51 protein-coding genes, 1 riboswitch and 1 other annotated feature (2 of these 53 cut by a window edge) are annotated in these 57,671 nt (G+C 43.5%); of the genes, 37 read left to right on the forward strand and 14 right to left on the reverse strand.

What is annotated here, in order from left to right:
• Positions 1-504: the 3' end of a methyltransferase gene (locus M4S28_RS06550; RefSeq protein ID WP_249632540.1), read on the forward strand. The gene continues 693 nt to the left of window position 1, outside the view; 504 of the gene's 1,197 nt are visible here — the last part of the coding sequence; the start codon falls outside the window, past its left edge; its stop codon occupies positions 502-504.
• A gap of 217 nt (positions 505-721) precedes the next feature.
• On the opposite strand, the gene ald is transcribed toward M4S28_RS06550, so the two are convergent.
• The gene (gene ald, locus M4S28_RS06555) at positions 722-1,846 is read right to left on the reverse strand and encodes an alanine dehydrogenase (RefSeq protein WP_004734559.1); all 1,125 of its coding nucleotides are present in this window, start codon (positions 1,844-1,846) and stop codon (positions 722-724) included.
• A 156-nt stretch (positions 1,847-2,002) separates the two neighbouring features.
• On the opposite strand from ald, the gene lrp reads away from it, so the two are divergent.
• From lrp to M4S28_RS06585, 6 genes are all read left to right on the forward strand, one after another.
• On the forward strand, positions 2,003-2,497 hold the full coding sequence (lrp, locus tag M4S28_RS06560; protein ID WP_004734558.1) for a leucine-responsive transcriptional regulator Lrp: 495 nt from the start codon (positions 2,003-2,005) through the stop codon (positions 2,495-2,497).
• Positions 2,498-2,660: 163 nt separating this feature from the next.
• Positions 2,661-5,825, forward strand: coding sequence for a DNA translocase FtsK 4TM domain-containing protein (locus M4S28_RS06565; protein ID WP_249632541.1), 3,165 nt, complete (start codon positions 2,661-2,663; stop codon positions 5,823-5,825).
• A gap of 341 nt (positions 5,826-6,166) precedes the next feature.
• A complete protein-coding gene (gene lolA / locus M4S28_RS06570) occupies positions 6,167-6,763 on the forward strand; it encodes an outer membrane lipoprotein periplasmic chaperone LolA (protein ID WP_004734556.1) in 597 nt (198 codons plus the stop codon).
• Positions 6,764-6,827: 64 nt separating this feature from the next.
• On the forward strand, positions 6,828-8,183 hold the full coding sequence (locus M4S28_RS06575; protein ID WP_241907509.1) for a replication-associated recombination protein A: 1,356 nt from the start codon (positions 6,828-6,830) through the stop codon (positions 8,181-8,183).
• A gap of 142 nt (positions 8,184-8,325) precedes the next feature.
• The gene (serS, locus tag M4S28_RS06580) at positions 8,326-9,633 is read left to right on the forward strand and encodes a serine--tRNA ligase (RefSeq protein ID WP_249632542.1); all 1,308 of its coding nucleotides are present in this window, start codon (positions 8,326-8,328) and stop codon (positions 9,631-9,633) included.
• A gap of 211 nt (positions 9,634-9,844) precedes the next feature.
• On the forward strand, positions 9,845-10,111 hold the full coding sequence (locus M4S28_RS06585; protein WP_004734553.1) for a DksA/TraR family C4-type zinc finger protein: 267 nt from the start codon (positions 9,845-9,847) through the stop codon (positions 10,109-10,111).
• A gap of 108 nt (positions 10,112-10,219) precedes the next feature.
• Here M4S28_RS06585 and bioA read toward each other — a convergent pair whose 3' ends face one another.
• The gene (bioA, locus tag M4S28_RS06590; protein ID WP_249632543.1) at positions 10,220-11,497 is read right to left on the reverse strand and encodes an adenosylmethionine--8-amino-7-oxononanoate transaminase; all 1,278 of its coding nucleotides are present in this window, start codon (positions 11,495-11,497) and stop codon (positions 10,220-10,222) included.
• A gap of 159 nt (positions 11,498-11,656) precedes the next feature.
• Between bioA and bioB the strand changes: the two genes are divergently transcribed.
• From bioB to bioD, 4 genes are read left to right on the forward strand one after another with little or no spacing between them, the layout of a single operon-like run.
• Positions 11,657-12,709, forward strand: a complete 1,053-nt coding sequence (bioB, locus tag M4S28_RS06595) for a biotin synthase BioB (RefSeq protein ID WP_102456034.1) — start codon at positions 11,657-11,659, stop codon at positions 12,707-12,709.
• Complete coding sequence (gene bioF, locus M4S28_RS06600; protein WP_249632544.1) at positions 12,696-13,907, forward strand: 8-amino-7-oxononanoate synthase; 1,212 nt, start codon at positions 12,696-12,698, stop codon at positions 13,905-13,907. Before bioB ends, bioF begins: the two co-directional genes overlap by 14 nt.
• Entirely contained in the window at positions 13,908-14,711 is an 804-nt protein-coding gene (bioC, locus tag M4S28_RS06605) for a malonyl-ACP O-methyltransferase BioC (RefSeq protein ID WP_249632545.1), read from the forward strand.
• Entirely contained in the window at positions 14,708-15,391 is a 684-nt protein-coding gene (gene bioD / locus M4S28_RS06610; protein WP_004734548.1) for a dethiobiotin synthase, read from the forward strand. The genes bioC and bioD overlap by 4 nt, the downstream gene beginning before the upstream one ends.
• 114 nt (positions 15,392-15,505) lie before the next feature.
• Here the strand turns inward: bioD and M4S28_RS06615 are convergent, their stop codons facing one another.
• A complete protein-coding gene (locus tag M4S28_RS06615; protein WP_017078977.1) occupies positions 15,506-15,673 on the reverse strand; it encodes a hypothetical protein in 168 nt (55 codons plus the stop codon).
• Positions 15,674-15,950: 277 nt separating this feature from the next.
• On the opposite strand from M4S28_RS06615, the gene htpX reads away from it, so the two are divergent.
• Positions 15,951-16,814: a protease HtpX gene (htpX, locus tag M4S28_RS06620; RefSeq protein WP_010439977.1), complete on the forward strand. Its 864-nt coding sequence runs from the start codon at positions 15,951-15,953 to the stop codon at positions 16,812-16,814.
• Positions 16,815-17,075: 261 nt separating this feature from the next.
• Here htpX and purB read toward each other — a convergent pair whose 3' ends face one another.
• The 3 genes from purB to mnmA form a co-directional block, all read right to left on the reverse strand.
• Positions 17,076-18,446, reverse strand: a complete 1,371-nt coding sequence (gene purB, locus M4S28_RS06625) for an adenylosuccinate lyase (protein ID WP_065103839.1) — start codon at positions 18,444-18,446, stop codon at positions 17,076-17,078.
• Positions 18,447-18,589: 143 nt separating this feature from the next.
• Positions 18,590-19,207 (reverse strand): high frequency lysogenization protein HflD, encoded by a 618-nt coding sequence (gene hflD / locus M4S28_RS06630; RefSeq protein WP_004734565.1) that lies wholly within the window; start codon positions 19,205-19,207, stop codon positions 18,590-18,592.
• Positions 19,208-19,248: 41 nt separating this feature from the next.
• Entirely contained in the window at positions 19,249-20,385 is a 1,137-nt protein-coding gene (mnmA, locus tag M4S28_RS06635; protein WP_004734566.1) for a tRNA 2-thiouridine(34) synthase MnmA, read from the reverse strand.
• Between the two features lie 203 nt (positions 20,386-20,588).
• Between mnmA and M4S28_RS06640 the strand changes: the two genes are divergently transcribed.
• Complete coding sequence (locus M4S28_RS06640; protein WP_004734567.1) at positions 20,589-20,858, forward strand: hypothetical protein; 270 nt, start codon at positions 20,589-20,591, stop codon at positions 20,856-20,858.
• Between the two features lie 102 nt (positions 20,859-20,960).
• A complete protein-coding gene (locus M4S28_RS06645; protein ID WP_004734568.1) occupies positions 20,961-22,265 on the forward strand; it encodes an inosine/guanosine kinase in 1,305 nt (434 codons plus the stop codon).
• 172 nt (positions 22,266-22,437) lie between these two features.
• Here the strand turns inward: M4S28_RS06645 and M4S28_RS06650 are convergent, their stop codons facing one another.
• Complete coding sequence (locus tag M4S28_RS06650) at positions 22,438-22,848, reverse strand: H-NS family histone-like protein (RefSeq protein ID WP_249632546.1); 411 nt, start codon at positions 22,846-22,848, stop codon at positions 22,438-22,440.
• Between the two features lie 364 nt (positions 22,849-23,212).
• Positions 23,213-23,390, forward strand: a riboswitch (Lysine riboswitch).
• Between the two features lie 112 nt (positions 23,391-23,502).
• On the opposite strand from M4S28_RS06650, the gene M4S28_RS06655 reads away from it, so the two are divergent.
• The 9 genes from M4S28_RS06655 (at position 23,503) to hisIE (ending at position 32,763) form a co-directional block, all read left to right on the forward strand.
• On the forward strand, positions 23,503-25,095 hold the full coding sequence (locus tag M4S28_RS06655) for a Na+/H+ antiporter NhaC family protein (protein WP_029405871.1): 1,593 nt from the start codon (positions 23,503-23,505) through the stop codon (positions 25,093-25,095).
• Between the two features lie 189 nt (positions 25,096-25,284).
• Positions 25,285-25,420: a sequence feature (His leader region), on the forward strand.
• A 53-nt stretch (positions 25,421-25,473) separates the two neighbouring features.
• Positions 25,474-26,370 carry an ATP phosphoribosyltransferase gene (gene hisG, locus M4S28_RS06660; protein ID WP_029222074.1) on the forward strand — a complete coding sequence of 299 codons (897 nt, stop codon included), beginning with the start codon at positions 25,474-25,476 and terminating at the stop codon, positions 26,368-26,370.
• Complete coding sequence (gene hisD, locus M4S28_RS06665; protein ID WP_249632547.1) at positions 26,370-27,671, forward strand: histidinol dehydrogenase; 1,302 nt, start codon at positions 26,370-26,372, stop codon at positions 27,669-27,671. The genes hisG and hisD overlap by 1 nt, the downstream gene beginning before the upstream one ends.
• Positions 27,672-27,680: 9 nt before the next feature.
• On the forward strand, positions 27,681-28,721 hold the full coding sequence (gene hisC, locus M4S28_RS06670) for a histidinol-phosphate transaminase (RefSeq protein ID WP_017090070.1): 1,041 nt from the start codon (positions 27,681-27,683) through the stop codon (positions 28,719-28,721).
• 131 nt (positions 28,722-28,852) lie between these two features.
• Positions 28,853-29,941 carry a bifunctional histidinol-phosphatase/imidazoleglycerol-phosphate dehydratase HisB gene (gene hisB, locus M4S28_RS06675; RefSeq protein WP_004734574.1) on the forward strand — a complete coding sequence of 363 codons (1,089 nt, stop codon included), beginning with the start codon at positions 28,853-28,855 and terminating at the stop codon, positions 29,939-29,941.
• 24 nt (positions 29,942-29,965) lie between these two features.
• On the forward strand, positions 29,966-30,580 hold the full coding sequence (gene hisH / locus M4S28_RS06680; protein WP_004734575.1) for an imidazole glycerol phosphate synthase subunit HisH: 615 nt from the start codon (positions 29,966-29,968) through the stop codon (positions 30,578-30,580).
• A gap of 43 nt (positions 30,581-30,623) precedes the next feature.
• The gene (hisA, locus tag M4S28_RS06685; protein WP_012604374.1) at positions 30,624-31,361 is read left to right on the forward strand and encodes a 1-(5-phosphoribosyl)-5-[(5-phosphoribosylamino)methylideneamino]imidazole-4-carboxamide isomerase; all 738 of its coding nucleotides are present in this window, start codon (positions 30,624-30,626) and stop codon (positions 31,359-31,361) included.
• Entirely contained in the window at positions 31,343-32,116 is a 774-nt protein-coding gene (gene hisF, locus M4S28_RS06690) for an imidazole glycerol phosphate synthase subunit HisF (RefSeq protein WP_004734577.1), read from the forward strand. The genes hisA and hisF overlap by 19 nt, the downstream gene beginning before the upstream one ends.
• Positions 32,113-32,763, forward strand: a complete 651-nt coding sequence (hisIE, locus tag M4S28_RS06695) for a bifunctional phosphoribosyl-AMP cyclohydrolase/phosphoribosyl-ATP diphosphatase HisIE (RefSeq protein WP_249632548.1) — start codon at positions 32,113-32,115, stop codon at positions 32,761-32,763. Before hisF ends, hisIE begins: the two co-directional genes overlap by 4 nt.
• A 225-nt stretch (positions 32,764-32,988) precedes the next feature.
• Here the strand turns inward: hisIE and M4S28_RS06700 are convergent, their stop codons facing one another.
• The 4 genes from M4S28_RS06700 to M4S28_RS06715 form a co-directional block, all read right to left on the reverse strand.
• Positions 32,989-33,501, reverse strand: coding sequence for a YchJ family protein (locus M4S28_RS06700; protein WP_249632549.1), 513 nt, complete (start codon positions 33,499-33,501; stop codon positions 32,989-32,991).
• A gap of 118 nt (positions 33,502-33,619) precedes the next feature.
• Positions 33,620-34,837 (reverse strand): EAL and HDOD domain-containing protein, encoded by a 1,218-nt coding sequence (locus tag M4S28_RS06705; RefSeq protein ID WP_017093549.1) that lies wholly within the window; start codon positions 34,835-34,837, stop codon positions 33,620-33,622.
• A 123-nt stretch (positions 34,838-34,960) separates the two neighbouring features.
• Complete coding sequence (lpxH, locus tag M4S28_RS06710; protein WP_249632550.1) at positions 34,961-35,695, reverse strand: UDP-2,3-diacylglucosamine diphosphatase; 735 nt, start codon at positions 35,693-35,695, stop codon at positions 34,961-34,963.
• A 350-nt stretch (positions 35,696-36,045) separates the two neighbouring features.
• Positions 36,046-36,540: a peptidylprolyl isomerase gene (locus M4S28_RS06715; RefSeq protein ID WP_004734582.1), complete on the reverse strand. Its 495-nt coding sequence runs from the start codon at positions 36,538-36,540 to the stop codon at positions 36,046-36,048.
• 191 nt (positions 36,541-36,731) lie between these two features.
• Between M4S28_RS06715 and cysS the strand changes: the two genes are divergently transcribed.
• Both cysS and M4S28_RS06725 read left to right on the forward strand, forming a co-directional pair.
• A complete protein-coding gene (cysS, locus tag M4S28_RS06720; RefSeq protein WP_017078988.1) occupies positions 36,732-38,117 on the forward strand; it encodes a cysteine--tRNA ligase in 1,386 nt (461 codons plus the stop codon).
• 97 nt (positions 38,118-38,214) lie between these two features.
• On the forward strand, positions 38,215-38,793 hold the full coding sequence (locus M4S28_RS06725) for a thymidine kinase (RefSeq protein ID WP_004734584.1): 579 nt from the start codon (positions 38,215-38,217) through the stop codon (positions 38,791-38,793).
• A 106-nt stretch (positions 38,794-38,899) separates the two neighbouring features.
• Here the strand turns inward: M4S28_RS06725 and M4S28_RS06730 are convergent, their stop codons facing one another.
• From M4S28_RS06730 to M4S28_RS06740, 3 genes are all read right to left on the reverse strand, one after another.
• A complete protein-coding gene (locus M4S28_RS06730; protein WP_102250128.1) occupies positions 38,900-39,592 on the reverse strand; it encodes a YdcF family protein in 693 nt (230 codons plus the stop codon).
• Positions 39,585-40,439 carry an NAD(P)H-binding protein gene (locus M4S28_RS06735; protein WP_108176411.1) on the reverse strand — a complete coding sequence of 285 codons (855 nt, stop codon included), beginning with the start codon at positions 40,437-40,439 and terminating at the stop codon, positions 39,585-39,587. Before M4S28_RS06735 ends, M4S28_RS06730 begins: the two co-directional genes overlap by 8 nt.
• 114 nt (positions 40,440-40,553) lie before the next feature.
• Entirely contained in the window at positions 40,554-40,784 is a 231-nt protein-coding gene (locus M4S28_RS06740; protein WP_004734587.1) for a TIGR02647 family protein, read from the reverse strand.
• A 257-nt stretch (positions 40,785-41,041) separates the two neighbouring features.
• Between M4S28_RS06740 and M4S28_RS06745 the strand changes: the two genes are divergently transcribed.
• The 12 genes from M4S28_RS06745 to M4S28_RS06800 form a co-directional block, all read left to right on the forward strand.
• Entirely contained in the window at positions 41,042-42,349 is a 1,308-nt protein-coding gene (locus M4S28_RS06745; RefSeq protein WP_017078991.1) for a hypothetical protein, read from the forward strand.
• Between the two features lie 363 nt (positions 42,350-42,712).
• Positions 42,713-43,555, forward strand: coding sequence for a formate transporter FocA (gene focA, locus M4S28_RS06750; RefSeq protein ID WP_004734589.1), 843 nt, complete (start codon positions 42,713-42,715; stop codon positions 43,553-43,555).
• A gap of 139 nt (positions 43,556-43,694) precedes the next feature.
• Complete coding sequence (locus M4S28_RS06755; RefSeq protein WP_249632179.1) at positions 43,695-44,519, forward strand: TnsA endonuclease N-terminal domain-containing protein; 825 nt, start codon at positions 43,695-43,697, stop codon at positions 44,517-44,519.
• Positions 44,509-46,668 carry a TnsB C-terminal domain-containing protein gene (locus M4S28_RS06760; protein WP_249632180.1) on the forward strand — a complete coding sequence of 720 codons (2,160 nt, stop codon included), beginning with the start codon at positions 44,509-44,511 and terminating at the stop codon, positions 46,666-46,668. The genes M4S28_RS06755 and M4S28_RS06760 overlap by 11 nt, the downstream gene beginning before the upstream one ends.
• A complete protein-coding gene (locus M4S28_RS06765) occupies positions 46,658-48,109 on the forward strand; it encodes an ATP-binding protein (RefSeq protein ID WP_249632181.1) in 1,452 nt (483 codons plus the stop codon). The genes M4S28_RS06760 and M4S28_RS06765 overlap by 11 nt, the downstream gene beginning before the upstream one ends.
• A 34-nt stretch (positions 48,110-48,143) precedes the next feature.
• Positions 48,144-49,544 carry a TnsD family Tn7-like transposition protein gene (locus M4S28_RS06770; protein WP_249632182.1) on the forward strand — a complete coding sequence of 467 codons (1,401 nt, stop codon included), beginning with the start codon at positions 48,144-48,146 and terminating at the stop codon, positions 49,542-49,544.
• A gap of 247 nt (positions 49,545-49,791) precedes the next feature.
• The gene (locus M4S28_RS06775; RefSeq protein WP_017089035.1) at positions 49,792-50,193 is read left to right on the forward strand and encodes a hypothetical protein; all 402 of its coding nucleotides are present in this window, start codon (positions 49,792-49,794) and stop codon (positions 50,191-50,193) included.
• Positions 50,177-50,815, forward strand: coding sequence for a restriction endonuclease subunit S (locus tag M4S28_RS06780; RefSeq protein ID WP_102548332.1), 639 nt, complete (start codon positions 50,177-50,179; stop codon positions 50,813-50,815). The genes M4S28_RS06775 and M4S28_RS06780 overlap by 17 nt, the downstream gene beginning before the upstream one ends.
• Positions 50,816-50,817: 2 nt before the next feature.
• Positions 50,818-52,332 (forward strand): type I restriction-modification system subunit M, encoded by a 1,515-nt coding sequence (locus M4S28_RS06785; RefSeq protein WP_249632183.1) that lies wholly within the window; start codon positions 50,818-50,820, stop codon positions 52,330-52,332.
• A complete protein-coding gene (locus tag M4S28_RS06790; RefSeq protein WP_249632184.1) occupies positions 52,322-53,620 on the forward strand; it encodes a restriction endonuclease subunit S in 1,299 nt (432 codons plus the stop codon). The genes M4S28_RS06785 and M4S28_RS06790 overlap by 11 nt, the downstream gene beginning before the upstream one ends.
• 71 nt (positions 53,621-53,691) lie before the next feature.
• Positions 53,692-54,372 carry a DUF6933 domain-containing protein gene (locus M4S28_RS06795; protein WP_249632185.1) on the forward strand — a complete coding sequence of 227 codons (681 nt, stop codon included), beginning with the start codon at positions 53,692-53,694 and terminating at the stop codon, positions 54,370-54,372.
• A gap of 45 nt (positions 54,373-54,417) precedes the next feature.
• On the forward strand, positions 54,418-57,671 hold the 5' portion of the coding sequence (locus M4S28_RS06800) for a type I restriction endonuclease subunit R (RefSeq protein ID WP_249632186.1). 22 nt of this gene lie beyond the right edge of the window; only the first 3,254 of its 3,276 coding nucleotides appear in the window; it begins with the start codon at positions 54,418-54,420; its stop codon lies off the right edge, out of view.

The raw sequence follows: 57,671 nt of genomic DNA on the forward strand, positions 1-57,671 counted from the left end.
GTGTATCAAGCTATGTCTACCGTGGCCAAAGGTTCAGCACTAACGTTGAGCAAAAGCGACTTAAGAATCCCGCTTCAAGAAACCGTCACTGGTGGTGAAAGAGTAAAGAGACATCGCCAACTAGAGATGAGTTATCGTTTGGGCTTCAGCAAACTGCTCAAAGCTGAACGTCATATCGACGAATACATTCCAGTGCCAAGCATTAAAAAGTCAGAGTTATCTAAGGGTTTTGAATCATTCTGCCGCTGGGCATCTGAAGTTAAAAAAGTATCGCTTGGTTCAGACGTCGATTTTGATTTCTACTTAGCCCAAGGCGAGGCGCTTTTCTGGGAAATGGAGAAGTTGAGCTTAGTACAACAAGTCTTTAGACGACCATTGGAGATATGGTTGGCCTTAGATCGTGCCATCTATCTGCAAGAACAAGGTTATGAAGCTTCGATTGAAGAGTTCTGTGAACGCAGTATTACGCCAAGAAACCTATTGATTCATGGGGTTAAAGTCTAGCGTTATCAGTAAACAGAACTGTTGCGTGTTTTACGAGCTAAACTCATCAACGCAAAACAAAGTCATAAATGAAAAATGAAGCTATAAATACAAGACAAAGCTATAAATGTAAAAAAGCCAGCGCGACATAATGTCGTACTGGCTTTTTGTTTAATGTGTATGAGTTAACTGAACGCTTCAACGAGAAGATTATTGCGCTCAGCTAGTCATTACATCATTAGTTAAACATTGCGATTGCTTCAGCTGGGTCTACATATTCTAGGTCAAAGCTTTCTGCAACTTCTTTACAAGTCACTTTACCGTGGATTACATTTAGACCTTCTAGGAAACCTTCATCAGATAGAAGTGCTTCGCGGTAGCCTTTGTTCGCTAGCTTAACAATGTAAGGAAGTGTTGCATTGTTTAGTGCGTAAGTAGAAGTACGAGCAACGGCACCTGGCATGTTAGCAACACAGTAGTGAACTACGTCATCAACGATGTAAGTTGGATCAGCGTGAGTCGTTGCATGTGAAGTTTCAAAACAACCACCTTGGTCGATTGCAACGTCAACAACAGCTGAACCTGGCTTCATCTTAGCGATGTGATCTTTTGTAACCAATTTAGGCGCTGCTGCACCTGGGATCAGTACTGCACCAATCACTAGGTCTGCTTCTAGAACATGCTTCTCGATAGCGTCTTCAGTAGAATAAACCACTTTTGCGCGACCTTGGAATTCTTCATCAAGACGACGAAGCGTATCTACGTTGCGATCAAGAATGGTTACGTCTGCGCGAAGGCCAACAGCCATACGTGCTGCGTTTGCACCCACAACACCGCCGCCAACAACAACAACTTTCGCTGGTTCAACACCAGGAACGCCGCCAAGAAGAAGACCACAACCACCGTTAGATTTTTCTAGTGTTTGTGCACCTGCTTGAATAGACATGCGACCAGCGACTTCAGACATTGGTGCTAATAGTGGCAAGCGACCCATATTATCTGTTACAGTCTCATAGGCTACGCAGACAGCTTTGCTCTTGATTAGCTCTTCCGTTTGTGGAAAATCTGGTGCAAGGTGTAAATAGGTAAATAATATTTGCCCTTCACGAAGCATAGCTCGCTCGACAGCTTGAGGTTCTTTAACCTTTACAATCATCTCTGCTTTCGCGAAAACGTCAGCAGCAGTAGGAAGAATGGATGCGCCTACAGCGATGTAATCATCGTCTGAAAAACCGATACCAGTACCGGCATTGGTTTCAACAAAAACTTGGTGGCTATGTGAGATTAGTTCTCTCACGCTAGCTGGGGTCATACCAACGCGGTATTCGTGGTTCTTGATTTCCTTCGGTACGCCAATGATCATCCTGACTCCTCATTATATTATGGTTGTTTTATCTATGTGTAGGGTAATTCTGTCGAATTAATATCTAGTATAGATAGGTTCAGATAGAATTTGATACCGAATATTAAAAAGTTGTAGTATATTTTTTTGCAAGGAAGTAATAAGGTGGAATAAAAAATGGCAGACAATTATAAGAAGCCGTCCAAGGAACTAGATCGTATTGACCGCAACATTCTTAATGAGTTGCAAAAAGACGGTCGTATCTCAAACGTTGAACTTTCAAAACGAGTAGGACTTTCTCCAACTCCATGTCTTGAGCGTGTTCGTCGTTTAGAACGTCAAGGTTACATTACTGGGTACACAGCGTTGCTGAACCCACAGTATCTTGATGCTTCACTTTTAGTGTTTGTTGAAATTACGTTGAACCGTGGTGCTCCAGATGTGTTCGAACAATTCAACACCGCTGTGCAGAAACTGGATGACATCCAAGAGTGTCATTTAGTGTCGGGTGATTTTGACTATCTTCTAAAAACACGTGTATCGGATATGGGTGCTTACCGTAAGCTACTGGGTGATACGTTACTTCGTCTACCGGGCGTAAACGACACTCGAACTTACGTTGTAATGGAAGAAGTGAAACAAACCAATCAACTTGTGATTAAAACTCGTTAGTCACAATTGGTGAAATGAAAGAAAGCGGACATTTGTTCCGCTTTCTTGCTTTCTGGAATTGGGTTTTTCTGTTTGATATGGTTAAATCAACAGTAGTTTCATTGAAACGGGCGGCTTTAGTCGCTCGAGATGTTTTTATTCCGTTTAATTATTAAGTTGGTTTATGTTCAAGCAGAGCAGTAATAAAGTAGAAACAATCATTAAAACGAGTGAAGAGCCTCAGTCTCCTCGTTTGAATGGCTCTCAACGTTTAAAAGAGTGCAGTCTGATTCTGGGTGTTCTCTTCTCTATTCTACTTGCCGTAGCGTTATTAACTTTTAGTCCTGCAGACCCGTCGTGGTCGCAAACGGCTTGGGGTGGCGATATCCAAAATGCGGGTGGTTACGTTGGTGCATGGTTGGCAGATACGCTTTTCTTCGTATTTGGTTCACTGGCTTACCCGCTTCCTATATTAGTGACAGTTGCTGCGTGGGTGTTGTTCCGCAAACGCAATGAAGACGAGCAGATCGATTTCATGTTGTGGGGGTCTCGCTTACTTGGCCTTACTGTCCTTATTCTTACTAGCTGTGGTCTAGCCGAGATCAACTTCGATGATATTTGGTACTTTTCGTCAGGTGGCGTCGTGGGGGATGTACTAACAAGCCTTGCGCTTCCCACGTTAAATGTTCTCGGTAGTACGCTGGTTCTTCTTTTCTTATGGGGAGCTGGCTTGACGCTATTAACCGGAATTTCTTGGTTAAGTATTGTGGAATGGCTAGGCGAATGTGCCATTAAATTTTTTACATCTGCTGTTAATAAGGCTCGTGGCCAAGATCAAGAGCTACTTGAGCCTGAATTGAAAGAATCGACAGACAGAGATTCTCTAACAGAACGTCATCAAAAGCCGACTTTCCGTGATGTCCCTGCGTTAGAAGACAATCTTATCGAAGGTAAGGCTATAGAAGGGTATAAAGAAGCAGAACAAGATCAGCTCGACCCTACGATGAGCTTCTCTGCGACTAACGACTCTTCAGACACTGGCGTAAATGCGTTGGACAATAGTGCAACACAGAAGCGTCATTACAATATCCATATGCCAGTAGAGTCTCCAGCTAAGCCAGAGGCTCCTACTTATGAAGTACCGCAAGTTCAATCTGAAACTAAACCAGAGCAACCTATCTCTGTCGCTCCTATTTATCAAGCGCCAGAAGAGCCTTTAGAAGAAGGTATTGAGCGCTCGAAGCAGTTGAACGCGACTATTGAGCAGTTAGAAAACGCTGCTATGTATCAAGATGATCTTGCTGAGCAAGATCAGACTGATGCTCACGAATCTCAGGCTGCGTATCAACAATACATGCAGAACGACCAACCAGAATTTATCCCTACTGATATTGGCCTTGAAAGTGCTGAGTCAGCAGTCGATCGCACTCCAGAAGTTGAGAGCGAATTTGATACGGAAGATGTTCAACCTGAATCGTTATACGCTTCACCAATGGGTGAACCAGAAGAACCAAGCGAAGACGATTTCTCAGTACAAGCATCACCGTTTGATGTGGCTGAAGAACAAAGTTATGAACAGTCTACAACGTTCGAGTCTGTATCGACTGAAGAAGATAATGCAGAGCAACCTGAGTCTTTAGTTAATCAACAAAATAATTCAGAATTTGAGCAATCAAACGAACAAACTCAAGAGCCAACGGTTGATCTTCCATGGGAAGAGGTAATAGAAGAAGAGCCTCTGCACCAAGATCAAGATGTAGCGGCATTCCAAAACCTTGTCTCTGAAGCACAAGCGAACATGGCGGCGACACAAAACCCATTCTTGGTACAGAAAGATGTCAACTTGCCTAAACCTGCCGAACCATTGCCAACGCTTGAGTTGTTGTTCCACCCTGAAAAACGTGAAACCTTTATTGACCGCGATGCACTAGAGGCGATCGCTCGTCTTGTTGAATCGAAGCTAGCGGACTACAAGATCAAAGCTGATGTGGTTGATATTTTCCCTGGTCCTGTCATCACTCGATTCGAACTCGATCTGGCTCCGGGCGTCAAAGTAAGCCGTATTTCTGGCCTTTCTATGGACTTAGCTCGTTCGCTTTCTGCATTGGCAGTACGTGTCGTCGAGGTAATACCGGGTAAACCTTATGTTGGTTTAGAATTGCCGAACATGAGCCGTCAAACCGTATTCTTCTCTGATGTGGTGGGCAGCCCTCAGTTCCAAGAAGCGAAGTCACCAACGACCGTTGTTCTAGGGCAAGATATTGCTGGTGAAGCGGTTATTGCTGACCTATCGAAGATGCCACATGTTCTGGTTGCAGGTACAACCGGTTCTGGTAAGTCAGTCGGTGTAAACGTGATGATCTTGAGTATGCTTTACAAGGCATCACCAGAAGATGTTCGCTTCATCATGATCGACCCGAAAATGTTGGAATTATCTATCTATGAAGGTATTCCACATCTATTGTCTGAAGTTGTGACTGACATGAAAGATGCATCTAACGCCCTTCGTTGGTGTGTAGGTGAAATGGAACGTCGTTATAAACTGATGTCGGCTCTCGGTGTTCGTAACATTAAAGGCTACAACGACAAATTGAAGATGGCCGCGGAAGCGGGTCACCCAATTCATGACCCACTGTGGAAGCCGGGCGACAGCATGGACCCTGAAGCACCATTGTTGGAAAAACTGCCTTATATTGTGGTTGTCGTCGATGAATTCGCCGATTTAATCATGGTAGTCGGTAAGAAAGTTGAAGAACTGATTGCACGTTTGGCGCAGAAAGCGCGTGCGGCTGGTGTTCACTTGATCTTAGCAACTCAGCGTCCTTCGGTGGATGTTATTACTGGTCTTATTAAAGCAAACATCCCAACACGTGTTGCCTTTACGGTATCAACCAAAACGGATTCAAGAACTATTCTTGACCAAGGTGGTGCAGAATCATTATTGGGTATGGGTGATATGTTGTACTTACCACCGGGTTCAAGCCACACAACTCGTGTACACGGTGCGTTTGCATCTGATGATGATGTACACGCGGTAGTGAACAACTGGAAAGCACGCGGTAAGCCAAACTATATTGAAGAGATCACGAACGGCGACCAAACCCCGGAAACACTGTTACCGGGTGAGAAGATGGAAGGCGATGAAGAAGTCGATCCACTGTTTGATCAAGTGGTAGAACACGTTGTCCATTCACGTCGTGGTTCAGTTTCTGGCGTACAACGTCGATTCAAGATTGGCTATAACCGTGCGGCACGAATTGTTGAGCAGCTTGAAGCTCAAGGCATTGTGAGTGCTCCGGGCCATAACGGTAACCGTGAAGTCTTAGCGCCAGCGCCACCAAAAGATTAGTTCTACTAGGGCGTGTAGATCTTTCGAGCTGATTTTTGCAGCGAGTTGCTGGGTATTTATACAAGGCAGAGGCTTTGATGTGTAGCAAACCTACATGAGAAGCCGATAACGTAGTAGAAATGACCAGCAAACGCTGCCCGAAGGGTTCGGCTAAAAGCGTTTTACTCTTTGTTGAGGGAGATTTGCTTAGAATGACTAGGCTACTTCCCCCTCGCCGCGATTAAAACGCTTTTATCTCGAAAAAAATTCAACCACGAAAGGTCAACACGCCCTATGAACTTATACCCATTAAGTCGGTCAAATCGAAAATATGACCGACGTATGTTCTAACAGGATTATTGATGAAAAAAGTATTCGCACTTTTATTTATGAGCTTTTCAGTATTGGCTTCTCCGAAAGAAGAACTGAGTAGCCGCTTATCATTGAATGCAGGTTTTAGCGCCGACTTTAAACAAGTCGTGACTAGCCCTGATGGTGATGTTGTTATGGAAGGCGAGGGCACTGTTGAGATTGCACGCCCAAGCTTATTCCGTTGGGAAACGACTTTCCCTGATGAAAATGTGTTGGTATCTGATGGTCAAAGCTTGTGGTACTACAGCCCGTTCATTGAGCAGGTTAGTATTTACTGGCAAGAGCAAGCAACATCACAAACACCTTTTGTCTTGCTGACTCGTAATCAAGAAAGCGATTGGGACAACTACAATGTCGCGCAAACGGGTAACCAATTTACGCTAACACCGACAGCCGTGGATTCTAATCAGGGCGACTTCCAGATTAAGATCACTGAAAAGGGCATTGTTCAGGGCTTTAACGTGATTGAACAAGATGGTCAGAAAGGTGAGTTTACCTTTAGCAATGTTGACTTAGGTAAACCTGCAGCAGACCGCTTTACTTTTGTGGCACCGGAAGGTGTCGAGGTCGACGACCAAAGAAACTGATCTAATGAAGCAGATCATTTGGTAATACGTCGATAGGCACAGATGCCATCAACGAATCAAGAGATTGCAATTGAGTAATTACAGCTTAGATTTTGCAGGGGACGAAGATTTTCGTCCCCTTGCTGCTCGTATGAGACCTGAAACTGTCGAACAGTACATCGGTCAGCAGCATATATTAGGCCCAGGTAAACCACTTCGTAGAGCGTTGGAAGCGGGCCATATTCACTCGATGATTTTATGGGGGCCTCCTGGCACCGGTAAAACCACGCTGGCGGAAGTGGCAGCAAACTATGCGAATGCTGAAGTTGAGCGCGTATCAGCGGTAACCTCGGGTGTTAAAGACATTCGTATCGCGATTGAAAAAGCGCGTGAAAACAAACAAGCAGGGCGCAGAACGATCCTGTTTGTGGACGAAGTCCATCGCTTTAACAAAAGTCAGCAAGATGCCTTTTTGCCACACATTGAAGATGGCACCGTGACCTTTATTGGCGCGACCACAGAAAACCCATCCTTTGAACTGAACAACGCTTTGTTGTCACGTGCGCGTGTTTACAAGCTGACTTCGCTTAATACCGATGATATTTCTCTCGTCATTCGCCAAGCTATTGAAGATAAACAGCGCGGTCTGGGTGATGTGACGGCTGATTTTGCTGATAACGTCTTAGATCGCCTCGCTGAACTGGTCAACGGTGATGCACGTATGTCGCTCAACTATCTTGAGTTGCTGTATGACATGGCAGAAGACAACGACAAAGGCGAGAAAGCGATAACGTTACAGTTGCTGGCTGAGGTAGCAGGGGAGAAAGTCGCTCGCTTTGATAATAAGGGCGATATTTGGTACGACTTGATCTCCGCTGTTCACAAATCGATTCGCGGTTCAAACCCTGATGCGGCGTTGTATTGGTCAGCAAGAATGATTGCTGCGGGTTGTGATCCTTTGTATATCGTAAGACGTTTGCTGGCGATTGCTTCTGAAGATATTGGCAACGCTGACCCAAGAGCAATGCAGGTCGCAATGTCCGCTTGGGACTGCTTCACTCGAATTGGTCCTGCCGAAGGTGAGCGTGCTATTGCACAGGCGGTTGTTTATCTCGCGTGTGCACCAAAGAGTAACGCCGTTTACACCGCTTGGAAGCAAGCGTTAACGGATGCACACAATCTGCCTGAGTATGAAGTTCCTCATCATTTACGAAATGCACCTACAACTTTGATGAAGGACATGGGCTACGGGCAAGAATACCGTTATGCTCATGACGAACCTGGTGCCTACGCAGCTGGCGAAAAGTATTTGCCCCCTGAAATGGGAGAGAAGCAATACTATTTCCCAACAAAACGAGGCTTAGAGACTAAAATTGGCGAGAAGCTAGATTATCTGGCGGATTTGGACGCAAAAAGCCCACAAAAACGCTATGAAAAGTAGTCTTTTTTGGATATCGTTACCTAGTCATAAAAATTCAATTAAATCGTTTGAAATTGGTCGAAATAGCGCCAGTTTTAGGGGTTTAGCAGTGATTCAGTAGCAATCTACTGAATATTCAAATAACTAAAGCATAGGATTAGCAATGCTGGATTCTAAATTACTTCGAGCTGAGCTGGATGAAACAGCGGCAAAATTAGCACGTCGAGGCTTCACCCTTGATGTAGAGACAATTCGTGAACTTGAAGAAAAACGTAAGTCCCTTCAGATGAAAACTGAAGAGCTACAAGCGTTACGTAACTCTCGATCGAAGTCCATTGGTCAAGCGAAAGCAAAAGGCGACCATGAAGAAGCTGAGCGTATCCTTGCAGAAGTAGGCAACTTAGGCGAAGAACTAGACCAAGCTAAAGTAACATTGGCTGAGCTTCAATCTGAGCTAGAAACGATCACAATGTCGATTCCTAACCTACCTGACGCAGAAGTGCCAGATGGTAAAGATGAAGACGACAACGTAGAAGTTTCTCGTTGGGGTCAACCTAAGACTTACGACTTCGAAGTGAAAGATCACGTGGATCTTGGCGAAATGTCTGGCGGTCTTGATTTTGCTAGCGCAGTTAAAATTTCTGGTTCTCGTTTCATCGTGATGAAAGGCAAATTCGCACGTCTACACCGTGCTATTGCTCAGTTCATGCTGGACCTTCACACTGATGAACACGGCTACACTGAAATGTACGTACCGTACCTAGTGAACCACGATAGCCTATACGGTACTGGTCAACTTCCTAAGTTCGGCGAAGACTTGTTCCACACAAGCCCGCTAACTGAGCAAGTAAGTGATGTACCTCTTAAGACGCTATCGCTTATCCCTACTGCGGAAGTACCGGTAACGAACATGGTTCGTGACACGATTACTGATGAAGCTGAACTGCCACTTAAGATGACAGCTCACACTCCATGTTTCCGTTCTGAAGCGGGTTCTTACGGTCGTGACACTCGTGGTCTTATCCGTATGCACCAATTCGACAAAGTTGAATTAGTACAAATCACTAAGCCAGAAGACTCAATGGCAGCGCTTGAAGAGCTAACAGGTCACGCTGAGAAAGTACTTCAACTTCTAGAGCTTCCTTACCGTAAAGTGATTCTATGTACTGGTGACATGGGCTTCGGTTCTGCGAAAACTTACGACTTAGAAGTATGGGTTCCAGCACAAGAAACATACCGTGAAATTTCTTCTTGTTCAAACATGTGGGATTTCCAAGCGCGTCGTATGCAAGCTCGTTTCCGTCGTAAAGGCGAGAAGAAACCTGAACTTGTACACACACTTAACGGTTCTGGTCTTGCTGTTGGTCGTACTATGGTTGCTATTCTTGAGAACAACCAAGAAGCTGATGGCCGTATTGCTATCCCAACAGTACTTCAACCATACATGGGCGGCGTAACGCACATCGGTTAATCAGTAAAACTGTTATACGAAAACCCAGTCAATCGGCTGGGTTTTTTATTATCTGTTACACCGGAGAGCAGTAAGCCGAGGGCCAATTTCATTACTCATTTGTAATAGTGTTTCTCTAATTTTGGTTATTATTACATCACTAAAAAATGGTTATAATGCGCTCTTACCGCAGTAGGTACAAATTTTCTCATGCAAATACAGAGGAGGACTTATGGCCGTAGGATGGGCAGGTGACGATAGCGTCAGTCAGCAAATTCAAAATACCATTGATGATGAGATCTCTCGTGTAAGAGGGAACATTCAAAGTGGGGAAAGCTTGCATTATTGTGACGAGTGCGGTGATGAGATATCAGAAAAGAGACGGCTAGCAATTAAAGGCGTGCGTTTCTGTATTGGATGCCAGTCCATGTTTGAACACGTTGCGCATCGTCACTCATTGTTCAATCGGAGAGCAAGTAAAGACAGCCAACTTCGTTAGAAGGTGATGGTTCTACTGTCGATAATAATCATGATCAATCTACCTCTCCCTAACTTCAATATTGCTGATAGCAAATGAAAAAATAAGGAGAGGTAATAGCTTTGTCTTCTATTTAAAGCAGTGGCGATCTTTTAATGCGCAATTAATAGCGGAAACAAGTTTCTCGATGTGCTCAGGTTCGCTAATAAATGGAGGCATCATATAGATTAATTTGCCAAACGGGCGTATCCAAACACCTTGCTCTACAAAGTGCGCTTGGATGGTTTCCATATCGACAGGCGTGTGAGTTTCAACGACGCCAATAGCACCAAGCCAACGAACGTCTTTAACCAGTTGATGCTTGAGTAGAGGCGGTAGCAACTCAGAAAAGAGTTGTTCAATCTGTTGAGTCTGATTTTTCCAATGGCCTTGCTCGATGATGGATAAACTTGCTGCACCCACAGCACAAGCTAAAGGGTTACCCATAAAGGTTGGCCCGTGCATAAAGCAACCTGCTTCACCGCCACATACGGTGTCCGCGACTTCTTTGCTCGCAAGCGTCGCTGACAGTGTCATATAGCCGCCAGTTAAAGCCTTGCCTACGCATAAGATGTCCGGTCGAACATCGGCATGTTCACAAGCGAACAGTTTCCCAGTGCGGCCAAACCCGGTCGCAATCTCATCCAAGATAAGTAATACGTTGAATTCATCACACAGTAAGCGAACTTGTTTTAGGAACTCGGGGTGGTAGATGCGCATACCGCCAGCACCTTGAACTATTGGCTCCAAGATTACGGCGGCAACCTCTTCATGATGGGTTGTTAGCTTTGCTCGAAAGCTATTGATGTCACTTGAATTCCACTCATCCCAAAAGCCAGTCTTTGGTGAATCAGCAAAAATATGTTCAGGTAGGAAGCCTTTGTAAAGGCTATGCATCGAGTTATCCGGATCGGTAACTGACATCGCCGCGAAGGTATCGCCGTGGTAACCATCTCTTAGCGTTAGGAACTTTGAACGAGGTTGCCCTTTAGCGTGCCAGTACTGCAGTGCCATCTTAAGGCTAACTTCCACGGCCACTGAACCTGAATCAGCCAAGAATATGTGTTCTAGATTACTTGGCACTAGATTCAACAACTTTTTACACAAATCGATAGCGGGCTGGTGGGTGATACCACCAAACATAACGTGTGAAACCTTATCGATTTGGCTGTGAGCTGCAGCATTGAGCTCTGGATGATTGTAGCCGTGGATGGTTGACCACCAAGATGACATACCATCAATAATTCGCTTTCCGCCTTCTAATTCTAGGTAAACACCGTCTGCGTTGGTGACTGGGTAGCAGGTCAGAGGTGTTAACGTTGATGTGTAAGGATGCCAGATATGCTGGCGATCAAAGGCGAGATCCATAGTAACTTCCATTTTTTATGTGATTAAAAAATAACCAAATGTAAACTTTTGATATTATCAATGTGTTGACAGTCTAAAGCTTGTCGGTAGACTAGCCAAGCATAAATGCAATCTCTATTAATAGAGATGCAACATCAAATAATAAAAAAGGATCGACACGTGGAAGTTCGTCATGACTGGACAGTGGCTGAAGTAACAGCACTGCTTGAAAAACCGTTTATGGATTTAATGTTTGAAGCTCAAGTCGTTCATAGACGGTACCAAGAGCAAAACCACGTGCAAGTGAGTACGCTTTTATCGATAAAGACTGGTGCTTGTCCTGAAGATTGTAAGTACTGTCCTCAAAGTGCTCACTACCGAACGGATGTCGACAAAGAACGCTTAATGGAAGTAGAGCGTGTTTTGGATGCTGCGCTAAAAGCTAAGAATGCGGGCTCAACTCGCTTTTGTATGGGCGCTGCATGGAAAAACCCGAAAGAGCGCGATATGCCTCACCTTACCGACATGATTAAAGGTGTGAAAGGCATGGGCTTGGAAACCTGTATGACACTGGGCATGTTAACGCCCGATCAAGCGGGTGAGTTAGCGGATGCGGGTTTGGATTACTACAACCATAACCTTGATACGTCTCCTGAGTTTTACGGCAGCATCATTACTACTCGTACTTACCAAGATCGTTTAGATACCTTATCTCACGTGCGTGATGCCGGTATGAAGATCTGCTCTGGTGGTATTATTGGTATGGGTGAAAGCACCAATGACCGTGCCGGCTTACTTGTTGAACTTGCTAACCTTCCTGTACACCCTGAAAGTGTGCCAATCAACATGCTCGTAAAAGTGAAAGGCACACCGATGGAAAACGTCGACGATGTTGAGTCTTTCGATTTTATCAAACTGATTGCCATTGCTCGTATCATGATGCCAATGTCTGCGGTTCGTCTATCAGCGGGTCGTGAGAATATGAATGAACAGATGCAAGCGATGTGTTTCATGGCTGGCGCGAACTCTATCTTCTACGGTTGTAAGCTACTGACTACACCAAACCCAGATGAAGACACGGATATGCAGCTGTTTAAGAAGTTAGGTATCAACAGCCAACAAGTGGCTCAGAAGCCTGATGAAATTCAAGAAAACGAACTGTTAGATCAAGTGGTGGAGCGCGTTGCTGCTCGTCCAACGAAAGATGACATGTTCTACGATGCCACTGTTTAAATCTCGCATCAAAAGTGCCCTTGCTCATCGCCGTGAGCAAGGTTTAACTCGTCAACTTAAGGTACTCGAAAACAGCAATAGCCCTTTGCTTAATAGTGAAGGTTCTCGCTTCATTAACTTTTCGAGTAATGACTATTTAGGCTTGGCAAACGATCCTGAACTGGTCGATGCATGGCAAACCGGACTTTCCCAATATGGTGCTGGCAGTGCAGCATCGCCATTGGTCACGGGCTTTAGTCCTGCTCATCGAAATTTAGAGGCTCAGCTGTGTGAATGGCTTGGCTTTGAACGTGCCATTCTCTTTAGTTCTGGTTTCAGTGCTAATCAAGCCTTGTTGTTTTCTCTGCTCGAGAAAGACGATTCTCTACTGCAAGATAAGCTTAACCACGCCTCTTTGATGGAAGCGGGGATGCTTTCTCCTGCGACAATGAAACGTTTCAAGCACAACGATACGCAGCACCTCGAGTCTTTACTAAGTCGCTCTCCACAATCGTTAGTCGTGACTGAAGGTGTGTTCAGCATGGATGGCGACAAAGCGCCTCTTAGCCAGATATTTAACCTGACTAATCGATACGACAGTTGGTTGGCGGTTGATGATGCCCACGGTATTGGCGTATTAGGTGATAAAGGGGCTGGGAGCTGCAGTGCGGCACAAATCTCACCTGATATCTTGGTGGTGACTTTTGGTAAAGCATTTGGCCTTTCTGGTGCTGCGATTCTTTGTTCGTCAGAGGTGGGTGACTACTTAACTCAGTTTGCTCGTCATCATGTGTATTCGACAGCGATACCCCCTTCACAAGCGGTGGCTTTGTCTCATGCTTGTAAGATGATTCAGACGCAAGAGTGGCGTCGTGAGAAGTTGACAGAACTTGGCGCCCTATATGCTGAGCAGATGAGTGGCGTGAAAGGCTTTATTGATACTCAGACCCCAATCAAGCCGTTCGTTATTGGCGAAGCCCAAGCTGCATTATCTATTGCCGAAGAATTAAAGCGTAACCAAGTTTGGGTAACAGCGATAAGGCCACCAACCGTTCCGACAGGGACTGCTCGTTTACGAATTACGTTAACGGCCAATCACAGTCAGGAACAGATTCTTCAGTTAACTGACTCGTTGCTTCAAGCAATAGAGCGAAGCAACGATTCTGGAAGCAAACCAAGCATAGAATCAAGCGTTGAATTAAAGAAAGAGGCTCAGTAAATGTCACAAGAAGCAGTAGTGCATAATTACGTAGGCCAAGATAAGAGTGCGATTGCCGAAGCCTTCGGTAAAGCAGCAACAACGTATGATAAACACGCTGAGTTTCAGCGCGATGTCGGCCACCGACTACTGGATAAGCTACCGAGAGACCTCTCAGGTTTAAAGGTGCTTGATTTAGGTTGTGGCACTGGCTACTTCTCTGAGCAGATGCTGAAGCGTGGTGCTGAAGTGGTGTGTGCTGATCTTTCTGTTGGAATGTTAGAAAGGGCAGAGCAACGTTGTGGTGTATCGGTCTCTTTATATCAACAAGCCGACGCCGAGCAATTACCGTTTGAAGATGGGTGTTTTGACATCGTTTTTTCAAGCTTAGCGTTACAATGGTGTGATGATTTATCGTCACCTTTAAAGGAGATGAAGCGCGTTGTAGCGGCAGGTGGACGTGTGATTTTCTCAACTTTGCTTGATGGGTCACTGTTTGAGTTGGAAAAATCATGGTCCAAAATTGACGCACATCAACACGTTAACCATTTTATTACAATCAATCAGGTAAAAATTGCGTTAGCGCAATCTAGCTGTACTGCTCATCAACTAGACTTGCCCACCATCACCGTTTGGTACGACACTGCGTTTGAACTGATGCGCGACCTTAAAGGTATCGGCGCTAATCACGTAAGTGGTCGCTCACAAGGTTTAACAAGTCGCCGCATGTTGCAGCTTGTTGAACGGGAATATCGAGAGTTTAAAAACCATCAAGGTTTCTTACCAGCAACATATCAAGTTTGTTTAGGGGTTATTCAATTATGATTGATGCATTATTCATTGCAGGTACGGATACCGAAGTGGGAAAAACTGTGGTTTCAAAAGCGATTCTTCAAGCTTTGGCCGCACAGGATTTATCAACAATTGGTTATAAACCAGTTGCTGCAGGGTGTGAACAATACCCTGAAGGGTTACGTAACAGTGATGCATTGCACCTTCAAGAAGCTGCGACGCAAGATGTTGCTTACGAAGACGTTAACCCGTATGCATTGTTGCTACCATCATCACCTCATATCGCAGCTAAGCATGACGGTGTCGTGGTTGATGAAGCGGTATTATCAGCGAAGCTAGAAGAGCATAAGCAAAACTCTGACATCGTTTTAGTTGAAGGTGCTGGTGGTTGGCGTGTACCCGTTTCAGATGACGAATACTTATCTAGTTGGGTTAAGAAAGAGCAGCTTCCAGTTGTCCTAACTGTTGGTATTAAGCTGGGCTGTTTGAGCCACGCTCTGTTAACTGCTGAAGCGATTCGTGCAGATGGTCTAAACCTAGTAGGTTGGGTAGCGAACCGCATTAATCCAGGCACTGAACATTATGCTGATATTATTGCGATGCTTGAAGACAAGCTAGGTGCGCCGAAGTTAGGTGAAATCCCTTACGTACCAAGAGCAAAGTCTAAGAACATTGGTAAGTACATTGATGTGCAGCCTTTGCTTGCGCTTTAATTCTCACCTTGTGTACTAAATAAGAAAAGGGCTGCGATTGCAGCCCTTTTGCTATTTTAAGCCTTTGACCATAAGTTGATAAACAACCGGTCTTTTAATCCAGCAAGCTCGGGATTAATGTTCTTTTGTCAGTCCCATTAGTGCTTGCTGTGTTTCTGTGATTTTTGTCTGTGCCGTTTGTGGTGTTAGGATCCCAATCTGCTTTTTTGCTTCTTCTTCAGTAATCCCTAGGTGACAGCACAGTAAATCGATAGCCATTTGAGTGTTAGTACCTTCAACCATGATCCTTCCCTTTTTGTACATGGACTAGCCAATAAATCATCTGAGGTCACTGTAAACGGATTGTTATATCGACACCATACGACTTAGGTCTAATAGACCGTGATTAACTCATCTACAATCTCGTAATCAAATGTTGCAATTTAATGCTTAACCTTGTTTTCTTAATCTAAGACTATATGTATAAGTAAGTATAAGTCTTCAAGGTTGGAATCTATTGCTGTCTGCCTTGTCTATAACAATAAGTTTTATAAAAACAGCTTTCATGCGGAGATAAGTAATGAAGCGAGTAATGTTGTTCCTTGCAACCAACCTTGCGGTTGTATTGGTACTAAGTGTTGTTCTTAATATTGTATATGCAGTCACAGGTATGCAACCAGGAAGCCTTTCAGGCTTGTTGTTAATGGCTGCGGTGTTTGGTTTTGGCGGCTCATTCATCTCATTAATGATGTCAAAGAAAATGGCGCTACGCTCAGTAGGCGGCATGGTCATTGAAAGCCCACGTAACGAAACAGAACATTGGTTGATGGAGACGGTAAGCCGTCAATCTCAACAAGTTGGTATTGGTATGCCAACAGTAGCGATCTACGACTCGCCAGACATCAACGCATTCGCGACGGGTGCTAAGCGTGACGATTCATTGGTCGCAGTATCAACAGGCCTGCTGCACAACATGACGCGTGATGAAGCTGAAGCAGTATTAGCGCATGAAGTGAGTCACATCGCGAACGGCGACATGGTGACCATGACGTTAATGCAAGGTGTAGTGAACACGTTCGTTATCTTCCTATCTCGTTTCATCGCCAACATTGTTGCGTCGAATGACAACGAAGAAGAGGGCGGCAGCAACATGATGGTGTACTTCGGTGTGTCTATGGTGTTGGAATTGGTATTTGGTTTCTTAGCAAGCTTCATTACGATGTGGTACAGCCGTCATCGTGAATTCCATGCCGATGCAGGTGCAGCGAACCTAGTAGGTAAAGAGAAGATGATTGCAGCGCTAGAGCGCCTAAAGGTGAGCCATGAGCCACAACTAGAAGGTTCTATGATGGCATTTGGTATCAACGGTAAGAAGTCTCTAACAGAGCTTCTAATGAGCCACCCACCGCTAGATAAGCGTATTGCGTCTTTACGTAACATGTAATTTCTAACACAAGCTGCTGTCGTTAAGCGGCAATATGTATTCTAAAGGCTTCCTTCGGGAGGCCTTTTTTGATCTTGGCGTTTAAGGATGTCTGTCTAATGTGGCTTGCAGTATTTGAATGGGGGAGGTGAGTAGGATAAGTCAGGTTTGATTGACGACTGTTGTTTACTTAGGGACTACGGTTCGAGACATTTGTTCTACGCAACAAAAAGGCTTCCACATGGGAAGCCTTTGTCTATTCTGTGATTCGAACTTCGAATCTTACAGCTTGTCAGTTAGCTCGATTGCTTGACCGATGTAGTTCGCTGGCGTCATCTCTTTTAGACGTACTTTTTCGTCTTCAGGGATTTCAAGACCATCGATGAATGCACGCATGCCTTCGCCATCTACACGTTTACCACGAGTTAGCTCTTTTAGCTTCTCGTATGGCTTCTCGATGCCGTAACGACGCATTACTGTTTGTACTGGTTCAGCCAATACTTCCCAGTTCTTGTCTAGTTCAGCAAGTAGCGCAGCACGGTTAACTTCTAGCTTGCTAATACCTTTCAGAGTCGAAGTGTATGCAATGATTGCGTAGCCAACACCAACACCTAAGTTACGAAGAACTGTAGAGTCAGTAAGGTCACGCTGCCAGCGAGAAACTGGAAGTTTTTGTGCTAGGTGGCTAAATACTGCGTTCGCTAGACCAAGGTTGCCTTCAGAGTTTTCGAAGTCAATTGGGTTAACTTTATGCGGCATTGTAGAAGAGCCGATTTCGCCAGCAATAGTCTTCTGCTTGAAGTGACCAAGAGCGATGTAGCCCCAAACGTCACGGTCGAAGTCCAGAAGGATTGTGTTGAAACGAGCAACAGCATCAAACAGCTCAGCGATGTAATCGTGAGGTTCGATTTGAGTTGTGTACGGGTTCCAAGTTACGCCAAGAGATTCAGTGATGAACTCTTCGCTGAACTGGTGCCATTCAACTTCTGGGTATGCAGAAAGGTGTGCGTTGTAGTTACCTACAGCACCGTTGATTTTCGCTAGGATCTCAACGTTTTCGATTTGCTTGTATTGACGTTCCATACGGTACGCAACGTTAGCCATCTCTTTACCCATTGTAGAAGGAGAAGCTGGCTGACCGTGTGTGCGAGACAGTAATGGAATATCACGGTACTCGTTCGCAAGTGCTTTGATAGCATCAATTACGTTACGGATTTCTGGAAGAATCACTGTATCACGAGCTTCTTTAAGCATAAGCGCGTGAGAGGTGTTGTTGATGTCTTCAGAAGTACATGCAAAGTGAATAAATTCGTTTACAGCGTGAAGTTCAGGAACGCCAGCAACTTTCTCTTTCAAGAAGTACTCAACCGCTTTAACGTCGTGGTTAGTCGTGCGCTCGATCTCTTTGATACGTAGAGCATCTTCTTCACTGAAGTTAGCAGCTAGTTCATCAAGAAACTGGTTAGCTTCTGCACTGAACGCTGGTACTTCTTTGATTGCATCTGTAGCTGCAAGCTTTTGTAACCAACGAACTTCAACGATAGAGCGGTACTTTAGTAGGCCAAACTCACTAAAGATGCTGCGTAATGCAACAGTCTTGCTTCCGTAACGGCCGTCTACTGGTGAAACAGCAGTCAATGCTGACAGTTCCATGGTGTTCTCCTGAATTGAGTTTTCTAAATTTTGAGAGGTTTATACCAGTAACAATCTCAATTGTCACGCATATTGCGCAATCGTTTGCGTGAGAATTGTGTTGGTACAAAAAACAAGCTCGCGACGAGGCGCGAGCTAATAAATTACATGCGAGCTAGCAGGATTTGAGCCTGCTCGATCATCTTCTTGCGACCGAAGATAAGGTGGCGACGTTTGCCGCCAACTTGACGCCATAACACAGCGCTTCGAATTCCTGATAGCAGCAGAGCACGAACCTTATGCTGGCTCGATGTCTGTTGAAGTACTGCTGGCGTACCAGAAACCTGAATACGAGGGCCAATAGGGCTCACTACATCTAAGTAGATGCTCGCAAGGTTGCTGATCATTTGCTCGTCAAACAGATCGAAGTGCTCAGTTTGACGCTCTGCAGTTTGAATACGATCGCCAAGCTGTGACATAGAGTCATTACGAGCAGATAGTTTACGTTCAAGCGCCATCAAGCTGATGATATAGCGAGTAATGTCGCTACCAGCAGGAGTACTGTCGATACCTTTTACTAAGCATTCAAGGCCTAGCTTTAGGTTCGCCTCACGGCCAAATACACCCACAGTGTTCGCTGGGTTAGTATTTAAAATGGCATTGAGTGAAGCTTCGAAGGCATCTTTATCACAACGGCCATCTTTCGCTACTTGTTGAACCAAAGCCACAGCTTGGCAAATTCCAGCGAAAGCAATAGTACGGTCATAAAGTGTATTAGCCACGTAGTAACTCCTAGTTGTTTTCTATCGTTTTGTTTGATTAGTTAGATGCGTTTTTCGATGATACCACCACCAAGACATACTTCATCTTGGTAGAACACAGCCGACTGGCCTGGCGTTACTGCGATTTGCGGCTCATCGAAGATAACCTTAATGTTATCATCGTCAATTGGGATGATTGTACAAGGAATATCAGTCTGACGGTAACGTGTTTTTACCGTGCATGTCATAACTTCAGTAATTGGTGTGCGATTTACCCAATGAAGCTGAGAAGCGATCAAACCTTCTGATTTTAAAAGAGGGTGGTCTTTACCTTGTACCGCGATCAGAACATTACGTTTAAGGTCTTTTTCACCAACAAACCATGGGTCTTCATTACCGCCACCGCCTTTGGTGCCACCGATATGCAGGCCTTTACGTTGACCTAGCGTGTGGTACATCAAACCTTGGTGTTGACCAATAACTTGGCCTTCAGGTGTCTCGATGTTACCTGGTTGAGCCGGTAGATATTTGCCAAGGAATTCTGTGAACTTACGCTCACCAATAAAACAGATACCTGTTGAGTCTTTTTTCTTCGCAGTGATCAAGTCTTGCTCTTCAGCAATGCGTCGCACTTCAGGCTTCTCTAATTCACCAACTGGGAATAGGCTGCGTGCCACTTGATCTGAACTTAGCGTGTATAGGAAATAGCTTTGGTCTTTGTTGCCGTCTAAGCCACGTAGCATTTCTGGTTTTACGCCAGCGTCTAGCTCTTCTTGAGTTGGGAAAGTGCGACGAACGTAATGACCCATAGCAATGTAGTCTGCGTCTAATACTTCATCCGCAAACTCTAAGAATGCTTTGAATTTAATTTCTTTATTACAAAGGATATCTGGGTTCGGCGTACGACCCGCTTTGTATTCTTCAAGAAAGTACTCGAATACATTATCCCAGTACTCTGCTGCAAAGTTGATAGTGTGAAGGTGGATACCTAGTTTGTCACATACCGCTTGAGCATCAGCAAGGTCTTCAGCTGCCGTGCAGTATTCTTCGTTATCGTCTTCTTCCCAGTTTTTCATGAAAAGGCCTTCTACCTGATAGCCTTGTTGCTGAAGAAGATACGCCGATACTGACGAATCTACACCGCCGGACATACCGACAATTACTTTCTTTTCGCTGTTTCCAGAGCTGATATCTGACATGTCTAAACACCGTTACTATTACTTGGTCGCAGATTCTAACAGAAAGAGAAACACCGCGACAGATCCGAGACCGGAATCACAGTTTCATTTGCACAAATATTGCGCTGAATTCGTTAGAGAATCGCATGAACGCGAGGAGACTCGCTAGGATGTCAGATCTATATGTGGCATAGTCGCTCGAAATCCAAGACCTGAGATAAAAAATGTCTGAACAAAATGAGTTTATGCAAGAAGAACAGTTGATCGAGATTATCGAAAACCAACTTGAAGATGGCCAACCTGTGAAAGTGAAAGAGACGCTGATGCGTTTAATGATGACAGGAACTCCTCGTGAAGAGGCGATTGCGGCTATGGCATGTGCACTGGCTATTGAAGTATTTGACGTAATGAAAAACGGCGCTGAGTTTAATCAAAAACGTTACGCCGAGCATTTGGGTATGCTACCTGACTTAAGCTTTATGGAAGGCGAATAAAAAAATAGCCTCGCAAACGTTTGCTATAGTTTGAAAGATTGCCGCGTTAAATATAGCGCGGTAGAATCCGCCACCTATTTCCCCTTGACTTAGACTAGCCTTATGAAATTCCCTGGACAACGTAAATCAAAGCACTATTTTCCGGTTCACGCTCGTGATCCTTTAGTAAGCCAAGCTCAAACTAGCAAAAGAATGTCACGTACTCATATTATCGGTATTGACCAAACTTTGGTGGATATTGAAGCGAAAGTGAGTTCTGAGCTAATCGAAAAATATGGCCTAAGTAAGGGACACTCACTGGTTATTGGTGATGAAGCTGCTGAATCCTTGTATCAAGAATTAAAAGAACAGTGCCTGATTACCAATGAATACGCTGGTGGCACAATTGGTAATACATTACACAACTATTCAGTATTGGCGGACGACCGTTCAACGCTATTGGGTGTAATGAGCCAAGATATTAAGATTGGTAGCTACGGTTACCGCTATTTATGTAATACATCAAGCAGAATGGATCTGAACCATTTACAAGGGGTAGATGGCGCAATTGGTCGCTGCTTTGCATTAATTACAGAAGATGGTGAACGTACTTTCGCAATTAGCGAAGGACAAATGAACCAATTAAAACCAGAAAGCATCCCTGAGAAAATTTTTAAAAGTGCTTCTGCTTTAGTGTTAACGGCGTATTTAGTTCGTTGTAAACCAGGTGACCCTATGCCTGAAGCAACAATGAAAGCTATCGAATACGCGAAGAAATACGATGTGCCTGTTGTTTTAACTCTTGGTACTAAGTTCGTTATTCAAGATGATCCAGAGTTCTGGAAAGATTTCCTTGAACAGCACGTCACTGTTGTTGCAATGAATGAAGACGAAGCTGAAGCCTTAACCGGAGAAAGCGATCCTCTTGCTGCTTCAGACAAAGCACTAGAGTGGGTAGACTTAGTTCTATGTACGGCAGGCCCTGTTGGCTTATTCATGGCGGGTTATACTGAAGACGCGGTGAAGCGTGAAACTTCATTGCCGTTGTTACCAGGCTCGATTGCAGAATTTAACCGCTATGAGTTTAGCCGTCCTGCACATAAAGAGTTATGTGACAACCCAACGAAAATCTATTCGCATATCGCGCCTTACATGGGTGGTCCAGAAAAGATCAAGAATACCAATGGTGCAGGGGATGCGGCGCTGTCGGCTTTATTACATGATATGGCAGCAAATAAATATCATAAAGAAAATGTACCGAATTCTAGCAAGCACCAACATGCATTTTTAACGTATTCATCTTTCTCACAAGTTTGTAAATATTCAAACCGTGCAAGTTATGAAGTGTTGGTTCAGCACTCTCCTCGCTTGTCTCGCGGCCTTCCTGAAAGAGAAGATAGTCTAGAAGAAGCATACTGGGAAAGATAAGATATTTTTATCTTTTTCATTTATATTTCTAATAGTGAAATATAAAAAAGGCTCCGAAAGGAGCCTTTTTTGTTTCTGAATATATTGAAGCCGTAAATAATACTTTAGTCGACTTAATATTAATTCTATTGCTTAGTGTTTTATTGATTATTCACTTAGCAAACACGATGCCTTAAAGAGCAAACTCTTCTAGAGATTTACCAGTATCTAGTTGTTCTTGGATAGCTGAAGGCGTACGACCTTGACCTGTCCAAGTTTTCTCGTCGCCGTTTGCGTCTACGTATTTGTATTTCGCTGGGCGAGGAGCACGTTTAGCTTTAGTTGTTTTAGATTTTGCTTCACCAGAAAGTGCAGCAATAAGATCTGCAACATCAATTCCGTCTTTTGCAATTTGTTCAGCAATAGCAGAAAGCTTAGCTTCTTGCTCTGCTTTAGCAGCACGTTCTTCAGCTTCAGACTCTTGACGCTCTTGTACAACAATAGTCAGCTTGTCTAGCGCTTCTTCAAGTTGCTCAAGAGTTAATTCACGTGAGAACGCACGAAGGCTGCGGATATTTAATAGTGTTTTTGTTAATTCAGACATGATATTTCCCATCAAGGTAAACTAAATAATCCTCCTAATAATAAACAGAGCCTAGGAATAAAACAAATAGTATTTCTTGTATTGGTTATTTAAATATAAAAGTGAGATGAATAGTTGAAAAAGAAACGACTCACTTTTGATGAATTTATAATAATTATTAAGATTATCTTAAAAATCGATATGTGACTGGTGGAGTAATTGTTATATGTAGACTATTTTTTTATTGATTAGTTCATTAACAAAAAGACATTTTTGTCGGAATGATATGTTGCATTGTTGCTCTTGATGGGTACAATTGCGGCTACCTGATGCGATGCTTTGGTTAATTTGTTGTTAAACTCTGGTTTACACAGTTAATAATGTTATCGCACGTAGAGGCGCAATTATAAAAAGTAGTTTTCGTTGGGGTGATGCCAATGAGCGGGAATGAAAGGTCTAATTGCCGAAGTAAATTGTATATCTAAGCAATTTGCTGGGGTTGTGCTCAATAGGTACAACACTGCCATAGTCTTAATTTTAAACTATGGAGCGCTACTGTAGGGTTGGGTGAAGTGTTCACTTCCCTTTCGCTTAGTTCAACATGAGCTTGATAAACCGTATCAAGTTTGTCTGCAGTAGATCTCTAGCCAAATAAAAAACTGGTTTTTGAAGATCATGAATTTAATAGATTTTGCAACATCGCCTTTATCGCTGCTTCCTCCTTTGGTTGCATTGACTTTAGCAATTGTTACCCGCCGTGTATTGGTTTCCTTAGGTGTTGGTATCTTTATGGGTGCGATTCTACTTGCTGACTACTCAGTAGGTAACGCAGCTAGTTACGTGTTCACTAAAGCATCTGGTGTTTTCATCGAAGATGGTGGCATTAACACTTGGAACATGAGCATCATCGCATTCCTAATTATTCTCGGAATGACAACTGCATTACTTACACTCTCTGGTGGTACTCGCGCATTCGCTGAGTGGGCACAGTCTCGTGTTAAGAGCAAACGTGGTTCAAAACTACTTGCTGCGTTTTTAGGTGTATTCATCTTTGTTGATGATTACTTCAACAGCTTAGCGGTAGGTGCTATCTCTCGCCCTGTAACAGACCGCTTCTACGTATCTCGCGCTAAGCTAGCTTATATTCTAGATTCTACCGCTGCTCCAATGTGTGTAATTATGCCGGCTTCTAGCTGGGGTGCTTACATCATCACTATTATTGGTGGCATCCTAGTGACACACGGTGTAACAGAGTATTCTGCACTGGGTGCTTACGTTCGTCTTATCCCAATGAACTTCTACGCTGTGTTCGCACTATTAATGGTATTTGCCGTTGCATGGTTCGGTCTAGACGTTGGTAAGATGCGTGAACATGAGATCGAAGCATCTCAAGGCCGTGGCTTTGAAGGCGACAACGATCAAAAGCAAGCGCACGATCTAAACGAAGAGCTAGACATTCAAGAGAGCGAAAACGGTTCTGTTTCTGATCTCGTTATGCCAATCGTATCGTTAATCGTAGCGACGGTAGCAGCAATGCTTTACACCGGTGGTCAAGCGCTGACTGCTGACGGTCAAGCATTCAACCTGCTTGGTGCGTTCGAAAATACAGATGTAGGCAAGTCTCTTGTTTACGGTGGTGTTTTAGGTCTGCTTGTTGCGCTAGCGACAGTGTTTAAGCAAAAGCTACCAATGTCTGATATCGCAAGAACAATGTGGATCGGTGCTAGCTCTATGTTTGGCGCTATCCTGATTCTTGTGTTCGCTTGGACTATCGGTTCTGTCATCGGTGACATGAAAACAGGTTCGTACCTATCATCTCTAGCAACTGGCAACATTGATTACCACTGGCTACCGGTTATTTTGTTCCTTCTTGCTGGCCTAATGGCATTCTCGACAGGTACATCTTGGGGTACGTTCGGTATCATGCTTCCTATCGCGGGTGACATGGCTGCAGCTTCTGACATCGCGCTGATTCTACCGATGTTAAGTGCGGTTCTTGCTGGTTCTGTATTTGGTGACCACTGTTCTCCAATCTCAGACACAACGATTCTGTCTTCTACAGGTGCTCGTTGTAACCACATTGACCACGTATCGACTCAGCTTCCTTATGCGCTGTCTGTGGCGTTCGTATCGTGTATCGGCTTCATCACTCTAGGTATGACATCATCAACTGGCATCGCATTCGGGGCAGCGTCTCTAACGTTTGTGGCAGTATGTTTTGCATTGGCTTATTTCTCACGTTGTAAAATGTCGACGTGCAAAAGCTAATCATCACTTGATTGAATAATGAAAAGGGAGGCGTTTGCCTCCCTTTTTTTGTGCTCGTTAATTTAATTTTAAATTTCGTGAAAAAAGTTCGAATAAATGGTTGAAAAAGGGTGTCAGCTTAGTTAGTGTGGAGACAAGACAGCAAACAACCTAAGAGCTGATAAGTATGCGTAAATTAGTAATGAACATTCATCACCATCATCACCCTATCTAGTCTTTCGGGGAGATTTACGTATACCCGGGAGCAAGAATTCTCCCGGAGGTTAAGTCAAAGAATTTAGATTTAAACCCTCGGGACGACAAAGTCTTCCGAGGGTTTTTTAGTTTTAGCACTTTTAAATAATCAATAAATTCAAATATTTGCACAGGGATACAGCAATGCAGACACAACGCCTAAGAATCGCAATTCAAAAGAAAGGTCGCTTAAGTAAAGAGTGCCAAGATCTACTTAAAAAATGTGGTGTTAAATTTAACATCATGGGTGAGCGCTTAGTTGTTCATTCACTAAATATGCCAATCGACTTGTTATTAGTTCGTGATGACGACATCCCAGGTCTTATCATGGATGGTGTGGTTGACCTTGGTTTCATCGGTGAAAATGAACTAGAAGAAGTTCGCCTAGACCGTGTTGCTTTAAAAGAGCCATCAGAGTTTCGCACACTACGTCGTTTAGACTTCGGTGGTTGCCGCCTTTCTATCGCGATTAACAAAGACGAAGAATACAACGGCCCACAAGATCTAGCAGGCAAACGTATTGCGACAACTTACCCACAACTACTGAAAGCCTACATGGATGAGCAGGGTGTTGAATTCAGCGCTTGTATGCTAACGGGTTCGGTTGAAGTTGCGCCTCGCGCAGGCCTAGCAGACGCCATCGCAGATTTGGTTTCTACAGGCGCTACGCTAGAAGCGAATGGCCTAAAAGAAGCAGAAGCTATCTTCCAATCTAAAGCAACGTTAATTCAACGCACTGGCGAATTTGATGCAGACAAAGAAGCATTAATTGAAAAGCTATTGACTCGTATGCAAGGTGTTCAGCAAGCGAAAGAGTCGAAGTACATCATGCTTCACGCTCCAACATCTCAGCTAGAGCAAATCAAAGCATTATTGCCTGGCGCTGAAGATCCTACTGTTCTTCCACTATCAACAGACAAAGACAAAGTTGCCGTTCACCTTGTAAGTACCGAGAACTTGTTCTGGGAAACTATGGAACAGCTGAAAGAGTTGGGTGCAAGCTCGATTCTAGTATTACCAATCGAAAAAATGATGGGGTAGTGACGATGAGAACCGTTGTTTGGCAATCTTTAAGTGAATCACAGCAAGACTCGGTACTAGAGCGTCCAGCTATTACTGAAGGTGCAAACATCACAGCGACTGTTTCTGATGTTATTGCAAAAGTACGAAATGAAGGCGATGCCGCACTTAAAGAACTGACTGAAAAGTTCGATCGTGTGACTCCAGAATCCATTCGAGTCAGATCGACTGAGATTGAAGAGGCATGTGCTCGTTTAACACCAGAAATGAAGCAAGCGTTAGAGCAAGCTTATAGCAATATTGCTAAGTTTCACGAAGCTCAGAAGCCGCAGCAAATTAAGGTTGAAACACAGCCAGGCGTTGTGTGTGAGCAAGTGACACGCGCTATTAATACTGTTGGACTTTATATTCCGGGTGGCAGCGCGCCACTTCCGTCAACGGTTCTTATGTTAGGTGTACCTGCTCAAATCGCGGGTTGCCGCAAGGTTGTGCTTTGTTCACCTCCGCCAATCGCGGATGAAATCTTGTATGTCGCTAATCTTTGTAAAATCGATGAGGTTTACAATGTAGGTGGTGGTCAAGCCGTTGCTGCGATGGCTTACGGTACGGAGAGTGTCTCTAAAGTAGATAAAATTTTCGGTCCTGGTAATGCGTACGTAACGGAAGCTAAGCGCCAAGTGAGCAATGACTTCCGTGGTTCTGCGATTGATATGCCGGCAGGCCCATCGGAGGTGATGGTAATTGCAGACGAAACTGCGGATGCTGACTTCATTGCTGCTGATTTACTGAGCCAAGCTGAACATGGCCCAGATTCACAGGTTGTATTAGTAACACCATCGCCAGTTATTGCCGACCAAGTAACCGATGCGGTTCAGAAGCAACTGAAAGAACTGTCTCGTGCGAACATCGCTCAGCAAGCATTGGCTTCAAGCCTAATCATCATTGCTGAATCGATCACTCAAGCGATTGCGATTTCTAACTTCTACGGTCCAGAGCACTTGATTGTTCAGACCAAGAACCCACGTGAATTGCTGCCGTTGTTAGACAATGCCGGTTCAATCTTCCTTGGTGACTGGTCTCCAGAATCTGCAGGTGACTACGCATCAGGTACAAATCATGTTCTTCCTACTTACGGCTATACCAAAACCTATTCAAGTTTAGGTTTGGCTGATTTCTCTAAGCGTATGACGGTACAAGAGTTAACGGCTGATGGCTTGAAAGGCCTAGCGCCAACGGTAGTCACAATGGCGGAAGCCGAAGGTTTGGATGCGCACAAACGAGCTGTGACCATCCGAATTGAAAAGTTAAATAAAGCGAAATAAGGGTTGGGCATGGAAAAGTTAGCAAGAAAACAAGTTCAGGCTCTTACACCTTACTTGTCTGCAAGACGCATTGGTGGCAGCGGAGATGTGTGGCTAAACGCTAACGAATCTCCGTTTGATAACGAGTACAACCTAAACTTGTCTCGTCTTAATCGCTACAGCGAGTGCCAGCCTAAAGAGCTGATCGATGCTTACGCTCAATATGCAGGCGTGAAATCAGAGCAAACGCTGACCACTCGTGGCGCTGACGAAGGTATCGAACTTTTGATTCGAGCTTTCTGCGAGCCGAACGAAGATTCGATTCTGTACTGCCCTCCGACTTACGGTATGTATGCTATCAGTGCCGAGACGATTGGTGTTGAGCGCAAGGTTGTGCCTTTAACGGCTGAATGGCAATTGAATCTTCCTGCTATTGAAGCTCAACTAGATAACGTGAAAGTAGTATTTGTTTGTAGCCCAAATAACCCAACGGGTAACTTGGTTGATCGCAAAGACATCATCAAACTGCTTGAAATGACGCAAGACAAAGCGATTGTGGTGATGGATGAAGCGTATATCGATTTCTGTCCAGAAGCGTCAACGGTCGACTTGCTTGAGCAATACCCGAACCTTGCGATTCTGCGTACCTTGTCGAAAGCTTTTGCTCTGGCGGGTTTACGTTGTGGCTTTACGCTGGCGAACAAAGCGCTTATCGATGTACTGTTGAAAGTGATTGCGCCTTACCCAGTTCCAATTCCAGTTGCTGATATTGCCGTTCAAGCGCTTTCTGAACAAGGGCTTGCGCGAGCGAAGTTCCAAGTTTTGGATTTAAGTGCTAACCGAGCGTATTTGCAAGCTGGTTTGTTGGGTATGCCTCAAGTGACGGTATTTGATGGTTGGGGTAACTACCTGCTGGTTAAATTCCCGAACGGCGATGAGTTGTTTAAAGCGGCATGGGACACGGGCATCATCTTGCGTAATTCGCCAATTGAAAACTGTGTTCGTATTAGTATTGGTAACCGCGAAGAGTGCGAAAAGACACTTGGATTCATTCGTAACTTTTTTCAGTAACGAAAGGCTTACCATTAATAACATTTGTCAGTCTGAGTTGATTAAAAACAGACTGGCAAATGAAACCAATATTTTGGGTTAGCGTTTGATTTTAGCTAGGCCAGCAGATTTAAAATTAAAAGGAAGTTCAAGTGAGTAAACAACAGAAAATACTTTTTATAGACCGTGATGGCACCTTAATTGTTGAGCCACCAGTCGACTTTCAAGTAGACCGTTTAGACAAACTAAAATTCGAACCGCTAGTGATCCCTAGCCTACTGGCATTGCAAGATGCGGGTTACCGTTTAGTGATGGTGACTAACCAAGATGGTCTAGGCACAGATAGCTACCCACAAGAAGAGTTCGATGCTCCACACAATATGATGATGGAGTTCTTTGAGTCTCAAGGCGTTAAGTTTGACGATGTGCTTATTTGCCCTCACTTTGACGAAGACAACTGCTCTTGCCGTAAGCCTAAACTGGGTATGGTTAAAGAATACCTACAAGGCGGCAAAGTCGACTTCCAACACTCTGTTGTGATTGGCGATCGAATGACGGATCTTCAACTTGCTGAGAACATGGCAATTCGTGGTATCCAATACGGCCCGGATGCAGAAACGGAAGGCACACTCAACTGGCCACAGATCGTTAAAGATTTAACGGTTAATGCTCGTGTTGCTGAAGTGGTTCGTACAACGAAAGAAACTGACATTAAGGTAGCCGTAAACCTTGATGAAACTGGTGGTAACAAGATCGATACTGGCATGGGTTTCTTCGATCACATGCTTGATCAAATCGCGACACACGGCGGTTTCCAAATGAACCTGACTGTGAAGGGCGACCTACACATTGATGATCACCACACAATCGAAGATACCGCTCTCGCTTTAGGCCAAGCGCTTAAAGATGCATTAGGCGATAAACGTGGTATCGGCCGTTTCGGTTTCAGCCTGCCTATGGATGAGTGTTTAGCTCAGTGTGCGTTAGACCTATCTGGTCGTCCGTACCTAAAATTTGATGCTAAGTTTAGCCGCGAGCAAGTGGGTGACCTTTCAACAGAGATGGTGGTTCACTTCTTCCGCTCTCTAACCGATACATTGGCTTGTACATTGCACCTTTCTTCAGCTGGTAATAATGATCACCACATTATTGAGAGTCTGTTCAAAGCGTTTGGTCGTACTCTTCGTCAAGCAATCAAAGTTGAAGGTAATGAGTTACCAAGCAGCAAAGGCGTTCTGTAAGGCTAACGTTAGCAAGGAAAAACAATGAAAGATCAAAAAGTCGTTATTATTGATACTGGTTGTGCCAACGTTTCCTCAGTGAAGTTTGCTATTGAACGCCTGGGCTATGCCGTTGAAATTTCAAAAGAACCAAAAGTTGTTCTTGCTGCGGACAAGTTGTTCCTACCCGGTGTAGGTACAGCAAGTGAGGCAATGAAGAACTTGCAAGAGCGTGACCTTGTTAGCCTTGTGAAACAAGTAGAGAAGCCTCTGCTGGGTATCTGTTTAGGTATGCAACTGTTAGGCAAACTGTCTCAAGAGAAAGGCCAAAAAGCTGACGAGTTAGTTGAATGCCTAGGATTGTGTGATGGCGAAGTTCGTTTACTTGAAACTGGTGATTTGCCATTACCACACATGGGTTGGAACACAGTAACCGCGACACCTAACCACCCTCTATTCAAAGATATTGAAGAGGGCGAGTACTTCTACTTTGTACACAGCTTCGCAATGCCAGTGGGTGACTACACAATCGCACAATGTGATTACGGAAATCCGTTCACTGCCGCAGTGCAAAGTGGCAATTATTATGGTGTTCAATTCCACCCAGAGCGATCTTCGAAAGCTGGCTCTAAGCTGATTCAGAACTTCTTGGAATTGTAATAAGGATTAGGCAGCGGCTACCGTTGCCAGATAAGGAATGTAAATGATTATTCCCGCGTTAGATTTAATTGAAGGCCAAGTTGTTCGCTTATTTCAAGGGGACTACGGGCAAGTAACAGAATACAAAGTCGATCCAGCAGAGCAGTTCAACCTGTATCACCAAGCTGGCGCTGGTTGGCTGCACCTTGTTGACTTAACGGGCGCAAAAGACACAACGGCTCGTCAGTTAGACTTGATTGCTAAGCTACTAGCTAGCACGCCTGCGAACATCCAGATTGGTGGTGGCGTTCGTAATGAACAAGATGTTGTTGATCTACTAGAAGCTGGCGCACAGCGCGTTGTGGTTGGTTCTACAGCAGTAAAGCAACCTGAGTTGGTGAAAGGTTGGATGGAGAAGTACGGCGCGGAAAAAATCGTGCTGGCTTTGGACATTAACATTGACGAAAGCGGCACACGTAAAGTGGCTATTTCAGGTTGGCAAGAAGATTCAGGCGTGACCATTGAAGCGCTGATTGAAGATTACCTCACGGTTGGCCTTAAACACGTTCTGTGTACAGATATTTCACGTGATGGCACGCTAGAAGGGTCAAACGTAGAGCTTTATGTTGATCTTTGTAAGCAGTACCCACAAGTGCAATTCCAATCATCGGGTGGCATTGGCAGCCTAGCTGATATCGAAGCACTAAAAGGCAGCGGCGTTGCGGGTGTGATTGTTGGTCGCGCACTGCTTGATGGCAAGTTCACTGCAGAGGAGGCATTTGCATGTTGGCAAAGCGAATAATCCCTTGTTTGGATGTCCGTGATGGGCAAGTGGTTAAGGGCGTTCAATTCCGTAATCACGAAATTATTGGTGACATCGTTCCGCTAGCACAACGCTACGCAGAAGAGGGCGCTGATGAATTAGTATTTTACGATATTACCGCATCAAGTGATGGCCGTGTGGTCGATAAAAGCTGGGTGAAACGCGTAGCAGAAGTGATTGATATTCCTTTCTGTGTGGCTGGTGGTATTAAGTCCGCGGAAGATGCAGCGCGCATTCTTGAGTTTGGTGCCGATAAAGTATCCATCAACTCACCGGCATTGGCTAACCCGCAACTGATTACTGACCTTGCTGATAAATTTGGCGTGCAGTGTATTGTTGTTGGCATCGATTCATACTTCGATAAAGAAACGGGTAAATATCAGGTTTACCAATTCACTGGCGATGAAGCGCGTACCAAAGCAACCAAATGGGAAACCAAAGATTGGGTGCAGGAAGTACAGAAACGTGGTGCAGGTGAGATTGTGTTAAACATGATGAACCAAGATGGCGTTCGCAACGGCTATGATATCGACCAGTTAAACATGGTACGTTCAGTGTGTAATGTACCCCTGATTGCATCAGGTGGCGCTGGTGCGATGGAGCACTTTGCTGAAGCCTATAAGAAGACCAACGTGGACGGAGCGTTAGCAGCTTCGGTATTCCACAAGCAAGTCATCAATATTGGTGAACTTAAACAGTATTTAAAACAACAAGATGTAGAGGTGCGACTATGAGTTTTGAAACCGCAAGCTTATCAAAAGCTGAAGTAGGCGCATTATCAGAGCGTATTAACTGGGAAAAAGTAGATGGCTTAGTGCCGGCTATTGTTCAAGATTACCAATCGAGCCAGGTGCTGATGATGGGATACATGAACCCAGCAGCGCTCGAGAAAACAGGTGAAACTGGCCAAGTGACGTTTTTCTCTCGTACTAAAGAGCGCCTTTGGACCAAAGGTGAAACGTCGGGTAACGTATTGCAACTGCAAAACATGTCATTGGATTGTGACAGCGACACCTTGCTGGTTAAGGTTAATCCCATTGGCCCAACGTGCCATACTGGTACCACAACGTGTTGGGATGGCGATAAGCAAGAAGAAACACAGATGGTGTGGCTTCATCAGCTTGAGCAGCTACTGGCTGCCCGCAAGGACGCAGACCCTGAGTCTTCTTATACTGCCAGTTTATATGCCCGTGGCACCAAGCGTATTTCGCAAAAAGTGGGCGAAGAAGGCGTTGAAGTCGCGCTTGCGGCGACGTCGGGCGATAAAGCGGAACTAGTGTGTGAATCAGCAGACTTGATTTATCACTTGATGGTTCTTTTACAAGACCAAGGCTTATCGATGAACGATGTGGTGAACAAATTAAAAGAGCGCCATAAGTAAGCTCTTTTTGGATTAATAAAACCACGTAAAAGACAGATTAAAGCCCCGTAAACAAATATGTTTACGGGGCTTTTTAGCTTTTTAGCTTTTTAATTTTCAAGATTTCAAGATTTCAAGATTTCAAAGCCCTACGTCACTTTTCTAAACTCTGACTTTGCGTCATTCCGAGGAGCCTAAGCGACATCAGGAATCTCTTTACTTAATCAAACATTCTAATTTTTTGACTTACCCGCAGCACTTCTTATATTTCTTTCCGCTACCACAGATACATGGGTCATTACGGCCGATTTTAAAACTTTCAACCGTTTGGTTTAGACGCGGGTCAATCTCTGGCTCTGATCGTTCTTCTTGCTCAGGGAAGGTGCCATCAATGTAATACCAAATACCGTCTTCACGAACAAAGCGAGAACGTTCTTGCATACAGAACTGCTCAGCCCCGTCGTTGAAGTAAGCTTTAAACTCAACAAAGCCTTCATTCTCATGTGAACCTGCGGCAGTATCGATGACTTCTAAACCCGCCCAATCACTATCTATGGATTCAGCAATACCTTCTCTCTGCGCTTCTGCATTACAAGTCGGGTGGTAAGTAGCAACCACATAATCAACCAAACCAAGTACATGTGCAGAATAACGAGAGCGCATTAATTGCTCGGGTGCTTCAACTGCATTGTGGTTAAGGTGTGCTGATTCGCAACATTGTTGGTAAGTATTTTTGCTACCGCATGGGCATAAAGACATAGTTAGATCCTGTAAAAATGGCCTCTATTAAGAGGCCATATATGAATGCGTTGGAGTTTACCAAGAAACGATCGCTCACCAAAGCTTAGTTTCTATTGAAGCAGCAATGTGAAGTGAACTATTTCAACGAAGGTGATAACAGCTCTTGAGCCCAAGTAGTCGCTTCATCATAAGCTTGACCGAGTTCCGCTTCACTTAGCTTGAGAAGTTTACGAATGCGCGTTGCTTCGTCCCATCGAGCTTGCTCATAAGCGATAACCATCGCCAAAATTGCGCCCAGCACGCCTTTTCGTTGAATCAAAGCTTGCTTGATCTCTTCATCGATTGGTACTGAGTCCAAGACTTGCTGTAATGGTTGGTCAAACAGTGAATCAAGTAGAGAGAACATACCGGTCAAAAAGGCTTGTCCGGGTTCTACCTTTACGTTCATTTTTTCTACTAAGAGTTCACACTCACGTGCTCGTAACACGGCTAAACCATAGAGTGAATCCGGCTTATCTTCTTTCGCTGAGGCAATCGCTACCAGTGAAACGAACTTACGCAGCTTTTGCTCGCCAAGGAAAATAAGTGCTTGGCGGAATGAACGAATGGTCGTTGCTGAGCCGCCTGCGGAGTTCACGTAGGCAAGTAACTTGTAAGACAGCGTGACATCTAGCGTAATTAAACGTTCTACTTCGCCAAAGTCGATAGGGTCGTGTGCAATCTCTTTTAACAGCTGAACAATCGTCAAAAACGCAGGGTTGAGAGCACGCGTTTGGATCATCTCTGGCTTGCTAAAGAAGTAACCTTGAAAGTAAGTGAAGCCTGCTCGATTTGCTTCTTGATATTCATCGTAAGTCTCGACCTTTTCTGCGAGGAACTTAATATCCAACCCTTTGAGAGAGTTCATGAACATCGAAGCTTTCGCGATTGAGATCAAACGGATATCAAACTTGATAATTGAAACGTACGGTAAAAAGCGCTTCCATGCTTTGCTTGGTACAAAGTCGTCTAACGCGATGGTGTAACCCGCGTCATAGATAGCTTTTATTGCTTCAAGTAGTTCGTCTGTTGGTTCGCAGTCTTCAAGAACCTCAACAACGAGGCTTTCTTTGGGAAACAGAGTCGGGACTAAGTTGATTAGGCTTGCATAAGGGAAGTTCACGAACCCCAGTTTATCACCCAACGTATTATAGTGAGTTGATAAAAAGTGATCGGAAAGCAAACGGCTAGTAGCGAGCTCCGGCTCTACTTCAGGGAAAGTGTTCTTAGGACCATCCCTGAATAGCAACTCGTAACCTATGGTTTTCTTGTCTGTATCGAGTATTGGTTGACGCGCTACGTATGAATATTTCAACTTGGTACTGTGTTCGGTTTATTTCTGGTAGAGAGATAATAGCTAATTCAGTAGAAATTACCATACACTTTCTATGAAAGTCTGACCGATAATAATAATCAAAGTGAAAGTTTAAGAGTGATGTTAAAAGCGGTTGCTAAACTCTCGATTCTGTAGTTCAAAACTTTGCGGAGTGAACACTAGCACTGAACCTTGCGTATACCAATCACCCAATACGATACGAGTTTTAGTGCAATCGTTGACTTTAAAAGTGTGGATGTCAGGGCGATGAGTATGGCCGTGGATCATAAGATCGACGCTGTTTCTTTCCATCACATCTTCCACTTCTTGTTGTGTCACATCCATGATGTCGAGAGATTTGGTCTGCTTGTCATCTTTGATGTCAGATTGAACCTTCGAGACAATTTTCTTCTTGATGAAAAATGGAATTCTGTTGAAGACCCATTGCAGCCATGGTTGATGCACTTTTTCGCGGAAGGCGAGGTATTTTACATCTTCGGTACACAGGGTATCACCATGCAACACCACCGCTTTTTGCCCGTAGATATCGATCGTTGATACTTCATCTAGAAGTTGCACACCCGTTTGCTTAGCAAATTTTTTACCAACTAAAAAGTCACGGTTACCTTGTGTGAAGTAGCAAGGTACGCCCGTTTTCACTAAGTCGACAAACGCTTGGCGGATAGAAGTCGCGAACTCACTCTTATCGTCGTCACCAATCCAGAACTCGAAAAGGTCGCCTAACACGTAAAGTGCATCCGCTTCTACGGCTTCTTTCTTCATAAAGGTTAAGAAGCAGTCAGTGATATCTTGTCGTGACGGAGTAAGGTGCAGGTCTGATATAAAATATGTTTTCATAGGTCTAAAAAAAGGGAGCGATTCGCTCCCTATATCCTGATTTTATCGGCTCATCAATTATTAATACTAGGGCGTGCTGACCTTTGGCGGTTAAATTTTGTTCGAGATAAAAGCGTTTTAATCGAGGCGAGGGATAGGAAGCCTAGTCATTCTAAGCAAATTTCCCTCAACAAAGAGTAGAACGCTTTTAGCCGAACCCTTTGGGCAGCGTTTGCTGGTCATTTCTACTACGTTATCGGCTTCTCATGTAGGCTAGCTACACATCAAAGCCTCTGCCTTGTATAAATCCCCAGCAACTCGCTGCAAAAATCAGCTCAAAAGGTCAATACGCCCTAACCAAAAGCGATGAATTAAGCTTCGATTGTAGTACCAGTGATGATCACTTCTTCTAGAGGTACATCTTGGTGCATACCCATAGAACCAGTGCTAACACCTTTGATCTTGTTTACGATGTCCATGCCTTCAACAACTTCTGCGAATACACAGTAGCCCCAACCGTCTAGGCTTTCGCTACGGAAGTTTAGGAAAGAGTTATCGTTAACGTTGATGAAGAACTGAGAGCTCGCTGAATGCGGTTCCATAGTACGAGCCATTGCTAGCGTACCAACTTTGTTCGCTAGGCCGTTGTTTGCTTCGTTCTTGATAGTTGCACGAGTTGTTTTTTCTTTAAGGCCAGAAGTCATGCCGCCGCCTTGAACCATGAAACCATCGATAACACGGTGGAATAGCGTGTTGTCGTAAAAACCGTCACGGCAATACTGTAGGAAGTTTGCGCTTGTTTCTGGTGCTTTTTCTTCGTTAAGTTGAACTTTGATGTCACCAAAATTTGTGTGAAGGATGATCATGATTGTTACCTTACTGTCTTTTTAATATGAAGTTCGAATTCTAGCGCATGTTGGCGGACTTTCAAATCACCAAATCATTAACTTAACTTGGTTGTTTGAGGTAATTACTGCTTTGGGGGATTACCTAATAACGCATGAATTGATATACTTGACCTCTTATTTTGATTAATACACAAATATAGATAGAGATCATGCTGAAAATTTATAACACACTCACAAGACAGAAAGAGGAATTCAAACCAATTACAGCTGGCAAAGTCGGCATGTATGTCTGTGGGGTAACCATATACGATCTCTGTCACATTGGTCATGGCCGCACGTTTGTTTCTTTCGATGTAGTAACTCGTTACCTTCGTTACCTTGGTTACGATTTGAACTTCGTTCGCAACATCACTGATATCGATGATAAAATCATCAAGCGCGCTAATGAAAACGGTGAGTCTTGTGATTCTCTGACTGAGCGCCTGATCGGGGAAATGCACGCGGACTTCGATGCATTGAACATGAAGCGCCCTGATGTTGAGCCTCGTGCGACTGAATTCATCACTGAAATCGTTGAGCTTGTTGAAAAGTTAATTGAGCGTGGTTTTGCTTATGTTGCAAGCAATGGCGACGTGATGTTCGAAGTTAAGAAATTTGACGAATACGGCAAGCTTTCCAAGCAAGACCTTGATCAGCTTCAAGCGGGTGCTCGTGTTGATGTTGATTCTGCAAAACGCAGCCCGTTAGATTTCGTTCTTTGGAAGATGTCTAAGCCAGGTGAACCTACGTGGGAATCACCATGGGGTCCAGGTCGTCCGGGTTGGCACATCGAGTGTTCAGCAATGAACTCTTCTATTCTTGGCAATCACTTCGATATCCACGGTGGCGGTTCAGATCTACAGTTCCCGCACCACGAGAACGAAATCGCACAATCTTGCTGCGCACACGGCACCCAGTATGTGAATACTTGGATGCACAGTGGCATGGTGATGGTAGACAGAGAAAAAATGTCTAAGTCACTGGGTAACTTCTTCACTATCCGTGACGTACTTCAGCATTACGATGCAGAAACAGTACGTTACTTCCTAATGTCTGGTCACTACCGTAGCCAACTGAACTACAGTGAAGATAACCTAACCCAAGCTCGTGCATCACTTGAGCGTCTCTACACATCACTTCGTGGCCTCGACGTTACAGCAGCTCCGGCTGGTGGTGAAGAGTACGTGACTCGTTTCTCTACGGCGATGAACGATGATTTCAACACTCCAGAAGCTTATTCAGTACTGTTTGAAATGGCTCGTGAAATCAACCGCATCAAAACTGAAAGCGTAGAAAAAGCAAGTGCACTAGGTGCATTGATGCGTGAACTGGCAGACATCATCGGTATTCTTCATCAAGATCCAGAGGCTTTCTTGCAAGGTGATGCGGCAGGCAACGATGACGAAGTCGCTGAAATCGAAGCGTTGATCAAACTGCGTAACGACTCTCGTGCTTCGAAAGATTGGGCGAATGCTGACCTTGCACGTGACAAGCTAAACGAGTTGGGTATTGTTCTGGAAGATGGTCCAGAAGGTACGACTTGGCGTCGTAAGTAAATATTATAAAAAGGGCTGATTTTCAGCCCTTTTTTCTAGCAAAAATTCTCTAATATCACCTTTTTATCTTCAACTTTTAATTAACAGGAATATTTCTGTGGCTCAGATGTATTTTTATTACTCGGCAATGAATGCGGGTAAATCAACAACACTTCTTCAGTCTTCATTCAACTACCAAGAGCGTGGCATGACGCCAGTGATCTTTACGGCTGCATTGGATGATCGTTATGGTATCGGTAAAGTTAGCTCTCGAATTGGTTTGCAATCTGAAGCTCAACTTTTTAAAAATGACACCAATATGTTTGACGCTATCCAAAAACTCAATGAAGAAGAAAAGCGTCATTGTGTTTTGATTGATGAGTGTCAGTTCTTGTCGAAAGAGCAGGTGTACCAGTTAACAGAAGTGGTCGATAAACTGCATATCCCTGTACTTTGCTATGGTTTACGTACCGATTTCTTGGGTGAACTGTTTGAAGGTAGTCGTTACTTATTATCTTGGGCAGATAAACTGGTTGAGCTTAAAACCATTTGTCACTGTGGCCGTAAAGCTAATATGGTGATCCGTACCGACGAGCACGGTGTGGCGATTGCTGAAGGTGACCAAGTGGCTATTGGCGGTAATGATCAGTATGTTTCTGCTTGCCGTCTGCACTATAAAGAAGCGTTAGGTAAATAAACCGATCTCATAGTTCAGCTTGCTAAAACGAAAAACGGTGACCAAGTGTCACCGTTTTTGTTTATTGAGCCTGTGTTTTTACTTTATTCCAAGTCACGCCTTTGATTTATTCGAAGCCGAGTTGCTTCAATGCTTGATAGGCATGATCAACGTCATCGGGGATTGGCATCTCAATTTGAAAGCCTTGGGCTGGGTAGAATTTGATTCGTTCATAATCAGCAATCAATGCGCCCAACACCATGTCTAACGGCAACTCTTCGTTAAAGTAATCATCCCAATTTTGCCATTGTGAAGTCACGGTTATTTCTACACTCTCTTCAGGCCATTGTTTACTAAACGTGGCGTAGGTACGTTTCTCCATAAAGGGCTTCTGTACTAAGGTCAGTCTTTTCGGTGACAGCCCACGCTCAATAAGCAATTTGTGGGTGAATCGTACATTCTCCCCAGTATTGGTTGCGTGTTTCTCAATGATAATGTCAGAGTCTGGCACGCCAGCATCTCGTGCAATAGCCGCGAATGTTTCGGCTTCTGAACGCTCAAAGCTCCCTTCTGTAAAGCGCCCCACACCGCCAGAAAATACGATATAAGGCGCCACACCTTGGTGATAGAGCTCGGCAGCGTATTCAGCGACACGGGTATCATTACTGCACAGCACAAAGATGCAATCTGAAGGCGTAACCTTGTGGCCCATAGACATGAAGTTCCAAAGGGTGTCGATCGAACGATGTAGCTTAATCCTTGAGTTATTTGTTACAGATTGCTTAGCTATGTCTTGGTTAGCTATGGATTGATTAGTCATAAAGAGCGTCCAGCGTGGAATCGAATTTAAACGAGTAACCTAAGTCGAGAATCTTTTTCGAAGAGATCAGCTTGTCTGGTGTATCGACCACGAGGGGCAGTGGCTCACTGCTATTGGCGCTTTTTAGTGCAGCGGCATAAAACTCCGCCTTACTCACCGTGTTTGGGGTCGTAACATTAACCACTTCGTTGTGCAGTTGGTTGATAGCGAAGTTGACAGCGCCAATCGCGTCGTCAAGATGAAGCATGTTGGCTGGAGCTTGAGTGCTGACCTGCTTCAATTTACTTGCAAACCTAGATGGGTGACGGCTTGGGCCAATCAACCCGCTAAAGCGAAGGATGGTGTAGTCGATACCGGAATCAATGATGCACTGTTCTGCTTGTAGCATGACTCGAGCATTGTCTGAAAATGAGTTGGCTTGTTCATCACTCGACGTAGAAATCGCTAATGAGGCATCTTGCTCGTATAAGATCCCTGGCTTGGTCGGGTAGACCGTAGTCGAGCTAACCATGATCAGCTTTTTGACATTGGCTTTCTGACAAGCTTTGGTTAGCTGTTGCCAGTATTCAGCATATTCTTGTCCCGCACCTTTTCTAAAGCCGGGAGGGAAGCTACCAATGACGATCTCTGCATTATTTTCGAGTAACAGTGAATAGAGTTGGCCGATAGTATGCTCAGGCTCCGATGAGTCAAAGCTGAAAACTTCACATGGGATACGCTTGTTACCAATGGTATCTGCACCCGCTTGGGTGGTCTTCGTAACGACGACCTGGTTACCATGTTTGACGAGATGTTCAGATAAGGGCACACCAACCCAGCCTGCACCAACAATAAATATAGAAGCCATGTGTTCCTCACAACTGCAAATGACGAATTTACATTAAGCCTAACAAACCTTTGGCCAAAAATGAAAAAACTCCACGGCCGAAGCGAGTGGAGTTTTTACTAGAACAATGGAGCTTTAGTTTAGTACGCGAAGTAGTTTGTCTGCGCGCTCTGCCATCTGTATACCTTCATCTGTTAGGTAACCGCCGTCTGGCTGAGTACAAAGGTTCTTTTCGAATAGGCGCTTAACTGCGTCTTGAGTTTCTTGAGCTGCCTCTTGATGAACTTTAATTCCAGTAGCGGCACTACTTACATCAAATTGAAGAAGGAGGTTTAAATCAGCAATGTTTTCAGCGTTGTACTTCATAATTAACCTATATATTCATAACGTTCTCTACCTTCACCTTAGTGCGCATTCACGGCTCAGGCAATAGCAAATAAAGAGAATTGATAAGTGATACCAAATTGATTGATTAATCATCGAGTGATGGGTTTATTTTGGTTATATTGGGTGATTTGCACCCACTTAAATCATCAGTGATGTTTATTGCTAAGTGGTTGTAATATATTGTGACTAGAAATAATTTGCATTGAGCGAATATTGTATAAAAAGGATATGCATAAGTGAGAGCGAACAAAGTAGCATTAATGATCAGTATGCTATTTGCTATCGCAGGGTGTCAGAGTACACCTTCAGAGCAGACAGACGCGAACCAAACCACAAACAACAATAACGAATCTACAATCGAGGTCCGTTCATTTCAGTCTGTCCAAAGCGTCTACTCCGAATGGGAGGCTAAGCTTGAAGACCACGCTCAGTTGTCTCTCTATGCTCCAGAGAATTACAATGAACTCTTAGACGCTTGGGACGACGCTGAAAGCATTTATGCGGATTTACTGAAAGACGAAACTCGGCTCACCAAGAGTTATTCAATTTTTTCGAGCCTGACTTACGCTGAAGCTTTTGATGAAAAAATTGCGTTGATCAAATCAAATTATGACTCGATATTAGTGCTAAAGAAGAAGGCTGACCGAGTACTAGCGGATTCGATTGTACAAATGGATTACCTCAAGTTCCTTGGCGCAGATACCATGTTTACCTCTAGCTACAAACGCTTGTATTCAGAATACAGCGAGTTGTTTGAGTATGTGCTAGTCGATGAGCTTGAAGACGCTCAAGAAGCACAGGTGGAGTTTCTTAATAATGCTCGCTTATTAGAAGTTAAAGTGGCACATAAGAAATACATCGAACCATTGAAGGATGAGTTAGAGTTCTTGGAAGATGAAGATTTTGATGACGTTGCTCCACTGACGTTTGCTAAAGCAGCATCTCAAATTGCTTTGGCAGAAAGCCAAGTAAAAGCCAGTCCCCGTGAAAAGTCGATCATTGAAGATGCGGTGCACGCTGCGGAGTTTGAGTTGAACCACGTGCGCAGTGTCGCTCATGAAGTAAAAGTGCTCGCGAGTGTAAAAGGCGACAAGTTCGAACAATCGGTTTTGAATGCAGAGAATCAGTTGCTGAGCATTTCACAAGTGGTTAATGATGAAGATTACCGAGATGTTGGGTTGCGTCAGCAATCTCAGAAGATTATAGCGAGTGTGAAAGCGTTAAAAAGCTTAGATATGACAGCGTCATTAAAGTCAGAAATTGAAACTTTGACTGAACAACTCGCTAAGCTAGAGAGTGATAATCAGAAGCAGGCGCAACAATTGTCTGAGGCGACTAAGCATAGCAATCTTCTAGATGAGCAGATTACCAAGAGTGATGCGCATATTAAGAGTTTAGAAGAGCTAGTGGACAGCTTGAGAAACCTAGGTGGTAAAGTTGCCAATGAAAGTGATTCTGATGTAATCCCTTTGAGTCCAGAGTCGAATCTAGAGGGCTCTGCTTTAGAACAATCATCAGAAGAAGTGATTGAACCTTCGGTTTAGCATCACTAATTTCTGTATTTGTGATTCAGTTAAAAGCGCCTAAGGGCGCTTTTTTACGTTCTGTTGATCTATATCAAAATCTAGAGGCAACAGCGATCTGTGAGTCATTATAGTGTACGTTATTCCTTTGCTTTCTTTCGTAACTTATTGATATTTATAAGTGTGTCATTTTTTAAGTTGATAACCTTTCATTCAGCATACTTTTCTTTTTACTACTAAAGTTGTATGAATTTTGAATAACTTGGGCTATTTCCTTTCCACAAGGTTGTGGGAGGTATTTTGAGTCCCAAATAGCTCTTGAATTCAGAAATGAAAGAGAGGATTATCTCGCTCCCGACAACATGTTTCAAAATGTAAATCATCATGAATCTGAACCAATTTGACTCATTATTACCGCCACAAATGGCTGAGCGCGCTGCAGATATTGGCGTAGGTAAAGCAACCAAAGATCCAACTAAATCTTTTCTCCTAGCGATTTCAGCTGGCATACATATCGGTATTGCGTTTGTGTTCTACACAATTGTAACCACTGGCGCTGGTGATTTACCTTGGGGTATTACTCGCGTCTTAGGTGGCCTTGCATTTAGCTTGGGCTTAATCCTCGTTGTTGTTACTGGCGGCGAACTGTTTACCAGTTCGGTGCTCACTCTTGTTGCTCGCGCAAGTGGCAAGATTAGCTGGGGAACCCTAGTCAAGAACTGGGCGACCGTTTATATCGGTAACCTTATTGGTGCTTTATTGCTAGTGGCATGCATGCTTCTGACTAAACAGTACATGTTCGACCATGGGCAAGTGGGTTTGAATGCCATGGCCATCTCTCAGCACAAAATGCACCATGGTTTTATCCAAGCTATCGCGCTTGGCATCATGTGTAACGTATTGGTTTGTATCGCGGTATGGATGACGTTTAGTGGACGAACACTGACTGACAAAATTGCAGTACTGATTTTACCTGTTGCGATGTTTGTATCATCGGGCTTTGAGCACTGTATTGCGAATATGTTCCAAGTTCCTTTAGCTATCGGTATCAAAACATTTGCTCCAGCTGAATTCTGGACAATGACAGGGGCTAATCCAGCAGACTATGTTGACCTAAACATGATGGACTTTCTGATGAACAACTTGCTGCCCGTTACTATCGGTAACATCATCGGCGGCGGTATCTTTGTTGGCATGTGGTATTGGTTGATTTATTTACGCGATTGATAAAGATGGCGGATCAACTGTTTTGGAACAATAAAGTTTGTACACTGTTGAAAAAGTTTGTACATACATGTTATTTGGAATAATAAAGTTTGTACACTAGGCTATAATATATTTTATCGAATTAGATAGAGTATGCGTTGTGGCTGGACGAAGAAAACTTGAAAAGCTCGCTGATTTCAAGCGGGCTTTAAAACAAAAATATGGCTTAGGTGAAGGAGCTAATTACACTCCTTGGATAAGAGTTCAGGATGTTAAGTCTCATGGTCACAGCGGTAAGATTGACGGAATAAAATCGGGACGAACTCACCATACCTTATCTGAGCAAGAGACATGTTTTTTCTATTTAGCTGAGTTTTCCGATTCAGTTACCGATATTCGAGAGCAGTTTCCTCTGCTTCCTCTCACTCTCTCATTAAAAATATCTAAGCTGCTTGATGTTGAGCATCCTAAGCACCCAATAACCAAAGCCCCAATCATCATGACCACTGATTTCCTTTTAACCTGTAGTGATGGAAAGCGGATTTGGTATGAAGCTGTTTCTGTGAAGCCTAGTGAAAAGCTTTCAGATAAAAGGACGGCAGAAAAGCTCGATATTGAAAGAGTTTGGTGGGAGTTATTAGGTATTCCATTTCACATATTTTGCCTGTCAGAACTGAATCAGATTAAGTCAAAGAATATTCAATGGATTACCGATCCTAAACGTAAGAGTTACTCATCACCTTCGAATAAAGTTAGAGAAGAAGCCAAGCGTATGTTGACGGTGGGAACAATGCAATTAAGCGACGTTTGTGACATGTTTTCTAATCAAGTCGGCATGTCGAATGATGATGCATTGATTTTGTTAAAGTATTTAATAGCTGATAAAGAAGTTATTGTAGATTTGGCGCGGCCCATAGTTCTATCTGGGATGATAGAAATTGTTCAAGTTAAGATTGATGGGAAATCACAGCAATATGCAAGTTGAATTAAATAGTGTTTGGCGAGTTCATAACTTAGATGGTCTTGAGGATGGTCTTTACAGGGTTTTGCAACTATATACAAAGGAACATATCGTCATTCTTTTTCCTTTGCTCGAATCAAAGGCTTTGCAACGACCACTTAAGCTTGATTTTGACTTTTTTAATGAGGCCATTAAAACGGGTAATTCCGAATTGAGTTCATATGAGCTTCCGTATTATCAATTGCAGTCAGAAGACGATATTTCAGAGAGTTATCTTGTAAAAAGAGATGAAAAATATCGACTTATTAGTGAATTAGCATCTGATCCATATTTTTTGCTAAATTTGGTTGAGCAACCTCGTAGTAAAGCTGTTTCGACACACGCGAAAGCCCGCAACACATATATCCAGAATATCTATCGAGCACTAAATCTTTATTGGAAATATGGTCAAGAGCGAAATGCACTTTTACCGAGCTATAAGAACTCTGGGGGTAGAGGTAAATCAAGAGTAGCTGGTGTAACAAAGCGTGGTTCTCCGATACAACTCTCCAGTCCAAGTATTGAAGTTCCTGAAGGTGTTAATACTACTGAGCACGATAAAACTTTGTTTCTTAAGGCGATGAAGAAGTTTGGACTCAAAGGTGAAAAAGTTAAGTTCAGTCGTGTATATGACAAAATGCTCAAAGAATATTATGCAGAGGAGCTAATTGCTGCTGGATTTGAGTCACGAGAAGCGTTAGTACCTAATTACCGAGCGTTTGTTTATTGGGCCAAAAAACTAGTTCCAGCACAAATTCTAATACGTAAACAAACAAATCAGGGTGACTTTGACCGCAATAAGCGAGGTTTAAAAGGTTCTGCTACCGATCATACAGAAGTTCCTGGCAGTTGCTTTGAATTGGATGCAACAGTTTTGGATGTACATATCGTATCTGACTTTCAGAGACACCATGTATTGGGGAGACCAACCGTTTATTGTGTAGTTGATAAAGAAAGTCGAATGATTGTCGGGCTGCATGTCTCCATGGAATATGCTTCTTGGAGGGCTGGTCGGCAGGCTTTAATTAACAGCTTTACCTCTAAGAAAGAGTATTGCGCAGAATTTGGTATTGAAATAGAAGAAGCTGATTGGCCTTGTAACCACATACCTCAACGATTGCTTTGTGATCGAGGAGAGTTTATTTGTCAGGATGCCGAAAGTCTCGCTGTGCCATTGATTGGCCACTTGAGTATTGCTCCCCCATACAGGGCGGAATTGAAAGGCATAGTCGAACATCGTTTCAATATCTTGAACGAGAAACTAGTCCATGAGCTGCTAGGGACTACGAAAGGACGGCATTACATCAGAAGTGATAGAGACCCAAGGTTAGATGCTACTTTTACGCTCAGAGAAATAACCAAGCTCCTTATTGATGAAGTTTTAGAGCACAACAGTTCAATTTTTAAAGATTTAGCTAAGCAAAGTACATTACTTATTGAGTCAGGGTTTTCTCCAACCCCTCTAAACTATTGGAATCTACATGTTAAAGCACAGCGTCATGCTTTAAGTCGAGCAGACGAGGCTCATATTCGTTCTCGCCTATTACCAACAGTAAAAGTGACCATGACAGGCAAAGGAATTCGGCTGAACGATCAAATGTATTATGAGTCAGATCATGCTGATTTTGATACTTGGAAAGTAATCGCGAGAAATAATGGTTCATGGCAACTAGATGCTTTAGTTGATCATGATAATTCAAGCTTCATATTTGTCAGGCTTGAGGAAGTTAGTGGTTTTACCCGATGTTACTTGATGAAGGAGTCGGCTAATTTTGCTCATAGGCATCAAGCAGACATCCTGTATTTTGAAGATTGGATTAAGTTGGAAAAAAACAAAGCTAAGCCAACATCGAAATCGATAGAGCGTCACCAGAGAAGAAATCAGGTTATCGAAACTGCAAAAGAAGAAGCGGCATTGGCTCCATCGTTGAGTTCAAAATCTGAGAGAACAAAGGGCATGAAAGCAAGGAGAAGGGAAGCTATTCTTGCACAGAGGATTGAGGACGGAGAATCTCAACCTCATCAAGCTAAGCCTGATATGGAATCAGATATACCCAGTGAACACCTAGATGACAAGAAGAAAAAAGTAATTTCAATGCTCAAGCGAAAAAGGGCCAACGATAATGAGATGTGAAGAAGCCATTTATCATGAAGCGATATTACCCGAGCATCGTGGTAATCCTTTGATTGAAGCTTTGCCACCTAAGGTTGAGGATGATGAGTTAGTTATTAAGCTGAGTAATTATCCTGAGAGGTTCGTTGAGGAAACAAAGTTAGAGGCAATTGAAAGGTTGGACTATCTCACCCGATTAAAAGCGTTGAGGCAGCCACTACCTCTCTATTTTGATGTATTTAGGGCCATCGAAATAGCGATCAAAGAGGGATATTCAGCAAAAAATCCTTTATCTCCCACAACAATGAACTATCTACATTATTCTTTAGATAATCGACCTGATGTTGAACCCCGAACAGGCTTTTTTGAACCTAAAGGCAGTGGAATAACAATAATTGGTGAAAGCGGAGTAGGTAAAACCTGCATGCTTGAACAGGTACTCAACTGCTTTCCAGATGTCATCGAACACCGATATTACCAAAATAAAGTATTAGCAATTCCGCAAGTTGTTTGGATTAAAGTAGATTGTCCCGATGACTCAAGTGTGAAGGGACTCTGCCATCGCATCTTAGAGCAAATAGATCAAAAACTAGGACGCCCTCCAACAAAACCTGCGGGAACGATAGCTCTTTTACTTCAACAAATTGAATCGAAAATGAAATCAAATTTCCTCGGGATTTTGGTTATTGATGAAATGCAAAACCTAAACCTTGCTAAAGCAGGCGGTGCTGATCGACTTTTAGGCTTTTTGCATAACTTAGTTAACAATTTAGGTATTCCGATACTTTTCTGTGCAAATCCTCCGTTCGATGAACTTCTCAGTAAGAGTTTTAAATCAGCGCGACGTGCGGAAAGTAGTGGCTATTTCGATGTAGAACTAATGACGAATGATGAAGAGTGGGAATTGTTCGTGGATGAACTTTGGTGTTTACAGTGGACGAATGTTGAAACGCCGTTGACCCCAAGTTTGAACAATAAACTATACTCACTGTCTGCTGGTAATATGGATTTGGCTGTTCGAGTTTATTATTCAGCTCAAAAGGCAATTATTGGTTCTTCAGACGAGAGGATTACTGAAGAGGTTCTTGATCTTGGAGCCAGTATTGCTATACGGGCAACGAAAAATCTCACAGAAGAAATGAGAAAGAAACACGCGATTTCTATCCTAAAAAGAAATCGAAAAGATGGTCATACTGAACCGAACAGCCATCGACGTGAAGATGTTTCAACGAAAGAAGTCATCAATACCAAATCTAAAGCGGTAACGATACCAGGAGACTTGACTCGTCCACATCATCCTGAGTTCATTGGCGAACTAACGGAACTTATTTTTTCAGAGAGTTTGAGTGATCGGATATTGGATACTAATCTGATCCAGAGGGCTTCTCAGGATAGTGATCCACTTGAAAGCCTAAGGGCTTCGGGTGTTTTGTGTGACGACCCATTGGAGACGTTTAGTTAGAATTTAGCTGTATGGCGAACCTATCGGAGGTGATATGCGTTTACCTGATGCATTACCCGATGAGCTACTGTTTAGTCGAATGATTAGATATTGCAATGTAGGTGCGGTTCCCATATCTGAATTTCTCAAAAGCGTATACGGAGACCATAGAGCAAGTATTAACCCAATACTTACTGCTGGTTTAAGTTCGCTTTCAAGTCTGTACAATGAGAACAAGAATGACCTGCTAATGGGGCAAACTCTTGCTCCATTGTTTATGCATTATTACCCGCAATACAAAGCCAAATTATCAGAAGCTATATTCTCAACGGATAATTATTCGGCGATTCGTTTAAGCCAGCTCTCGTGCGTGAGAGAACATAGCGAATTAACTCTCAAACTGTGCCCAGTCTGCATTCAAGAAGATATCAGACAATTTGGAGTGGCTTATTGGCATCGAGTTCATCAAATACCTGCTATCGAATCTTGTTGTGATCATCAGCAGCAACTAGTGCATGTTCGCCTTCCTAAACGATTAAAGTTAGCAGTTGGGTATCCTTCTTCTTTTGAAGCCGAGTATCACGAAAGTAGCGATGAAAGCTTTCGTTTGGCGCAGTTTTCTCGGCAAGTACTTCGAGAACAATCAAACAATATTTCTACATTTAGGTCGGCTAGTTACTCAGACAAATTATCGAATCTTGGCTATGTGACCAAGGGTGGTCGAATTCGCAGGGTAAAGTTATTCTCTGACTTTTATTCTTTTACAAGCCGATTGCATTTTCTATCTTCAGACGTTCTACCATCATCCGAATCGGATTATAAGTACATTACCAATTTGCTGTATAACCAATATTCACAGCATATTTTTAAGTATTTGATATTTGAATACTGGTTATCAAAGCAGAAGGTAAGGGCTAAAACAACACCAGAAGTACGCAGTGAAGGTTGTGTCGTTAGTATCTCTAGCGTAGAGCAAGAATGTTTGTCGTTGTTAAAAGAAGGATTACCAATTTCTTCAATAAGTAAGCAAACTGGCAAGAGTAGAACTTATGTGAAGTCAGTCGCTTACTCGTCGGATATGGAAGATTTGTTTGAGCCTATTAAGTTAAAAGCATCCGTCAGAGAGCAAGTTATTGCTCTTGCATGGAAAGGTTTCCATCGTTCTGTGATCGCCAAATGTGTATCTGTATCAACAGGAAGTGTCGAAATGTTGATTTCTAGCGTAAATGGGTTGGTTAAGTGGAGACGGCAGTGTAAGCATGAATCGAAACGGCGACGCTACAAATCTCAGATACTTCGATACCGACACAATGACCCGTTAAAGATTAGAAAAGAGATAAAGCGAGATTGCAATGCAGCGTTTTACTGGCTATATCATCATGAACCTGAATGGCTTGAATCCGTATTACCTAAGCCATCCCACCCACATCGCTATCCTCGGGTTAAGCAGAAATAACTCAATGCGGAATCTGACTTGATAGATTCCGCAAGCTTTAGGCAGAAGTTTTGTTTTCTGATAAAAATACAGTAGAAGAAAAGTGTATAAATCATTGACGTAGGTATGACTCCATATTAATATGGCTTCATTACGTTATCTGTAGACGCTCTACTGCATTTATTTAGCGTGATTGGCAAGGTTCAGGCGGCCACCTGAACCTTATCTAAACCTCAATACGACGATTAGACATATAGGAGATTTATTTATGCATCAAGATTACCAAATAACTGCGCGTGTGCAAGAAATTACAACCACTTTCATTCAGAAAAAACTTCTGAATGAAGATAGTTACCCTCAAAACATTCAAGAAACCGTTGTTCCTATTAGTGGAAAAGCTCAAAAGCGTGCGAAATATCAGTTCCCAATATCGGCAGAAGAAAACGACTCGATTATTTGTGAATATGATCGTGTGATGAATATTTATAACAAGCATCACTATGGCACACGAAAGAAGCTCACAGTAACAATGGAGCAGTGGTTTTTGGACGAAGCAAAGCGGTATGGATGGGCTGATGCAAAGTTTTACAAATGTGATGGTTCGACTAAAAAAGCCTGTTTTCTAGTGAAGGAAGCCGATTCGGAGAGTTCTTATGATTCAAAACACTAATCTTCGATTACTCAGTGAAGTAGCCGATATTCGAACTGGGTACACATTTAGAGAAAAGGTGGAAGAAGTTGAGGCAGAAACTGGCAGTGCTCGTATTGCTCAGATTAAAGATGTGCGTGAGATAGCCGAAACTTCAAATTCCTTCTTGCTTGATCCAAGCAAACTGCCAGCTATTGACTGGCAGGGTAAAGATAAAGCGTTAGTCGAGTCTGGAACTGTAATACTGCCTTCAAGAGGTTCGAGGGGCGGTTACTTCCAAGCATCCTGTGTTGTTGATAATGCGGAAGATTCATTACCTTTGGTGGTAACGAGTCAGTTCTTAGTGATTACACCAACGGTTGAGGTACTACCCGAATTCTTGTGTTGGTCATTAAACCAACCTTCAATTCAATTTTTATTATCTGAAGGTGCGGGCAGTCAGGGATCATCTATGGCTGTCATGCTTAAAACATCTATTGGCAATGAGATAAAGCTCAATATCCCACCTATCGAGACACAGAAGAAGATACTTCACCTCAATCAATTATGGGAAAAAGAGCAGGCATTAACCCAAGCACTGCTAATGAATCGAAAAACAATGCTTCAAGGCATGTTTCAACAATTACTTAATGAGAATAAATAACGATGAATACCCCAATCAACCAAGATCAAATCAACAAAGCCGTATGGTCAGCTTGCGATACGTTCCGTGGCACCGTAGATCCATCCATCTACAAAGACTTCATCTTAACGATGCTGTTCCTTAAATACATTTCTGATGTGCATCAAGACAAAGTGGATGATCTGGCGAAAGAGTACGGTGACGAGCCTGAATTGATTGCAGCAATGATGGAAACTCAGTCTTTCAAGATCCCAACAGGTTCAACTTTCTGGGATCTGTATGAAGCTCGCCATGAGGCAGGTAACGGCTCTCGTATAGACCAAGCACTGCACGCGATTGAAGAAGCGAACGGTACTAAGCTAAAGAACGTATTCCAAGACATCAGCTTCAACACCGATAAACTGGGTGACGAAAAGCAGAAGAACGACATCCTGCGTCACCTACTGGAAGACTTTGGTAAAGAGACGCTTAACCTTCGCCCAAGCCGCGTTGGTACATTAGATGTTATAGGCAACGCTTACGAATACTTGATTAAACATTTCGCAGCGGGTAGCGGTAAATCGGCGGGTGAGTTCTATACCCCACCAGAAGTTTCTGACCTTTTATCTATCATTCTAGAGCCACAACAAGGCGACAGCATTTGTGATCCTGCGTGTGGATCAGGCTCACTATTGATGAAGTGTGGTAAACAAGTTCAAAACAACTTTGCAGGCTCTAAGCAGTACGCTCTGTTTGGTCAAGAAGCGATAGGCTCTACTTGGTCACTGGCGAAGATGAACATGTTCCTGCACGGTGAAGATAACCATCGCATTGAATGGGGCGATACCATTCGTAACCCTAAGCTTCAGGATAAAGAAGGCGGCCTATTGCATTTTGATGTAGTAACAGCAAACCCACCGTTCTCTCTAGACAAATGGGGCTTTGAAGATGCTGGTAACGATCACTTTGGCCGCTTCCGTCGTGGTATTCCACCTAAGACTAAAGGTGATTACGCGTTTATCTCGCACATGATTGAAACTTTGAAACCTCAGACTGGCCGTATGGGGGTGGTTGTACCTCATGGCGTACTATTCCGCGCTTCAAGTGAAGGCAAAATCCGTAAGCAACTCATCGATGAAAACCTGCTAGATACTGTTATTGGTCTCCCTGAAAAATTATTCTTTGGTACTAGTATTCCAGCCGCGATTCTACTGTTCAAAAAGCAGAAAGACGACAACAAGGTACTATTTATTGATGCCTCTCGTGAGTTTAAGTCTGGTAAGAACCAAAACCAACTTACGCCAGAGAACATTCAAAAGATTATTGATACCTACAAAGCCCGTGAAACCACAGACAAATACTCATACCTAGCGACCCTAGAAGAGCTTGCCGAGAACGACTACAACCTCAATATTCCTCGTTATGTCGATACCTTTGAGGAAGAAGAAGAGATTGATCTAGTAGCGGTACGAAGTGAACGTTTGGCGCTACAAAGTGAACTGACTGACCTTGAAGCAGAAATGGCAGGTTACCTAGAGGAGTTGGGTTATGGTGCCTAATGGTTGGAGAGTTCTCTCACTATCTGAAATAACCAAAGAAAAAATCTCTTATGGGATCGTTCAGGCTGGACCGCATGTCGATGATGGCGTTCCATATATAAAAAGTGCTGATGTTGGTGGAGAAATTGATACACAAAAGCTTCAAAAAACAGCGGCGGAGATCCATCACAAATATAGACGTTCAGCAGTGCATCCAAATGATATAGTTTTTTCATTGCGAGGAAACATCGCTAGGACAAGCATTGTGCCTTTAGACTTGCCAGAAGCAAACCTAACTCAAGGAACTGCTCGTATCTCTGTGGATGAAAAAAATGATACGAAGTTCGTTTATTATAAGCTTGCTTGCACCCCTATAATGAATCGTATTAACTCTTTAAGTAAAGGATCTACATTTAAAGAGATTTCATTAGAAGAGTTGCGTAAAGTTAAACTGCCTCTCCCCCCACTCCCAGAACAACGTAAAATCGCCAACATCCTAACAACATGGGATAAAGCGATTGCTACCACAGAAAAGCTGATTGACACCAGTAAACAGCAGAAAAAAGCACTGATGCAGCAGCTTTTGACGGGTAAGAAGCGTTTAGTAAAAAGTAATGCCTCAAGATCTGTTCGAGAGGGCTTTGCTTTAAGTAAAATTGGGGATATTCCAGATGATTGGGAAGTTGAGCTAATTTCTAAGCATTACTGGTATCAAGAGGGACCCGGAGTAAGGAAACATCAATTTACAGAAAACGGTGTTAAGCTATTTAATGGTACGAATATCCAGCAATCTCGAATAGACATCTCGAATACATCGACTTACATCTCAAGTGAGGAAGCATATGGGGCATATAGCCACTTCCTAGCTGATAGTGGAGATCTGGTAATTGCGTGCTCTGGGATTTCTGTAGAACGATTTGACGAGAAAATTGCATTTATAAAAGAAGCACATTTACCTCTATGTATGAATACAAGCACGATGAGATTTAAAGTTAAATCTGAGACTAGAGCCTGTCTGACATTCATGCGTTATTTTATGATGTCAGACTTATTCAAGAACCAAATAAGAAGGCAGATTACAGGTTCTGCTCAATTGAACTTTGGGCCATCACATATAGCTAAATGCTTCGTACCACTGCCATCTTTAGATGAACAGAAAAAGATTGCTTCAGTATTGAGCTGCGTTGATAAGGAAGTCGATATTCTGGAAGCAAAACTATCTCACATCAAACAAGAGAAAAAGGCATTGATGCAGCAATTATTGACGGGTAAGCGCCGCGTAAAAGTTGCTGAAACCGAAGAGGCCTAAGACACCAATCTAATCCTATGTGATGCACTGCCTCACATAGGATTACTATCATCAAAACTCGGTAATGCAGAATGTTAGTATTTAATTGCACCAAAGCAGCGGCAGAATTTTTTACAGTGACTCGCCAAGGTAAGAAAGTCTCGAGCCTTGAGTCTGCACCACATAAAACCATTGCCGAATCGATTGAGAGTCCTGTTTTCCCTGATGGTGTAGAGACTAATCAATATGGCGGTTTTCAATGGCACTGGGTGCTTCATTGTGTATCCATCAAGCGCAAAAAGTACCTAATAGCGATGGACTACAACACTCGTGTTTGTATTACGGTGCTTGCGGGTAAAAAAGGTGATGTCTATCAGTTCCTCAATACTTTTGACCCAATGCTAAAAGCCTATTTCCACAGCATCGCCCATGAAAGCGGTGTCGATATGGTGGAGATTGAAAATTGCATTGATCATTATGATAGAGAAGTAAACGACTGTGCGTTCCACCCACGAAGTGACCGCAGTGTACAAACCCATATCAATGATGTGCACTGGCACCTTGAGCGTCATTGCTACGAAGATGGCATGTTACTAGAAGATCTCGACCTACTCGGTTTTAACACCTTCGCAAGTCAGTTCCCTCGCAATAGTAAATATAAAAAGAGCCACTTTTTCCCTAATGATGAGTTTCTACGTGAATGGCGAGAGTGGGCACTGGAAGAAAATGCTTTAGATATGAGCAATGTCGTTGTGTTAGATAAGTATCGTTAATGTAGTGTCATTTCCAAACGAAGAGAATAAAGAAGAATAACAGCTATGAGCAACCCTCTACCCAACTTCCGTGAAGAGCAAAGCGCAAAAATTCCAGCGTTGACTTTACTTACCAACCTTGGTTATCAATTCATTCCTCCGAGCGAATGCGTTGTTAAGCGTGGCAACCTATCAACGGTTATTTTGCCTGACGTTTTACGTGATGTGCTGAAACACAAAACCTACTCATTCATGGGGAAGGATCACCCGTTATCAGAAGCGGCTATCGACAAGATTGTCCACGAGTTAGCGAACCCAGCGATGAATGAAGGGGTGAAAGCAGCTAATGAAAAACTCTATAACGCTCTGACCTACGGTATTGGAGTGACCGAGTTTGTTGATGGTAAGAAAGCCAACCCAACCATTAATGTAATTGACTGGCAAGCTCCTAAGAATAACCAGTTTCACTTTACTGAAGAACTCGTCGTTGAAAATGCGCATGGTACTGCTAACCGAATCCCAGACATTGTTTGCTTTGTAAATGGCTTACCTTGGGTGGTGATTGAAGCTAAACGTCCTGATTCGTCTCACGGAGGTAAGCCGACCGTCGCTGAGGGTATTTCTCAAAACATTCGCAATCAGAAGGTCGATGAGATCCCTCATCTGTTTGCTTATAGCCAACTATTACTGTCGGTTAATGGTCACGAGGGCTTATACGGAACGTGTGGTACGCCAAGTAAGTTCTGGGCAAAGTGGAAAGAAGAAGAGATCACCGAAGCCACTTTTGAGCGCTTAAAGAACAAACCTCTTGAGCAAAACAGCCTAGATAGAATCTTTGGTCATCGCCCAGCTAAAGTACGTGATGAATATTTATCGCTGATTGTTGGCGGTGAGTTAGTGGTGACAGACCAAGACCGCTTATTGGTTTCACTACTGCGTCATGACCGACTACTGGAAATGACTCAGATATTCACCCTGTTTGATAAAAAAGCGGGCAAGATTGTTGCCCGTTATCAGCAAGTATTCGGCATCAAAGCCTTGATTGAACGTGTGACCTCTTTTGATGAGAAAGGCGCACGTAATGGCGGTGTGATATGGCATACCACAGGTTCTGGTAAGTCGTTCACCATGGTGTTCTTATCGAAGGCACTCATATGGATTAAAGAACTGGCTAAATGCCGAGTAGTGGTCGTAACCGACCGTGTTGATTTAGAAGACCAACTAGCGAGTACCTTTGCCTCAGGTGGTGCGCTATCAGAAAAAGATCGTAAAGCCTCGATGGCAACAACAGGGAGACGTCTTGCCGAGCAAATCGGTAAAGGTAATGAGCGTATTATCTTCTCCATCATCAATAAATTTGGTACTGCGATTGAGTTGGAAGAATGCTACAACGACAGTCCTGACATGATTGTGCTAGTTGATGAAGGCCACCGTAGCCAAAACGGTGAGAACAATATTCGTATGCAGCAAGCTCTACCGAAAGCCGCTTATATTGGCTTTACAGGTACACCGCTGTTGCAAGATGACAAGACTGAAAACAAGTTTGGCAAAATCATCCACTCCTACACAATGCAGCAAGCTGTGGAAGACAAAACAGTCACTCCGTTGTTGTATGAAGAGCGCGTACCAGATCTGAGCACCAACGATAAAGCGTTAGATGCGTGGTTTGATCGAATCACCGATAAGCTCACCGAAAAACAGCGCACCGACTTGAAGAGGAAGTTCGCTCAGAAAGGTCAGATCTATCAAACCGAGGGGCGAATCGAGCTTATTGCTCATGATATTTCGGATCATTTCCAAAACTTTAAGCGTCAGGGCTTAAAAGGTCAGCTTGCTTGTGACTCTAAAGCCTCTGCAATCCAATATAAGAAGCTTCTCGATAAAATAGGTAAGGCAACCTCGGTTGTTGCTATGTCTTCGCCTGATACGCGTGAGGGGCACGATACAGTTGATGGGGAAAGCACGGATATCGTTCAGAATTGGTGGAAAGAGAATGTCCTCAGCTCTGGTTTTGGTCAAGATGAGAAAGCTTATACCAAACATATTATAGAAGAGTTCGGTAAGGATGATGGCCCAGACATCATGATCGTGGTTGATAAGCTACTGACAGGCTTTGATGAGCCAAAGAACACCGTGCTTTACATCGACAAACCACTTAAACAACACAACCTGATCCAAGCCATTGCTCGGGTAAATCGTCTGCATCAGAAGAAAGAGTTCGGTTATCTCATCGATTATCGTGGCATTTTAAAAGAATTGGATGCCACTATTGCCGACTATCAAGATCTTGCCGAGCGAACCCAAGGTGGTTTTGATATTGAAGACTTAAAAGGTCTCTACAATCGTATGGATACGGAATACAAAAAACTACCCGGTTTATACAATGAGCTGTGGGCGATTTTTGCTGAGGTACCCAACAAACAAGATGGCCCAGCACTGCGTCAAGTGCTCGCTCCGAAAATTGATACCATTGATGGACAGCTTACCGATACCAACCAGAAAAAACGTGATGACTTCTACTCTACGCTCACAGCTTTTTCAAATTGTTTAAAAGTGGCACTGCAATCCGCAACTTACTTTGAAGATAAAAGCTTTGACGATAAGCGCGACCTCTATAAGAAAACGCTCAAGTCCATGGCTGAATTACGTAAGCAAGTTCGTGAAGATGCCGAAGAAACCATTGATTACGATGAGTATGCTGAAAATATCCGTACCATGTTGGATAAGCATATTGCAGGTGTTGAAATTGAAGAATCGAAAGGCGTTTACCTAGTCGGAAACATGGGTAAGGATATTAAGCCAGAGCAACTCACCGACGATGAAGCTCGCAACCAAAAAGATAAGATCACTGGTCGTGTCACTAAAATGATCGAACAAGACCTTGCCGATGACCCGTATGCTCAAGAGTATTTCTCGAAACTGCTTAAGCAAGCGATTCAGCAGGCAAAAGAGATGTTCGATGCACCTGTAAAGCAATATCTGCTATTTGCTGATTTTGAAGAGCAGGTAAAAGAACGCGATGTGAAAGGCATGCCGACGGATCGATTCGCAGAACTTGACCCTAAAATAAAACGACACGTACAGGCATTCTATGGTCTATTCCCTCATCATTTAGGGGATAATGTTTTGCCAGAAGATGAGTGCTTCAATTATGCGTTACAAATCGATGAGATCGTTACCGCCGCTGTTGCTGAGTTTTCAATTAACCCTCAAGAAATAGAGAATCAGATCCGACGCAAGTTAATCCCTGTGTTGTTCAAAGCGATAGGCATGGATAAAACCCAAGCGGTCATTACTGATGCCATCAAAATTACCCGCCT

The organism is Vibrio sp. J383, from assembly GCF_023503985.1.
Classification (GTDB): domain Bacteria; phylum Pseudomonadota; class Gammaproteobacteria; order Enterobacterales; family Vibrionaceae; genus Vibrio; species Vibrio splendidus.

Bases quoted from the DNA above. Each gene is read 5' to 3' on its own strand.
- M4S28_RS06760 (WP_249632180.1), top strand. From the start codon at position 44,509: ATGCAAGTTGAATTAAATAGTGTTTGGCGAGTTCATAACTTAGATGGT.
- hisH (WP_004734575.1), top strand. From the start codon at position 29,966: ATGAAAGATCAAAAAGTCGTTATTATTGATACTGGTTGTGCCAACGTT.
- ald (WP_004734559.1), bottom strand. From the start codon at position 1,846: ATGATCATTGGCGTACCGAAGGAAATCAAGAACCACGAATACCGCGTT.
- M4S28_RS06565 (WP_249632541.1), top strand. From the start codon at position 2,661: ATGTTCAAGCAGAGCAGTAATAAAGTAGAAACAATCATTAAAACGAGT.
- M4S28_RS06735 (WP_108176411.1), bottom strand. From the start codon at position 40,439: ATGGCTTCTATATTTATTGTTGGTGCAGGCTGGGTTGGTGTGCCCTTA.
- M4S28_RS06765 (WP_249632181.1), top strand. From the start codon at position 46,658: ATGAGATGTGAAGAAGCCATTTATCATGAAGCGATATTACCCGAGCAT.
- mnmA (WP_004734566.1), bottom strand. From the start codon at position 20,385: ATGTCAGATATCAGCTCTGGAAACAGCGAAAAGAAAGTAATTGTCGGT.
- M4S28_RS06700 (WP_249632549.1), bottom strand. From the start codon at position 33,501: ATGTCTTTATGCCCATGCGGTAGCAAAAATACTTACCAACAATGTTGC.
- lolA (WP_004734556.1), top strand. From the start codon at position 6,167: ATGAAAAAAGTATTCGCACTTTTATTTATGAGCTTTTCAGTATTGGCT.
- bioC (WP_249632545.1), top strand. From the start codon at position 13,908: ATGTCACAAGAAGCAGTAGTGCATAATTACGTAGGCCAAGATAAGAGT.
- M4S28_RS06780 (WP_102548332.1), top strand. From the start codon at position 50,177: ATGATTCAAAACACTAATCTTCGATTACTCAGTGAAGTAGCCGATATT.
- hisF (WP_004734577.1), top strand. From the start codon at position 31,343: ATGTTGGCAAAGCGAATAATCCCTTGTTTGGATGTCCGTGATGGGCAA.
- M4S28_RS06585 (WP_004734553.1), top strand. From the start codon at position 9,845: ATGGCCGTAGGATGGGCAGGTGACGATAGCGTCAGTCAGCAAATTCAA.
- hisIE (WP_249632548.1), top strand. From the start codon at position 32,113: ATGAGTTTTGAAACCGCAAGCTTATCAAAAGCTGAAGTAGGCGCATTA.
- hisC (WP_017090070.1), top strand. From the start codon at position 27,681: ATGGAAAAGTTAGCAAGAAAACAAGTTCAGGCTCTTACACCTTACTTG.
- M4S28_RS06785 (WP_249632183.1), top strand. From the start codon at position 50,818: ATGAATACCCCAATCAACCAAGATCAAATCAACAAAGCCGTATGGTCA.
- M4S28_RS06645 (WP_004734568.1), top strand. From the start codon at position 20,961: ATGAAATTCCCTGGACAACGTAAATCAAAGCACTATTTTCCGGTTCAC.
- hisG (WP_029222074.1), top strand. From the start codon at position 25,474: ATGCAGACACAACGCCTAAGAATCGCAATTCAAAAGAAAGGTCGCTTA.
- M4S28_RS06615 (WP_017078977.1), bottom strand. From the start codon at position 15,673: ATGGTTGAAGGTACTAACACTCAAATGGCTATCGATTTACTGTGCTGT.
- M4S28_RS06770 (WP_249632182.1), top strand. From the start codon at position 48,144: ATGCGTTTACCTGATGCATTACCCGATGAGCTACTGTTTAGTCGAATG.
- M4S28_RS06730 (WP_102250128.1), bottom strand. From the start codon at position 39,592: ATGACTAATCAATCCATAGCTAACCAAGACATAGCTAAGCAATCTGTA.
- lpxH (WP_249632550.1), bottom strand. From the start codon at position 35,695: ATGAAAACATATTTTATATCAGACCTGCACCTTACTCCGTCACGACAA.
- bioA (WP_249632543.1), bottom strand. From the start codon at position 11,497: ATGGATCTCGCCTTTGATCGCCAGCATATCTGGCATCCTTACACATCA.
- focA (WP_004734589.1), top strand. From the start codon at position 42,713: ATGAATCTGAACCAATTTGACTCATTATTACCGCCACAAATGGCTGAG.
- bioF (WP_249632544.1), top strand. From the start codon at position 12,696: ATGCCACTGTTTAAATCTCGCATCAAAAGTGCCCTTGCTCATCGCCGT.
- M4S28_RS06650 (WP_249632546.1), bottom strand. From the start codon at position 22,848: ATGTCTGAATTAACAAAAACACTATTAAATATCCGCAGCCTTCGTGCG.
- M4S28_RS06640 (WP_004734567.1), top strand. From the start codon at position 20,589: ATGTCTGAACAAAATGAGTTTATGCAAGAAGAACAGTTGATCGAGATT.
- hisA (WP_012604374.1), top strand. From the start codon at position 30,624: ATGATTATTCCCGCGTTAGATTTAATTGAAGGCCAAGTTGTTCGCTTA.
- M4S28_RS06715 (WP_004734582.1), bottom strand. From the start codon at position 36,540: ATGATCATCCTTCACACAAATTTTGGTGACATCAAAGTTCAACTTAAC.
- M4S28_RS06655 (WP_029405871.1), top strand. From the start codon at position 23,503: ATGAATTTAATAGATTTTGCAACATCGCCTTTATCGCTGCTTCCTCCT.
- M4S28_RS06795 (WP_249632185.1), top strand. From the start codon at position 53,692: ATGTTAGTATTTAATTGCACCAAAGCAGCGGCAGAATTTTTTACAGTG.
- cysS (WP_017078988.1), top strand. From the start codon at position 36,732: ATGCTGAAAATTTATAACACACTCACAAGACAGAAAGAGGAATTCAAA.
- M4S28_RS06740 (WP_004734587.1), bottom strand. From the start codon at position 40,784: ATGAAGTACAACGCTGAAAACATTGCTGATTTAAACCTCCTTCTTCAA.
- htpX (WP_010439977.1), top strand. From the start codon at position 15,951: ATGAAGCGAGTAATGTTGTTCCTTGCAACCAACCTTGCGGTTGTATTG.
- purB (WP_065103839.1), bottom strand. From the start codon at position 18,446: ATGGAACTGTCAGCATTGACTGCTGTTTCACCAGTAGACGGCCGTTAC.
- M4S28_RS06775 (WP_017089035.1), top strand. From the start codon at position 49,792: ATGCATCAAGATTACCAAATAACTGCGCGTGTGCAAGAAATTACAACC.
- serS (WP_249632542.1), top strand. From the start codon at position 8,326: ATGCTGGATTCTAAATTACTTCGAGCTGAGCTGGATGAAACAGCGGCA.
- bioD (WP_004734548.1), top strand. From the start codon at position 14,708: ATGATTGATGCATTATTCATTGCAGGTACGGATACCGAAGTGGGAAAA.
- lrp (WP_004734558.1), top strand. From the start codon at position 2,003: ATGGCAGACAATTATAAGAAGCCGTCCAAGGAACTAGATCGTATTGAC.
- M4S28_RS06790 (WP_249632184.1), top strand. From the start codon at position 52,322: ATGGTGCCTAATGGTTGGAGAGTTCTCTCACTATCTGAAATAACCAAA.